The sequence below is a fragment of the Micromonospora sp. NPDC005237 genome (assembly GCF_040607775.1).
In the GTDB taxonomy this organism is placed as follows: domain Bacteria; phylum Actinomycetota; class Actinomycetes; order Mycobacteriales; family Micromonosporaceae; genus Micromonospora.
On sequence record NZ_JBEXHJ010000017.1, the window covers coordinates 1 to 54729 of the forward strand.

Annotated in this window: 51 protein-coding genes, 32 tRNA genes and 4 pseudogenes (1 of these 87 only partly in view); 17 read left to right on the top strand and 70 right to left on the bottom strand. The window is 70.9% G+C overall.

The window, feature by feature from the left end; all coding sequences use genetic code 11:
• The 3 genes and pseudogenes from ABZT87_RS30175 to ABZT87_RS30185 form a co-directional block, all read left to right on the top strand.
• Positions 1-86, top strand: a pseudogene (locus ABZT87_RS30175) (IS5/IS1182 family transposase); the annotation flags it as partial.
• Positions 83-922, top strand: coding sequence for a hypothetical protein (locus tag ABZT87_RS30180; protein ID WP_355139796.1), 840 nt, complete (start codon positions 83-85; stop codon positions 920-922). The pseudogene ABZT87_RS30175 and the gene ABZT87_RS30180, both read left to right, overlap by 4 nt.
• A gap of 151 nt (positions 923-1073) precedes the next feature.
• Positions 1074-1280, top strand: a pseudogene (locus ABZT87_RS30185) (transcriptional regulator); the annotation flags it as partial.
• A gap of 126 nt (positions 1281-1406) precedes the next feature.
• Here ABZT87_RS30185 and ABZT87_RS30190 read toward each other — a convergent pair.
• The 4 genes from ABZT87_RS30190 to ABZT87_RS30205 all read right to left on the bottom strand — a co-directional run bounded on the left by ABZT87_RS30190 (position 1407) and on the right by ABZT87_RS30205 (position 4932).
• A complete protein-coding gene (locus ABZT87_RS30190) occupies positions 1407-2018 on the bottom strand; it encodes a YdeI/OmpD-associated family protein (protein ID WP_355139798.1) in 612 nt (203 codons plus the stop codon).
• A 162-nt stretch (positions 2019-2180) separates the two neighbouring features.
• Positions 2181-3455, bottom strand: coding sequence for a cellulose-binding domain-containing protein (locus tag ABZT87_RS30195; protein ID WP_355139800.1), 1275 nt, complete (start codon positions 3453-3455; stop codon positions 2181-2183).
• Between the two features lie 386 nt (positions 3456-3841).
• Positions 3842-4432, bottom strand: coding sequence for a hypothetical protein (locus tag ABZT87_RS30200; protein WP_355139802.1), 591 nt, complete (start codon positions 4430-4432; stop codon positions 3842-3844).
• Positions 4433-4440: 8 nt separating this feature from the next.
• On the bottom strand, positions 4441-4932 hold the full coding sequence (locus tag ABZT87_RS30205; protein ID WP_355139804.1) for a YcxB family protein: 492 nt from the start codon (positions 4930-4932) through the stop codon (positions 4441-4443).
• A 90-nt stretch (positions 4933-5022) separates the two neighbouring features.
• Between ABZT87_RS30205 and ABZT87_RS30210 the strand changes: the two genes are divergently transcribed.
• The 3 genes from ABZT87_RS30210 to ABZT87_RS30220 all read left to right on the top strand — a co-directional run bounded on the left by ABZT87_RS30210 (position 5023) and on the right by ABZT87_RS30220 (position 7263).
• The gene (locus ABZT87_RS30210) at positions 5023-5547 is read left to right on the top strand and encodes a hypothetical protein (protein ID WP_355139806.1); all 525 of its coding nucleotides are present in this window, start codon (positions 5023-5025) and stop codon (positions 5545-5547) included.
• A 17-nt stretch (positions 5548-5564) separates the two neighbouring features.
• Entirely contained in the window at positions 5565-6770 is a 1206-nt protein-coding gene (locus ABZT87_RS30215) for an MFS transporter (RefSeq protein ID WP_355139808.1), read from the top strand.
• 64 nt (positions 6771-6834) lie between these two features.
• Positions 6835-7263, top strand: coding sequence for a hypothetical protein (locus ABZT87_RS30220; protein ID WP_355139810.1), 429 nt, complete (start codon positions 6835-6837; stop codon positions 7261-7263).
• Positions 7264-7341: 78 nt separating this feature from the next.
• Here ABZT87_RS30220 and ABZT87_RS30225 read toward each other — a convergent pair whose 3' ends face one another.
• Positions 7342-7812 (bottom strand): VTT domain-containing protein, encoded by a 471-nt coding sequence (locus ABZT87_RS30225; RefSeq protein ID WP_355139812.1) that lies wholly within the window; start codon positions 7810-7812, stop codon positions 7342-7344.
• Positions 7809-8402, bottom strand: coding sequence for a CDP-alcohol phosphatidyltransferase family protein (locus ABZT87_RS30230; RefSeq protein WP_355139814.1), 594 nt, complete (start codon positions 8400-8402; stop codon positions 7809-7811). The genes ABZT87_RS30225 and ABZT87_RS30230 overlap by 4 nt, the downstream gene beginning before the upstream one ends.
• Positions 8403-8543: 141 nt before the next feature.
• On the opposite strand from ABZT87_RS30230, the gene ABZT87_RS30235 reads away from it, so the two are divergent.
• The 3 genes from ABZT87_RS30235 (at position 8544) to ABZT87_RS30245 (ending at position 11290) form a co-directional block, all read left to right on the top strand.
• A complete protein-coding gene (locus ABZT87_RS30235) occupies positions 8544-9647 on the top strand; it encodes a sensor histidine kinase (RefSeq protein ID WP_355139816.1) in 1104 nt (367 codons plus the stop codon).
• Entirely contained in the window at positions 9644-10291 is a 648-nt protein-coding gene (locus ABZT87_RS30240; protein WP_355068519.1) for a response regulator transcription factor, read from the top strand. The genes ABZT87_RS30235 and ABZT87_RS30240 overlap by 4 nt, the downstream gene beginning before the upstream one ends.
• Before the next feature lie 117 nt (positions 10292-10408).
• Positions 10409-11290, top strand: a complete 882-nt coding sequence (locus tag ABZT87_RS30245) for a fructosamine kinase family protein (protein ID WP_355139818.1) — start codon at positions 10409-10411, stop codon at positions 11288-11290.
• A gap of 27 nt (positions 11291-11317) precedes the next feature.
• Here the strand turns inward: ABZT87_RS30245 and ABZT87_RS30250 are convergent, their stop codons facing one another.
• The 3 genes from ABZT87_RS30250 to ABZT87_RS30260 all read right to left on the bottom strand — a co-directional run bounded on the left by ABZT87_RS30250 (position 11318) and on the right by ABZT87_RS30260 (position 13948).
• Positions 11318-12445 carry a glycosyl hydrolase 53 family protein gene (locus ABZT87_RS30250; protein ID WP_355139820.1) on the bottom strand — a complete coding sequence of 376 codons (1128 nt, stop codon included), beginning with the start codon at positions 12443-12445 and terminating at the stop codon, positions 11318-11320.
• Between the two features lie 24 nt (positions 12446-12469).
• A complete protein-coding gene (locus tag ABZT87_RS30255; protein ID WP_355139822.1) occupies positions 12470-13630 on the bottom strand; it encodes a cellulose binding domain-containing protein in 1161 nt (386 codons plus the stop codon).
• A 147-nt stretch (positions 13631-13777) separates the two neighbouring features.
• Complete coding sequence (locus tag ABZT87_RS30260; RefSeq protein WP_355139824.1) at positions 13778-13948, bottom strand: hypothetical protein; 171 nt, start codon at positions 13946-13948, stop codon at positions 13778-13780.
• A gap of 217 nt (positions 13949-14165) precedes the next feature.
• Here ABZT87_RS30260 and ABZT87_RS30265 point away from each other — a divergent pair, with 217 nt between their 5' ends.
• Positions 14166-15506, top strand: coding sequence for a glycosyl hydrolase family 18 protein (locus tag ABZT87_RS30265; protein ID WP_355068512.1), 1341 nt, complete (start codon positions 14166-14168; stop codon positions 15504-15506).
• 70 nt (positions 15507-15576) lie between these two features.
• Here ABZT87_RS30265 and ABZT87_RS30270 read toward each other — a convergent pair whose 3' ends face one another.
• On the bottom strand, positions 15577-16677 hold the full coding sequence (locus ABZT87_RS30270) for an NADAR family protein (RefSeq protein ID WP_355068510.1): 1101 nt from the start codon (positions 16675-16677) through the stop codon (positions 15577-15579).
• Positions 16678-16916: 239 nt separating this feature from the next.
• Here ABZT87_RS30270 and ABZT87_RS30275 point away from each other — a divergent pair, with 239 nt between their 5' ends.
• The gene (locus tag ABZT87_RS30275) at positions 16917-17744 is read left to right on the top strand and encodes an SAM-dependent methyltransferase (RefSeq protein WP_354861117.1); all 828 of its coding nucleotides are present in this window, start codon (positions 16917-16919) and stop codon (positions 17742-17744) included.
• Positions 17745-17922: 178 nt separating this feature from the next.
• Here ABZT87_RS30275 and ABZT87_RS30280 read toward each other — a convergent pair whose 3' ends face one another.
• Positions 17923-18177, bottom strand: a complete 255-nt coding sequence (locus ABZT87_RS30280) for a hypothetical protein (RefSeq protein ID WP_355068508.1) — start codon at positions 18175-18177, stop codon at positions 17923-17925.
• Positions 18178-18413: 236 nt separating this feature from the next.
• Here ABZT87_RS30280 and ABZT87_RS30285 point away from each other — a divergent pair, with 236 nt between their 5' ends.
• Positions 18414-19319 (top strand): methyltransferase domain-containing protein, encoded by a 906-nt coding sequence (locus ABZT87_RS30285; RefSeq protein WP_355139826.1) that lies wholly within the window; start codon positions 18414-18416, stop codon positions 19317-19319.
• A 136-nt stretch (positions 19320-19455) separates the two neighbouring features.
• Here ABZT87_RS30285 and ABZT87_RS30290 read toward each other — a convergent pair whose 3' ends face one another.
• The gene (locus tag ABZT87_RS30290; protein ID WP_355139875.1) at positions 19456-20247 is read right to left on the bottom strand and encodes a hypothetical protein; all 792 of its coding nucleotides are present in this window, start codon (positions 20245-20247) and stop codon (positions 19456-19458) included.
• Positions 20248-20513: 266 nt separating this feature from the next.
• The gene (locus ABZT87_RS30295) at positions 20514-21050 is read right to left on the bottom strand and encodes a GNAT family N-acetyltransferase (RefSeq protein WP_354863287.1); all 537 of its coding nucleotides are present in this window, start codon (positions 21048-21050) and stop codon (positions 20514-20516) included.
• A gap of 153 nt (positions 21051-21203) precedes the next feature.
• Here ABZT87_RS30295 and ABZT87_RS30300 point away from each other — a divergent pair, with 153 nt between their 5' ends.
• Both ABZT87_RS30300 and ABZT87_RS30305 read left to right on the top strand, forming a co-directional pair.
• Positions 21204-21413 (top strand): hypothetical protein, encoded by a 210-nt coding sequence (locus ABZT87_RS30300; protein ID WP_354863284.1) that lies wholly within the window; start codon positions 21204-21206, stop codon positions 21411-21413.
• Between the two features lie 167 nt (positions 21414-21580).
• Entirely contained in the window at positions 21581-21832 is a 252-nt protein-coding gene (locus ABZT87_RS30305) for a potassium transporter TrkA (protein ID WP_354863283.1), read from the top strand.
• Between the two features lie 48 nt (positions 21833-21880).
• Here the strand turns inward: ABZT87_RS30305 and ABZT87_RS30310 are convergent, their stop codons facing one another.
• The 6 genes and pseudogenes from ABZT87_RS30310 to ABZT87_RS30335 all read right to left on the bottom strand — a co-directional run bounded on the left by ABZT87_RS30310 (position 21881) and on the right by ABZT87_RS30335 (position 26052).
• Positions 21881-22210 (bottom strand): TraR/DksA C4-type zinc finger protein, encoded by a 330-nt coding sequence (locus tag ABZT87_RS30310; protein ID WP_355139828.1) that lies wholly within the window; start codon positions 22208-22210, stop codon positions 21881-21883.
• 396 nt (positions 22211-22606) lie between these two features.
• Entirely contained in the window at positions 22607-22834 is a 228-nt protein-coding gene (locus ABZT87_RS30315; protein WP_354862258.1) for a ferredoxin, read from the bottom strand.
• Complete coding sequence (locus ABZT87_RS30320) at positions 22831-24060, bottom strand: cytochrome P450 (RefSeq protein WP_354862257.1); 1230 nt, start codon at positions 24058-24060, stop codon at positions 22831-22833. The genes ABZT87_RS30315 and ABZT87_RS30320 overlap by 4 nt, the downstream gene beginning before the upstream one ends.
• Before the next feature lie 327 nt (positions 24061-24387).
• A complete protein-coding gene (locus ABZT87_RS30325) occupies positions 24388-24573 on the bottom strand; it encodes a hypothetical protein (RefSeq protein ID WP_355139877.1) in 186 nt (61 codons plus the stop codon).
• A 140-nt stretch (positions 24574-24713) separates the two neighbouring features.
• Positions 24714-25130 (bottom strand): annotated as a pseudogene (locus tag ABZT87_RS30330) (hypothetical protein); the annotation flags it as partial.
• Positions 25131-25236: 106 nt separating this feature from the next.
• Complete coding sequence (locus ABZT87_RS30335; protein ID WP_355139830.1) at positions 25237-26052, bottom strand: NAD(P)H-binding protein; 816 nt, start codon at positions 26050-26052, stop codon at positions 25237-25239.
• Positions 26053-26241: 189 nt separating this feature from the next.
• On the opposite strand from ABZT87_RS30335, the gene ABZT87_RS30340 reads away from it, so the two are divergent.
• A complete protein-coding gene (locus tag ABZT87_RS30340) occupies positions 26242-26562 on the top strand; it encodes a helix-turn-helix domain-containing protein (protein WP_355068497.1) in 321 nt (106 codons plus the stop codon).
• Between the two features lie 76 nt (positions 26563-26638).
• Here ABZT87_RS30340 and ABZT87_RS30345 read toward each other — a convergent pair.
• From ABZT87_RS30345 to ABZT87_RS30575, 47 genes and pseudogenes are all read right to left on the bottom strand, one after another.
• Positions 26639-26709, bottom strand: a tRNA-Cys gene (locus ABZT87_RS30345).
• Between the two features lie 10 nt (positions 26710-26719).
• Positions 26720-26792 (bottom strand) — tRNA-Arg (locus ABZT87_RS30350).
• A 5-nt stretch (positions 26793-26797) separates the two neighbouring features.
• A tRNA-Tyr gene (locus ABZT87_RS30355) sits at positions 26798-26880 on the bottom strand.
• A 2-nt stretch (positions 26881-26882) separates the two neighbouring features.
• Positions 26883-26958, bottom strand: a tRNA-His gene (locus ABZT87_RS30360).
• Positions 26959-26978: 20 nt separating this feature from the next.
• A tRNA-Val gene (locus tag ABZT87_RS30365) sits at positions 26979-27050 on the bottom strand.
• 1 nt (position 27051) lies between these two features.
• A tRNA-Asn gene (locus ABZT87_RS30370) sits at positions 27052-27125 on the bottom strand.
• Between the two features lies 1 nt (position 27126).
• A tRNA-Glu gene (locus ABZT87_RS30375) sits at positions 27127-27200 on the bottom strand.
• 5 nt (positions 27201-27205) lie between these two features.
• Positions 27206-27277: transfer RNA gene (locus tag ABZT87_RS30380), tRNA-Val, on the bottom strand.
• 86 nt (positions 27278-27363) lie between these two features.
• A tRNA-Met gene (locus tag ABZT87_RS30385) sits at positions 27364-27441 on the bottom strand.
• A gap of 2 nt (positions 27442-27443) precedes the next feature.
• Positions 27444-27515: transfer RNA gene (locus ABZT87_RS30390), tRNA-Lys, on the bottom strand.
• 6 nt (positions 27516-27521) lie between these two features.
• A tRNA-Arg gene (locus tag ABZT87_RS30395) sits at positions 27522-27594 on the bottom strand.
• Positions 27595-27601: 7 nt separating this feature from the next.
• Positions 27602-27673: transfer RNA gene (locus tag ABZT87_RS30400), tRNA-Lys, on the bottom strand.
• A gap of 1 nt (position 27674) precedes the next feature.
• Positions 27675-27761 (bottom strand) — tRNA-OTHER (locus ABZT87_RS30405).
• A gap of 5 nt (positions 27762-27766) precedes the next feature.
• Positions 27767-27840 (bottom strand) — tRNA-Pro (locus tag ABZT87_RS30410).
• 5 nt (positions 27841-27845) lie between these two features.
• Positions 27846-27919: transfer RNA gene (locus ABZT87_RS30415), tRNA-Pro, on the bottom strand.
• Positions 27920-27923: 4 nt separating this feature from the next.
• A tRNA-Arg gene (locus ABZT87_RS30420) sits at positions 27924-27996 on the bottom strand.
• Between the two features lie 196 nt (positions 27997-28192).
• Positions 28193-28265, bottom strand: a tRNA-Ile gene (locus ABZT87_RS30425).
• A 472-nt stretch (positions 28266-28737) separates the two neighbouring features.
• Positions 28738-28819: transfer RNA gene (locus ABZT87_RS30430), tRNA-Ser, on the bottom strand.
• Between the two features lie 5 nt (positions 28820-28824).
• Positions 28825-28896, bottom strand: a tRNA-Asp gene (locus ABZT87_RS30435).
• A 26-nt stretch (positions 28897-28922) separates the two neighbouring features.
• Positions 28923-28995 (bottom strand) — tRNA-Ala (locus ABZT87_RS30440).
• Between the two features lie 174 nt (positions 28996-29169).
• Positions 29170-29252 (bottom strand) — tRNA-Leu (locus tag ABZT87_RS30445).
• A gap of 12 nt (positions 29253-29264) precedes the next feature.
• Positions 29265-29336, bottom strand: a tRNA-Met gene (locus ABZT87_RS30450).
• Between the two features lie 5 nt (positions 29337-29341).
• A tRNA-Thr gene (locus ABZT87_RS30455) sits at positions 29342-29415 on the bottom strand.
• A gap of 119 nt (positions 29416-29534) precedes the next feature.
• Positions 29535-29610, bottom strand: a tRNA-Thr gene (locus ABZT87_RS30460).
• Between the two features lies 1 nt (position 29611).
• Positions 29612-29688 (bottom strand) — tRNA-Leu (locus ABZT87_RS30465).
• 6 nt (positions 29689-29694) lie between these two features.
• A tRNA-Gln gene (locus tag ABZT87_RS30470) sits at positions 29695-29766 on the bottom strand.
• 34 nt (positions 29767-29800) lie between these two features.
• A pseudogene (locus ABZT87_RS30475) lies at positions 29801-30242 on the bottom strand (HNH endonuclease).
• Positions 30243-30380: 138 nt separating this feature from the next.
• Positions 30381-30453 (bottom strand) — tRNA-Gly (locus tag ABZT87_RS30480).
• Between the two features lie 97 nt (positions 30454-30550).
• Positions 30551-30627: transfer RNA gene (locus ABZT87_RS30485), tRNA-Gln, on the bottom strand.
• A 7-nt stretch (positions 30628-30634) separates the two neighbouring features.
• Positions 30635-30707, bottom strand: a tRNA-Gly gene (locus ABZT87_RS30490).
• 17 nt (positions 30708-30724) lie between these two features.
• Positions 30725-30798: transfer RNA gene (locus tag ABZT87_RS30495), tRNA-Glu, on the bottom strand.
• 8 nt (positions 30799-30806) lie between these two features.
• Positions 30807-30879 (bottom strand) — tRNA-Ala (locus ABZT87_RS30500).
• 186 nt (positions 30880-31065) lie between these two features.
• A tRNA-Trp gene (locus ABZT87_RS30505) sits at positions 31066-31138 on the bottom strand.
• A gap of 445 nt (positions 31139-31583) precedes the next feature.
• Positions 31584-33335, bottom strand: a complete 1752-nt coding sequence (locus ABZT87_RS30510) for a DUF6461 domain-containing protein (RefSeq protein ID WP_355139832.1) — start codon at positions 33333-33335, stop codon at positions 31584-31586.
• A gap of 314 nt (positions 33336-33649) precedes the next feature.
• Entirely contained in the window at positions 33650-34309 is a 660-nt protein-coding gene (locus ABZT87_RS30515; protein ID WP_355139834.1) for a class I SAM-dependent methyltransferase, read from the bottom strand.
• A gap of 653 nt (positions 34310-34962) precedes the next feature.
• Positions 34963-35445 (bottom strand): hypothetical protein, encoded by a 483-nt coding sequence (locus ABZT87_RS30520; RefSeq protein WP_355139836.1) that lies wholly within the window; start codon positions 35443-35445, stop codon positions 34963-34965.
• 757 nt (positions 35446-36202) lie between these two features.
• Entirely contained in the window at positions 36203-36610 is a 408-nt protein-coding gene (locus tag ABZT87_RS30525) for a nitroreductase family deazaflavin-dependent oxidoreductase (RefSeq protein WP_355139837.1), read from the bottom strand.
• A gap of 204 nt (positions 36611-36814) precedes the next feature.
• On the bottom strand, positions 36815-37195 hold the full coding sequence (locus tag ABZT87_RS30530; RefSeq protein WP_354855682.1) for a DUF4913 domain-containing protein: 381 nt from the start codon (positions 37193-37195) through the stop codon (positions 36815-36817).
• Positions 37189-38622, bottom strand: coding sequence for a glycoside hydrolase family 19 protein (locus tag ABZT87_RS30535; RefSeq protein ID WP_355139839.1), 1434 nt, complete (start codon positions 38620-38622; stop codon positions 37189-37191). The genes ABZT87_RS30530 and ABZT87_RS30535 overlap by 7 nt, the downstream gene beginning before the upstream one ends.
• A 4-nt stretch (positions 38623-38626) precedes the next feature.
• Positions 38627-40375 carry a TraM recognition domain-containing protein gene (locus ABZT87_RS30540; protein ID WP_355139841.1) on the bottom strand — a complete coding sequence of 583 codons (1749 nt, stop codon included), beginning with the start codon at positions 40373-40375 and terminating at the stop codon, positions 38627-38629.
• Positions 40372-42126, bottom strand: a complete 1755-nt coding sequence (locus tag ABZT87_RS30545) for an ATP/GTP-binding protein (protein ID WP_355139843.1) — start codon at positions 42124-42126, stop codon at positions 40372-40374. The genes ABZT87_RS30540 and ABZT87_RS30545 overlap by 4 nt, the downstream gene beginning before the upstream one ends.
• Complete coding sequence (locus tag ABZT87_RS30550; RefSeq protein WP_354855686.1) at positions 42123-43622, bottom strand: SCO6880 family protein; 1500 nt, start codon at positions 43620-43622, stop codon at positions 42123-42125. Before ABZT87_RS30550 ends, ABZT87_RS30545 begins: the two co-directional genes overlap by 4 nt.
• A gap of 20 nt (positions 43623-43642) precedes the next feature.
• Positions 43643-45166 carry a hypothetical protein gene (locus ABZT87_RS30555; RefSeq protein ID WP_355139845.1) on the bottom strand — a complete coding sequence of 508 codons (1524 nt, stop codon included), beginning with the start codon at positions 45164-45166 and terminating at the stop codon, positions 43643-43645.
• Between the two features lies 1 nt (position 45167).
• Positions 45168-45905 (bottom strand): hypothetical protein, encoded by a 738-nt coding sequence (locus ABZT87_RS30560; protein WP_355139847.1) that lies wholly within the window; start codon positions 45903-45905, stop codon positions 45168-45170.
• 3 nt (positions 45906-45908) lie between these two features.
• A complete protein-coding gene (locus tag ABZT87_RS30565) occupies positions 45909-46277 on the bottom strand; it encodes a hypothetical protein (RefSeq protein ID WP_354863163.1) in 369 nt (122 codons plus the stop codon).
• A gap of 67 nt (positions 46278-46344) precedes the next feature.
• Positions 46345-47031: a hypothetical protein gene (locus tag ABZT87_RS30570; RefSeq protein WP_355139849.1), complete on the bottom strand. Its 687-nt coding sequence runs from the start codon at positions 47029-47031 to the stop codon at positions 46345-46347.
• Positions 47028-47531, bottom strand: a complete 504-nt coding sequence (locus ABZT87_RS30575; protein ID WP_355139851.1) for a hypothetical protein — start codon at positions 47529-47531, stop codon at positions 47028-47030. Before ABZT87_RS30575 ends, ABZT87_RS30570 begins: the two co-directional genes overlap by 4 nt.
• A 299-nt stretch (positions 47532-47830) precedes the next feature.
• Here ABZT87_RS30575 and ABZT87_RS30580 point away from each other — a divergent pair, with 299 nt between their 5' ends.
• Positions 47831-48784: a hypothetical protein gene (locus ABZT87_RS30580; RefSeq protein WP_355139853.1), complete on the top strand. Its 954-nt coding sequence runs from the start codon at positions 47831-47833 to the stop codon at positions 48782-48784.
• 64 nt (positions 48785-48848) lie between these two features.
• Here ABZT87_RS30580 and ABZT87_RS30585 read toward each other — a convergent pair whose 3' ends face one another.
• The 3 genes from ABZT87_RS30585 to ABZT87_RS30595 form a co-directional block, all read right to left on the bottom strand.
• Complete coding sequence (locus tag ABZT87_RS30585) at positions 48849-50090, bottom strand: ricin-type beta-trefoil lectin domain protein (RefSeq protein WP_355139855.1); 1242 nt, start codon at positions 50088-50090, stop codon at positions 48849-48851.
• A gap of 125 nt (positions 50091-50215) precedes the next feature.
• Positions 50216-51184, bottom strand: a complete 969-nt coding sequence (locus ABZT87_RS30590; RefSeq protein WP_355139857.1) for a zf-HC2 domain-containing protein — start codon at positions 51182-51184, stop codon at positions 50216-50218.
• 99 nt (positions 51185-51283) lie between these two features.
• Positions 51284-51850: a sigma-70 family RNA polymerase sigma factor gene (locus ABZT87_RS30595; protein ID WP_354974593.1), complete on the bottom strand. Its 567-nt coding sequence runs from the start codon at positions 51848-51850 to the stop codon at positions 51284-51286.
• Between the two features lie 419 nt (positions 51851-52269).
• Here ABZT87_RS30595 and ABZT87_RS30600 point away from each other — a divergent pair, with 419 nt between their 5' ends.
• Positions 52270-53859, top strand: a complete 1590-nt coding sequence (locus ABZT87_RS30600) for a ricin-type beta-trefoil lectin domain protein (RefSeq protein ID WP_355139859.1) — start codon at positions 52270-52272, stop codon at positions 53857-53859.
• A 56-nt stretch (positions 53860-53915) separates the two neighbouring features.
• Here ABZT87_RS30600 and ABZT87_RS30605 read toward each other — a convergent pair whose 3' ends face one another.
• Positions 53916-54729 carry the 3' portion of a S8 family serine peptidase gene (locus ABZT87_RS30605; protein ID WP_355139861.1) on the bottom strand. Its footprint extends 677 nt past the window's final position, so only the last 814 of its 1491 coding nucleotides appear in the window; its start codon lies beyond the right edge, outside the window — the gene reads right to left on this strand; its stop codon occupies positions 53916-53918.

Consider the following 54729-nt stretch of genomic DNA (forward strand, 5'->3'; position numbering starts at 1 on the left):
TGCGCTGCTGCCCACGCCGAGCGACCACGATCGTGCAGGCCATCCTCGTTCTCCACCGCGTCGAAGCCAACCGCTACGCAGGATGAAAAGGGCTCAGTGTTGGCGCGACTCACCGGACGGTGTGCAGTTCGTCGACAGCAGGCTCCCCGACCTGCCGGTCGCCACCTGCGAGCTCCAGGGCTACACCTACGACGCCAAGCTCCGCGCCGCGGAACTCGCCGACGGACCGTGGGCCGACCCTCCGTTGGCGCGACGCCTGCGTGGCGAGGCCGCCGATCTGCGCGAGCGGTTCAACCGCGACTACTGGCTGCCGACGCGCGGCGGCTACTACGCGATCGGCCTCGACGCCGACAAGCGGCCCATCGATTCGATGACCTCGAACATGGGCCACCTGTTGTGGAGCGGAATCGTCCCGCCCGATCGTGCCGCCGCGGTGACTCGGCAGTTGATGTCCGACGCGATGTTCTCCGGGTGGGGTGTCCGGACCCTGTCCACCGAGGACGTGGGGTACAACCCCATCGGCTACCACCTCGGCACCGTGTGGCCGCACGACAATTCGATCATCGCCGCCGGGCTCGCCCGGTACGGCCACCGGGATGCGGCCAACCGCATCGCGATGGCGATGCTCGATGCGGCGGCCCACTTCGACTACCGCCTGCCCGAGGCGTTCTCCGGGTACGACCGATCGTTCGGACGACGGCCCGTGCCCTACCCCACCGCTTGCAATCCCCAGGCCTGGGCCAGCGGCGCCCCTCTGCTGCTTCTGCGGTCGATGCTCGGGCTCGACGTCAGCAACGGCCATCTCGCCACCGATCCGCGCATCCCCGAGGCGTTGGGAAGCATCCGGCTGACCGGCGTCACCGTGCACTGCACGCGGCAGACCGTCGACGCCTCGGGTTCGCGCCTGCGCTCCTCCGCCTGAGCTGCGGGGCGCCGCCAGCGGGTCACGGTTTCGAGCTGCTTGACCGCAGGGTGGACAGCGTCGACCTCCGGCTCGGTCGTCTCCCGCCCGACTGCGACCTCCCGCAGCGACGTGACGGCCAGGCCACGCGCCACCGCCCGAGTTCGCGTTCGTCCGCGACGCCGTGGAGCTCAGCGACTCCGCCCTGTCGAAGCGGATCTCGACGTTGAGCGACGGCGGGTACGTCGAGGTCCGCAAGGGCTACGTGGGCAAGCGCCCGCGGACCTGGATCAACCTCTCCATGGCCGGTCGGGCGGCTCTGAGCGCCCACATCGCCGCCCTGCGCGACATCGCCGCCCGCGTGGACGGCGCCGACTGAAGGCCCTTTCGCCGCCCCCGGGGCCGTGGACAGCCAGTTGACCGTTCCGGTAGCCGTCGGGCCCGGTCCCGAGGACGACCGGTGGCAGGTACGACGCGCCGGGTCAGGGCCTGCGGAGCGCCGTGATCACGAGGTTGGCGCGCTCGGCGGCCTGGCCTTCTGCGGAGAGATGGTCTCGTGGCGGGCCAGCATGGCGACGAACTCGCCGATCTTGCGCTCGCGGGTCTCCGCCCGTTTGACGGCGTTGAGGCGGTAGATGAGCGCGAACCGGTTGGTCTTGGTGAGCACGTCGAACATGGCCTGGGCGGCGGGTTCGGCGGCGATGGCGGCGAGCAGGTCGGGCGGAACCTCGGCTTCCGACGCCGGGGCGTACGCGGCAGCCCACCGCCCGTCGGCCTTCGCGGCCTCCACCGCGGCGCGGCCGGTGGGCAGCATCCGTCCCTGCGCCTCCAGCCGGGCGACGTGTTCGACGTTGCGTTGGGACCAGACACTACGGGGTCGGCGAGGGGTGAACCGGATCCAGGAGGTCTGCTCGTCCCGTTTGCGGGCCTGCCCGTCGATCCAGCCGAAACACAGCGCCTCGTCGACCGCGTGCTGCCAGGTCAGCGTAGTGACCGTGCCGCCCTTCCTGGTCAGGGCGAGCCAGACGCCGGGCGACGTGGCGTGGTTCTCCGACAACCATGCGCGCAGCGCGTCGGCGTCCGCGACGATCAACTCTTCCAGTTCGGCGCTCGCCATGGCAGCAGGCTATCGGTGCGCTGTGACAGCGCCCTCGGCCGGTGGGACGGCCCGATCCGCCGGGCGGCCGGGACCAGCACCGGCGCAGCAGTCGGAGCTGGCCAAGGGTATGACACGTCGAGCGGGCCACACCCTTGACCAGAGCTACCGGACCTCGCAGGGTCAGCAGCCGATCCGGCTGGACCCGACCGCGACGTCGTCGTACCAGAGGGTGTCGGCTCCGTTGCCGTAGCTCTCCCAGCCAAGCTTCAGGTCGGTGAGCTGCGGACGCCAGGTGCGGTTGTACCACTGACCGTCGATGTCGTGCGTCGGTACTCCGTCCGCGGTCAGCCCCGCGATGGCCGTGCCGTCCAGCCAGGTACGCAGCTGACCGGCCGAGCCGTCCACCATGAACTCCAGGCAGGCCCACCGGTTGGTGGGAAGCGGGACGCTCTGCGCCACCCCGGCCGGGCTCTGCTCGGGCAGCGTCGCGTCGTCGGATGCGCGGTTCCACTGCAGGGCGCCGTTCTGGCCGCCCATCCGCAGGTCCCGGTTGCCGTCGGCGGCGTCGGCCATCGCCATCATCGTGGTGTGGTCGGTGGGCTGGGCGGTGGTGTGCCGTACCCAGATCCGGCCGTACCGCACACTGCCCACGCTGCTGAGGTTCTTGGTGGACCTGATGAAGACGTGGTTGCAGTACCCGGCTGCGCCGTTGATCCGGACCGCCCGGCTGCCGCTGTGCGTGGTGGCCGTGTCGATGGTGGCCGTGCCGGCGCCCGAACAGTCCGGGTTCACCACGGTCCAGTCGCCCGACGGCGTCGCGCCGGTCTGGTTCTCGAAGCCGTCGCAGAGCACCGCACCGGCGCACCCGGCCGGCGGCGGGGTGGTGGGCGGAGGCGTCGTGGGCGGAGGCGTCGTGGGGGGCGGGGTGGTCGGCGGAGGCGTCGTCGGCGGCGGGGTCGTCGGCGGCGGGGTGGTCGGCGGGGGCGTCGTCGGCGGGGGCGTGGTGGGCACGCCGGTCGTCGGGGTCGGGCCGGCGCCGTTGCACGGCACGCCGTTCAGGCTGAACCCGGTCGGCGTGCCGCCACTGGTGCCGTACGTGCCCTGCACGCCGAACTCGGTGGAGCCGCCGGCCGGGATGCTGCCGTTGTACGACATGTTGCGCGCGGTCACCGTCGATCCGGACTGGCTGACCGTGGCGTTCCAGCCGTTCGTGACGCGCTCGTCCCCGGCGTACCTCCAGGTGACGGTCCAACTGGAGACGGCGCTGTCGCCGGGGGTGACCTTGATGTTGGCGGTGAATCCGCCGGGCCACTGGTTGGGCGTGTAGTCGACCCGGCAACCCTGGGCGGCCGCGGCGGGGACGACGAGCAGGGCCGTTCCGGTCGCGGTCACGGCGGCGGCCAGCGCGGCGACGACCGCCAGGGTCGGGGCGGGGCGGGCGCGGAGAATCGTCATGAAAAGTCCTTCTGCCATCGAGCTGGGGAAATCGGCGCGGCAGCGCGCGTCCGGAGCGGACGCGGCGCGACAACGCGCCGGGTGCGGCGCGGCGATGCGCCACAGCGACTGGTCGATGCGTACGACCGACGTGCCCGGCTCGGGGTGGACCTGTCAGTCGCCGACGGCCCGGTTGCCCGGACCTCGGCGGCGCCCGCCCTCAATCTATTGACAGATTCCTATCGAATCAAGCGTCACGCTTCCGAGTGGGATCACGCCGCCCGCGCGTTATTCGGTGGCCGGGCCGACATCGCTGCCGGCTGGCGCATCAGCGGGTTGCTGCCGGGCGCCCCGACAGGGTTGACACCACGTGGAAAGCGATTCCCACGCTTCTCCGCTCGATCAGGTCAGCCCAGGTCGACGATGTCCACCGCGGGTGCGAAGTGGCGGACCGCCACCTCGAGACTGGGGCGGTGCAGCCGCCAGAAGGTCGCCGGCCGACTGTCGGCCAGAACGGCCGGCGGCACGTACGGGACCGCTGTCTGAACCAACCACCGCAGGCCGCGCGAGCGAGCCGAGCCGGGCAGCGGCGGCAGACCACGACGCCTCCGTAGGCCGACGTACGGAGTCGTGACCACACCGGTCTGCTGCGTCCACAGCACCACGGACTCGATGTCGGACCACGGCACCACAGCGGTGTGCGACGACGGCCAGGGCGGCACCTGGCCGAGGGTGACCCCGGCCGCGTCGACGCGAAGCGCGACACGGCGGCCCAGCACGGCGATGAGCCGCAGCAGCAGGTACGCGCCGCCGAGCATCGCGGCGAGGATGCCGGCGAACGGCTCGTCGCGGAACATCAGGACGCCCACGGCGACGAGGACCACGCTGACGGGCGCCAACAAGAGGTCACGGCGGGTCAGGCCGAACCACACCTCGTACACCTCACCCGGACCGACCGTGCTGATCGGGGCGGTCTCGCCGCTCGAGAAGGGTGCCACATTCACCCTTACCGGAGCAGCCCACGGTCGGCCATGAAGGCTCGCAACGTCTCGGCGTCCTCGGCGGACATCAACCACCGTGGGATCACGGTCGCCGGCATCCGGCCGACGTACACGATCCAGAAATCCGGGGTGTCCTGCACCTGGGCGACGCCGTCCCACGCGATACCACCGGACTCCGAGCCGCTGCGCATCATGATGTTGTCATCGGTGATGTCGTAGCCGCCCTCGACCGCGTAGCGACCCGAGCGCCGACGCGCGCGCCACCGCACCCACGGCAGGTACAGCATCGACAGCACGCCGCCCACGAGCATCGCCATCCACAGCGGCGCCGTCCGCTCGCCGGACGCGAACCCCCGCGAGACGACCAGACCGATCGCCCCCACCGCCGCCAGCACCGCGCCGACGTAGCTGTACCTGCGCAGCCGGACGCCGCCGAGCGTGGCCGCCACGCGACCCGGGTAGTCGGGATCAGCGGGGACGTCGAAACGGATGTGCACCCCAGAACGATAGTTCCCCAACCGCCCCGGGCACCGCCGGGCCGGCCGCCGGAGTTTCGCCGGCGGTCGCTTGCGGGTAGCGGATGGCGCATGAACCGCGATCTCGTCAGGGCTCTCCAGGTCGCATGGGAGCTGCCGGAGTTCCGCAGCGGGGTGCGGCACCTCATCGATCTCGACGAGGTGTCCGTGCTGCTGGCCACGCTGTCCGTCCCGGATCACGACGGCGAGGTCGAGCGCAGCCTGCTGGGCCTGCTGCGCTCCGGCCTGGAGACGGTCGAGATCCGGGAGGCCGTGCTGCTGCTGTTGGAGCAGGACGAGGTGCGCCGGCCGCTCGTCGCCGCGGCGGTGGAGCCGCTTGCGGCCCGACCGGGCCTGGCCGCCGCCATCACCTCGGCGACCGAGGACCCTGCGGTACGTCGTGAGGTACGGGCGGCCCTGGGCAGCGCCAAGGTGCGCGAGCTGATCTGGCAGGCGATGGAGAACCAGGTCAGCGACAACCGGTTCGGCCTGATCCGTCGGGCGGCAGTGCTGTTCGTGTGGCACCCGAGCGTCCGGCGCCTCGCGTGGGCCGTGCGCCGTCACGGCGTGCTGCGCGAACTCCGCCGCAAGCCGTAATCCACTAGCGTGGCGGGGTGGCAGCGTCCGGCACGGCACCGCCGCCCGAGATGAGTCGCCGGCTGACGTTCCTGCTCGCGTTGGCAGCGGGAGCGGCGATCGCCAACCTGTACTGGGCGCAGCCGCTGCTCAGCTTCATCGCCGGCGACCTCCGCGCCGCCACCGCGACGGCCGGCTGGCTCGTCACCGCGACGCAGACCGGGTACGCCGTCGGCGTACTGCTGCTCGTGCCGCTCGGCGACGTCCTGGACCGCCGCCGGTTCGTCCCGGTGCTGCTGGTGGCCTCGGCCGCCGCGTTGCTGCTGTGCGCGCTGGCACCGTCGTTCGGTGTGCTCCTGCTCGCACTGACCGTCCTCGGCGTCACGACGATTTCCGGGCAGGTCCTCACGCCGCTGGCCGGGGACCTGGCCGGCGACGCCCACCGCGGTCGGATCGTCGGTGTCGTCGGATCCGGGACCCTCAGCGGCATCCTCGCCTCCCGTACGATCAGCGGGTTCGTCGCCGGTGCCGCCGGCTGGCGTACGACCTTCGCCCTCGCCGCCGTCGTCTCCGTTCTGCTCGCGGTCCTGCTGTACCGCGCGATTCCACCGCTGGCGCCGCGCACCCGCCTGCCATACCCGCAGCTCATCGCCTCGGTCGGCGCGGTGGTCCTGCGCGAGCGAGCGGCCCGCTGGACGCTGGTCCTGGCCGCCACCGGGTTCGCCGCGTTCTCGCTGTTCTGGACGGCGCTGACGTTCCTGCTCAGCGGCCCACCGTTCCGATACCCGGTAGCGGTGATCGGGATGTTCGGACTGGCCGGCCTCGCCGGTGTCCTCTCCGGCCTGCGCGGCGGTCGTCTGCACGACCGTGGTTGGTCGCTTCCGGCCACCGGGGTGGCGTGGACACTGGCCCTCGGCGCCTTCGTCGTCGCGGCGTTCGCCGGCCGGTCCGTCGCGCTGCTCATCATCGCGATCATCATGATCGATGTCGCTCTCCAGACGCAGGCCCTCCTCAACCGGGCGCGACTGTTCGCCCTCTCCCACGAGGCCCGCAGCCGGCTCAACACGGCACTGGCGACCGGCAACTTCGTCGGCGCCGCCATCGGCTCCGCCGCCGCGACCACGCTCTGGGCCGCGGGCGGCTGGACAGCGGTCACCATCACGGGAATGGGACTCTGCTGCTTCGCACTCATTGTGTGGGCACTGGGACGGCGTGGCCCACTGGCGATCCGCCTCGCCGAGTGACTCGCGGCGGACGACGTTGGGCGGGGTGAGCGGAGGCCGCGGGTCACCCACTAGCGTGCGCGTGGTGGAGGCAGCAGGAGCCTTTCGCCGGACGGCGATCGAGCGATCAGACCAGCGCGTCGCGTGGGAACGGACCGACCAGGCCTTCTTCGCCGCCGGGGCCTGCCACATCCTCGCCTGGGTCTGTCGAGACACCTACCCGGACCGGTCGATCGAGGTGGCGGCGGTGCGCCTGGCGGGCGAGTTGCCGGTCTTCCACACGTACGCGGTCTGGGGCGGCTGGGCGTTCGACCATTCGGGCTGGAACCCGGAGCAGCAGGTCCTGGCGGTCAACGCGGCCTTCGAGGGCCACCCGCTCGAACGCGTCCCGATCAGCACCGATCTCGCCGAATTCTGCGCCGAGCACCACCACCGCATGCCCGACGGGTACTGGCGTGACCCGATCCCGCGGGCCCGTGCATATGTGGGCCGACATCTCCCGCCCTGGGAATGAGCGACCGGCAGTGTCGCGAGCGTGTCGGCGGGCACGGGTGAGCCGTCGTGTTCGTCGCCGCTCCCCCGGCGGCGGGGGTCAGGCCAGCGTCGCCGGCAGGACGAGGAGGGCGAATCGGATCACGCGCCCGAGAAGGCAGGCGACGGCGAACTCCCAGTGGCGCAGGCCCGCGGTGCCGGCGGCGAAGCTGACCACGGCCAGCGGTGGGACCCCGACCGCCGCGGAGACCAGCACGGTCGGAAGGGCGGTGCGGCGGCGCGAGAGCCAACGCCGGATCGGCCCGGTCCACCGGGCCGCTCGGGCCGCCGTACGACCTGACCCGCGTTGTCTCCTGAGCCGGCGGGCCAGCCGCCCCGTTCCGCGATCCGCGGATTCGAACAGGAGCAGCTTGCCGGCGGTCTGCCCGAGCGCCAGGGCGAGCACGGCGACGACAACGTGGCCGCCACGGTGCCCGGCGACCACCGCGTACGCCTCGGCGTTGACGACCGGAACGAGGGCCGAAGCGAGACCGTAACCGAGCCCCGCGACCGCCTCGGCGAGGCTGCTCACGCGTGGCCGTCCCGGTCGAGCAGCCGGGCCACCGCGGCGACCGACCACAGCTTGACCACGACGACGGCGACGGCGACGGCCAGCGCGAGCCGGTACTGCCCGAACGCGATGGCCCCGACGACCCCGGCGGTGTTGGCGGCCTTGGCCACCGGAGACCAGTTCCACGCCCACACCCGGCGGTCGACCAGGTGGAAGTAGTTGGGGCTGAGCACCGGCCAGCACAGGAACGCCAGCGACAGCATGGTGTCCAGCACCAGGAACGACAGCAGGAACACCAGGGCCACGACCGCGACGTCGGGCACGAGGGAGACCAGGCCCACGCAGAGTACGGCGGTGCACGCGCGATCGCTGACGATGTCGAGGACGGCCCCCGCCCGGGTCTCCTGTCCGAGCCGCCGGGCAGCCCAGCCGTCGAGCATGTCCCCGATCCAGTAGATGCCATACGCTACCGCCATAAATGCCACCGATCCCGCGACGAGCGCGGCGATCCCGACGGTGACCGCGGCGACCGTGCGGACGGCGGTGATGTAGTTGGGAACCGTGCGGAGAGGGCCGACACTGCTGGCGGCGCGGGAGTCGACGAGAGTCACCCCAGAAGCGTCATGCGGTGCGCCTCTCGGCGGAACGTGCCGTGGTGCCGATCCGCTCGCCGGGGCAGCACCGGGGTGCCGCCCGATCTGGTACCGAGGTACTGGTCAGTCTCCGAGCTGGTCGCGGAGACTGTTGAGGTGATGACCGACATCCGGGAATGGTTGCGTGACCCCGAGCGGGTGCGCGGGCTGGCGTACGCCTTGGCGGGGTTGATCATCGCTCTCGTGATCACGACCGCCGAGGGGGGCCTGTCCGTGCCGGCGGGCTGGGCGTGGCTGGTGGTGCCGGTCGGCCTCGGCGCCACGGCGCTGCGGCCCCGCTACCGCGCCCTGGTCTTCGCGGCCTGTGCCGGGTTCGTGGCGATCGTGAGCACCGGGGAGTCGGTGCAGTTGGGCCTCGCGGCCGCCTGCCTCGTGTTCCTCTCCAGCTGCGAAGACCCAGCCCGGCGTCCGTGGCTGGGGTGGCTGGCTGGCCTGCTCGGCGCGGCCGGCGCCCTCACCACCGCGCTGCTCACCGGGCGAGGAATGTACGAGCAGCCGTTCGTCTTCGTGACGGCCGGCTATGTCCTGGCGATCCTGTTGCGGTCGTGGTCCCGCGGCCGCGCGCTCACCCGGGAGGCGGACGACCTGCGCGGCCAGGCGGCCTGGCTCGAGCAGCGCACCAACCTGGCCCGCGAGCTGCATGACGTGGTCGGCCACCACGTCACCGCGATGGTGGTCCAGGCCGAGGCGGGCCAGCTCAGCGCCGACCCGGGGGCGGCGCTGCGGGCGATCGCGGGCAGCGGCCGCACCGCGCTGAGCGAACTGGACACGCTCGTCGTGCACCTGCGCGATCCGCACGCGGCGATCGCGGTGAGCGCGCCGCCCCGCCTGTCCGACATCGACGAGCTGCTCGCGCAGCCGCTGCGCCAGCAGGGCGTGGCGGTACGGGTACGTGTGGACCCGGAGCCGGGTCTGGACGAGATCGGCGTGTTGACCGCCTACCGCATCGCCCAGGAGGCCCTCACCAATATCGCCCGCCACGCGAAGGCCACAGCGGCCTGGATCGAACTGGTCCGCGTCGGCGACCACGCCCGTCTACGGGTCAGCGACGACGGCGTCGGGCCGCCCCAGACCCCCAGGCGCGGTTCGGGCCTGCTGGGCATCGAGGAGCGCGTGCGGGCGCGCGGTGGAAGCTGGGAGCTGACGCGGCGACCCGGCGGCGGCACCCTGGTGCAGGTCACCCTGCCGGTGGCGAACCCGTGATCCGGGTAGCGATCGTCGACGACCAGCAGCTGGTCCGCGACGGCTTCGGCCTGATCCTGCGGTCCCAACCCGACATCCATGTCGCCGCCGAGGCGGCCGACGGCCGGCAGTTCCTCGACGCCGTGCGTCGCGACCCCCGCATCGACGTCGCCCTCGTGGACATCCGCATGCCGGTGCTCGACGGTCTGCAGGCCACCCGCGAGCTGGCCGCGATCCCGCACGCCCCGGCCGTGATCGTCGTGACCACCTTCGACGACGACGCCTACGTCCTGGACGCCATCGCCTCCGGCGCGCGCGGGTTCCTCCTCAAGCGGTGCAGCGCAGCCGACCTGATCGCCGCGGTACGCACCGTCGCCGCCGGCGAGGCGATCCTCTCCGCCGAGGTCACCGGCGCCGTTCTCGACCGGGTACGCGCGACCGGGCCGGCCACCCGCGTGGACCTGGCGGTCTACCAGCTGACCCCGCGGGAGGCCGACGTGCTCGCCCTGATCGGTGCCGGGCTCAACAACAACGAGATCGCCGAGCGCCTCTTCCTCTCGATGAGCACCGTCAAGACCCACGTCACCAATGTGCTGGCCAAGACCGGCAGCCGCGACCGTGTGGGCGCCGCAATCCTGGCGATCCAGGCCGGCCTGACACCCTGACCCGTCGGCGGAAGCGGGCCGGAAGACGATCGTCGATCGTCGATCGTTCGGGAGGCCGGCATCCGCCACCTAGGATTGCGCGCGACGTGAACCGCCGCACCCGAGGAGTCGGACCTGATGCGCTCGACGACGGGTCTGCTGGAGCGCCTGCTCCGGCCCAGGATGCGCGACGTCGTCGCGGTGGAACCGGTGACGGGCGGGATCGCGGCGCTCGCGGGCATCGCCACCCGCCGGGACGCGCCGCCGGTGTTCGTCAAGGCCTTCGCCGACGCTCCGGCCGACGACGTCTTCGTCGCGGAGGCCGAAGGGCTGGCCGCCCTCCGCGATCTCGGGGGTGTGGCGACACCCGAGGTGATCCTGGCGGACCAGGAACTGCTCGTGTTGTCGATGCTGGGGCCGAGGCCGCGCAGCGAGGTCTTCTGGGAGCAGTTCGCGCACGTCCTCGCGCGCATGCACATGAGCACGACCCATCCTCGCTTCGGCTGGCACCACGACAACTGGCTGGGCCGTCGCCGCCAGATCAATACCTGGAATGACGACGGCTACGCCTTCTTCGCACAGCACCGGCTGCTTCGGTGGCTCGGGCAGCCGCGCGTCGAGGCGGCACTGGACGCGGGCGACCGGACGGCGCTGGAGCGGTTGTGTCACCGGCTGCCCGACCTGCTGCCGGACCGGCCGGCCTGCCTGACGCACGGCGACCTGTGGGTACAGAACATCCTGGCCACTCCGGACGGGCAGCCTGCGCTGATCGATCCAGCCGTGTCGTACGTGTGGGCCGAGGTCGACCTCGCCCACGTGTGGTCCACCTCGCCTCCGCCCGAGGCGCGACGGATGTTCGAGGTCTACGCGGAACTGACCTCGCTCGACAGCGGCTGGCAGGCCCGCATGCCGATCATCCAGCTGCGGCAACACCTCGCCGTGCTGGCCCAGTTCGACGACGACTGGGGCGCGGCCGACCAGATCCGCGCCGTCCTCGCCCCATTCCGCAAGCGATCCTGACCGCGGTCGCGCGCGTCGGGCGACGGGTCAGGGCGTCCAGCGCACGCCCGGGTTCACCCGCCCGGACCAGTCGAAGACGGCCATGTTGTCCCACTGGTTTCCGGTGCCGTTGATGTTGGCCGGATCCCAGCCGTTGCCCTTGACGGCGTACCAGGTCGGCTCCCAGTAGAAGACGCCGACGGCTCCCGCGTTGCGGGCCGTGTTCTGGACCCAGTCGAACTCCCGGGCCTGCCCGGACCAGGTCGCGCTGATGCCGTCACAGGTCGCGTCGCCGATGGCGTTCGGCTCGCTGTCCGCGTTGTTCCGGGTGAAGGGGTACGCGGTCTCCACGATCACCACCGGCTTCCCGTAGCGGCCGCGCAGGTCGACGATGTTGTTGTAGAGGTTCGCCAGGGTCCCGTGCCACATGCAGTAGTACGACAGGGCCGTGATGTCCCACTGCACACCCTGGGCGCGGATGCCGTCGTAGAACCATCGCGCGTTGGCGTTGCTGTCGGCGTCGGCGGTGTGGATCATCACCGGGATGCCGCTGCCGCACGCCTTGGTCGCGTTGTAGCCCTGCTTGAGCAAGCCGGCCAGCGGGGCGAAGTCGTTGTTGACGACCTTGCCCTCGTCCCACAGCATCCCGACGTTGATCTCGTTGCCGATCTGCACACTGTCCGGTGGGGTGCCCTGCCCTCGGAGGCTGGAGCAGACGTCGTAGGTGAAGGTGTAGACGTCGGTGCGCAGTTGACTCAGGCTGTGGCCGACCCAGGCGGCCGGCTTGTACTGCTTGCCGGGGTCGGCCCAGGTGTCGGAGTAGTGGAAGTCGATGAGCACTTTGAGGCCCTTCGCCCTGGCCGCCCTCGCCTGGGCCAAGACCTTGCTCTTGTTGTTGTAGCCGCTGATCGGGTTGTTCCAGACGCGCAGTCGGACGTAGTTGACGCCGACGGACTTCAGGATGTCCAGTGGGTCGCGGGCGACACCGCCGGCGTCGTAGTACCTGGCGCCCAGATCCAGGCTGCGCTGCAACGAGGAGACGTCGGCGCCCCGCATGCTGAGCGTGTTCGCGGCGGAGGCCGGCGCTGTCGTACCGCCGAATGTGGTCGAGGCGGCGAGGATGCCGGCCGTGACAGCCCCGGGCAGTGCTCTGCGGCGGCGGTGGGGTGTGCTCACGAGAATCCTCCAATGGGGACGCGCTCAGCCCACCGCGCAGGGAGCGCCGTTCAACGAGAAGCTGGTCGGCGGCGCGTCGCTGGTGCTCCACCGCCCCTGGACGCCGAAGCTCGCCGAGCCGTTCGGCGCGAGGACGCGATTCCAGTCGACGTTACGGGCGGTCACGGTGGCGCCGGTCTGGCCGACCGTGGCGTTCCACCCCGAGGTGACCTGCTGGTCTCCCGGGAAGCTGAAGGTGACGATCCAGCCGTCGACCGGTGCCGCCCCGGCGTTCTGGACCGTCACCGTGGCCACGAAGCCGCCGTGCCACTCGGACTGGTTCCGGTAGGTGACCCGGCAGGTCGAGGGCGGTGGGGGCGGCGGAGTGGACGTCGTGGGCAGGGCGACCGTGTTGGACGCGATCGACACGTTGCCCACCGCGTCCCGGGCCCGTACGTAGAACAGGTTGCGAAGCGGCGTCGACGGGGGTAGCGACGCCGTGTACGTCGTTCCCGGCACGGTGGCGATCAGCGTCGAGGTGAACCAGCCGTCGAACTGGTAGACGTTGTACCCGAGCACGCCGACGTTGTCCGTCGACGGCGACCAGGACAGCGTGGCGGTCGAGGCGGTCACCTCGCCGACGGCCAGGTTCTGCGGGGCGCTCGGCGGGGTGGTGTCCGGGCCGGTGTCCGTCACCGGGGTGACCACGGTCAGCGCGTCTGTCGAGGCCGAGCGGTGTCCCAGGCTGTCCCGGGCGGCCACCCGGAACGAGTACTGCTTGCCCGGCCGGAGGTAGTTGCTGATCGTGGTGGTGGTGACGGCCCCGACGCTGGCGCTGTAGATGACGTCGTCGAACGCCTGGTAGTACGTGATGTCGTAGCCGGTGACGGCGCAACAGCCCGGCCTGGCGGCCGTCCAGGTGAGGGTGACCGACCCGGTCCGGACCTCGCTGGCGGTCAGGTTCGTGGGCGCGCTCGGCGGGAAGGGCGAGGTGCTCGGCGTACTGGGCGCCGTGGTTGGCGTCGGCGCCGCGGGCCCGCCGGGGGCCGGGACGATTCCGGGGTACGCGGCCGGCGGCGCGGCCCCGGCGTCGGCTGCCGGAGCGGCGCTGATCGCGGTGGTGAGCACCGCCGTCGACACCACGACGGCGGCCAGCAGACCCGGCAGTAGGCGGCGGATCAGCGAGGACGGGAACACGCCTGTCATACGTCGACGATCCCGCCACGTATCGATGATCGCCAACGTATCTCACGCCTCGGTCGGCGACCATGCGCGGGGTCCCGCAACGCCGAGATCACCTGGGTCTACACGCTGACCCCCGCCTAGGGGTCGGACAGCGCTGCCGGACGACTGTCACGCCGGCTCGGGTACGCCTCCGGGCTCGCCGTCGTCGGGCATCGGTTCAGTCGGCGCGGCCGGCAGTTCGTTCGACGTACCGGGAAGCAGCTCTTCGGCGGTCTCCGGAACGGGCTCGCGAGGATCGAGGGGTGGATAGACGTCCGGATCGAGGTCAGGATTGGCCATCGGGGAAGTATCCAGCACGACAGTCGCCACCGCCTGTCGAGGCGGTCGCCGCGGCACCCGGGCACCGGTCCCCTCGGCGGCCCCGGACACGGCTGGGCGCCCCGGAGCCGCCGGCGTCGGCGACGACCCGCCCGCTATCTGTAAACAACCCTTGCTATTAAGCCGCACGAACGTCAATATGTGGAGGTCACGGGTCGCCGAAGCCGGAGAGTGAGCCATGAGAAGCCGTCGGATTTTCGCAGTGGTGGCCGGGGCGGCGATGACCGTCACGGCCGCCGTCGCCTTCGTCCCCAGCAGCATGGCGGCCGTGCCCTCGGCCAACGCCGTCGCGCTGGTCGCCTGCACCGCGCCGGCCTGGGCCGAGGGCACCACCTACCAGGCAGGCACCCAGGTCACCTACGGTGGCCGGCTCTACCAGGCTCTGGTCACCCACACCGCGTACCCCGGCGCCGGCTGGAACCCCGCCGCGACCCCGTCGCTGTGGCGTGACCTGGGCGCGTGCTCGGGAAGCACTCCGCCGCCCACCACGCCACCACCGACGACCGCGCCGCCCACCACGCCGCCTCCGACCACACCTCCCCCCACCACGCCGCCGCCAACCGGCGGGACCTGCGCGGTGAAGTCGCGGCCCACCGGCAAGGTGTTGCAGGGCTACTGGGAGAACTGGGACGGCGCCTCGAACGGTGTCCACCCCGGACTCGGCTGGATCCCGATCACCGACAGCCGGCTCAACCAGCACGGCTACAACGTGATCAACGCGGCATTCCCGGTGATCCGCTCAGACGGCACGGTCCTCTGGGAGAACGGCATGGACGCCGGCGTGAAGGTGGCCACCCCGGCCGAGATGTGCCAGGCCAAAGCCGCCGGCGCCACGATCCTGATGTCGATCGGCGGGGCCGCCGCGGGCATCGACCTGAGCTCCACCGCGGTCGCCGACCGGTTCATCGCGACGATCGTGCCGATCCTGACGGCCTACCACTTCGACGGCATCGACATCGACATCGAGACCGGCCTGACCGGTAGCGGCAACATCAACACCCTGTCGACGTCGCAGGCCAATCTGATCCGGATCATCGACGGGGTGCTGGCCCGGATGCCCTCGAACTTCGGCCTGACCATGGCACCGGAGACGGCCTACGTCACCGGCGGCAGTGTGGTCTACGGCTCGATCTGGGGCTCGTACCTGCCGATCATCAAGAAGTACGTGGACAACGGCCGGCTCTGGTGGCTGAACATGCAGTACTACAACGGCAGCATGTACGGCTGCGCCGGCGACTCGTACCCCGCCGGCACCGTGCAGGGCTTCACGGTGCAGACGCAGTGCCTGAACAACGGCCTCACCATCCAGGGCACCACCATCCGCGTGCCGTACGACAAGCAGGTTCCGGGCCTGCCCGCGCAGTCCGGTGCCGGTGGCGGCTACATGTCGACGTCGCTGGTCACCCAGGCGTACAACAGTGTCCCCGGCATCAAGGGCCTGATGACCTGGTCGGCGAACTGGGACGGGTCGAAGGGCTGGACCTTCGGCGACAACGTGAAGCGCCTGCAGGGCCGCTGACCCGCAACACTGTCTCCTGATCACCGGCCCGGACCGTTCACGGGCCGGTGATCCCTTTCGGCGGGACCGGTTATCGGTGAGTCAGTTCCGACCGGACGAGTTCCAGCAGCCGTCCAATCCAGTTGGTGCCGCTCGAACTCCAATATTTCGAAGCCCAGTCGTTGTAGAGCAGCCGGGCGTCACCCGTGCCCAGCAGCGTTTCCGCCATCGCCGGATGGCGCTCGAACTTGTCCCGCAGCAGCGAGGCCATCACGCTCAGCCGCGCCGCCGGCCAGCCTGCCCGCCGGGGTGCCTCCTCGCCGACAGCCCGGGCGTCGAGGCCACGGACGGCCGTGGCGATCCGATCGCGCCATTCGGCGTCATCAGTGGACAGCGCCCAGTAGGCGTGCATGACGCTCGCGTACTCCCGGCCGCCGTGTATCACCGCCGCCGGATAGTCGATCTGCAGGACCTCGAGGCCCGCAGGGTCCGGCCAGCCATGCGGATAGACGTGCCCGCCGATGGTCAGCGGGACGGTTGTCTCCGGTCCGTCCGCCACCTGCTGTGTCCGGGCTTTGGCGATACCAGCCTCGCTCCTGCGGAAATAGTCGAGCGCCTGCTTCCGGGCCTCGGGGGTCACCGTGAGCATGTGGCCTGAGCGCCTGGCCTGGATCGTCTCACCCACTTCAGCGAGCAGGATCCGGACCGGGACGTCGTTCTGGTCCATGTCACCGAGCATGTAGATCCGGCGGTGTTCGGGCACCGCGTGATACAGCGCGCGAACGATTTCCAGGTTTGCCCCGGTCGGCTCCGCGGCGTACACCAGCAGTGCGTTCCAGCAGCGCCGGGAGGAATCCGGCCGGTTGTTGAGAAGGTCCACCTCGTCGGCGAGTTCGCCGATCACCAGCTCCGGAGTCAGCCACGACTCCAGTGCCGGCACGGATCCTCTCGCCGTGCCGCTGATGATCAGCGAAGAGCCCTCGGGTGGCGTCAGGGTCAGCGTTCCATCGTCGAACACAGCGCGAAGGCCGTCGAGATCAGTTGAACCGTATCGCCAGAGGACGACGCCGTCCGCGAAAACGCCGAGCGTGCTGAGTGCGTAGTGATCACCTTTGTTGACGAAGATGAGGCGTTGCCGCCCTTCGATGACATCGCCGCCGACTACGCGCGACGTCGAAGTGCTGTACGGCATGTCGGCGAGCCTAACGGGACGCGGCGCCGGGTCCCGGCCGACCGCCAGCAACATGACCGTGATGGCGCCGGGCCTACCGCCAGCCGGCGTCGCTGAACGAGTGTGCTGGTCACGGGACGGTTCGCTGGGAGCGATACCAGTCGGGGTAAAATTCAACCCTTCCGATCGCTAGACTCGCCGCAATCCGGCACCGCCCGCAGACCTCAGACTGCGCCCGTCCCGATCGAATGGAGACGCCTGTGACCCGCGACAAGGCGGCACCCCCCGGCATCGACCCCAGCATTCCCAGCGTGGCCCGGGTCTATGACTTCTTCCTCGGCGGCAAGGACAACTTCGAGGTCGACCGACAGGTCGCCGAGCACGCCCTGCGGATCACACCGGATGGGCCGGCAGCCGGTCAGGCGAACCGGGCCTTTCTGCGTCGCGTGATTCGTTTCCTGGTCACCGAGGCGGGCATCGACCAGTTCCTCGACATCGGATCGGGGCTGCCCACCCAGGGCAACGTGCACGAGGTCGCCACCGAGCAGAACCCGAAGGCTCAGGTGGTGTATGTGGACAATGATCCGATCGTCCTGACACACGGACGGGCCCTGCTCGCCGCGGAGGGCACCGCGACGGTGATCCAGGCGGACGTCCGGGCACCACAGGAAATCCTCAACCATCCGGACGTACGTCGGTTCCTCGATTTTGACCGACCGATCGGGTTGTTGCTCTTCGCGATCCTGCACCACCTCGGTGACGACGAGGATCCGCGAGCGGTGGCGGCGGCGTTGATCGACGCGCTGCCCTCCGGCAGCTATGTGGCGATCTCGCACTTCCGCGACCCGGGTGAGCGGGACCCCGAAGGCTCCCGCAAGGCCCGCGAGGTCGAGCGGGTCTTCAACGAGTCGTTGGGCACCGGCCGCTGGCGTACGGACGAGGAGATCCTCTCGTTCGCCGATGGGCTGACGCTGCTGGAGCCGGGGCTGGTGCCGCTGGCCGAGTGGCGCCCAGAGCCGGGTACGCCCGCGCCGATGCAGACCGACACCTATCACACCTTCGTCGGGCTCCTCGCCCGCAAACCGTAGGCGTCGTTTCCGGTGCGGTCCGTCGGCGCGAACGCGTCCCGCCGACGGACCGCACCGCGTTGGTTCTTGACCCGGGCGAGTTGATGCCCCGCCAGTCTCCCGGACTCGGTGCTGCCCGCCACCTCCACGGTTTCCCGCGCACCACCAACGACGGTCTCGCGCCCAGCGCGGGAGCGGGTCATCCCTCGGCAGCGGGTTGGCTGTGCACCACCAGCTCGTCGATCTCCAACCGGCCGACGCGCAGCTCCCGCACGACCGCCCGGCGAATGGCTAGCCGCCCGATGACCAGCACCCCGACAGCCACGGCCCCGGCGGCCAGCGCCCCTACGGCGAGGGCACCGAACGACGCCACCCCCGCAGCTCGCGCGCCGGTAGCCACCGCGCCCGTCGCCAGCGCACCGTCGGCGCGCGTCCCGCTCAAACGCACGCTCACCCACCTCGGCACCACGCACCACGCCGCGGGCGACCTGCTCGCGGCGGTGGACGCGTGGCGCCGAGCACTGCAGCGATTCGGTCCGGAGAACCGCTCCGAGGTTGCCCACCTACGTGATCTCCTTCGGCTCGCCGACTCGTGAGCCCCCTGCGACTGGGCCGGTCGAGGCGTTGCTGTGTCTGGTTTCAGCCCGTGTCGCGCTGACGCCGTACACGATCGGGCGTGAGGATGTGGGCATGAGTTCATCGCAGCCCGTCGTCGATCCCGGGCCCGAGCCGTACACGACGGGCGGGCCGGTGAATACTGCGGGCGCGCAGGCCACGACCCCGTCGCCACACTCCCCGGAGCCTGCCCCGGATCACCGCTACCTGCTCGACAATGCCCGGCGCGAGGCGGGCGAGCGGTTCAGCTGGCTGGCCGAGCTGTTCGACGGTGTCACGCGTGGGCACCTCGACCGGCTCGGAGTGCGGGCGGGCTGGCGCTGCTGGGAAGTTGGTGCCGGAGGTCCCAGCATTCCCGAGGCCCTGGCCACGGCCGTCGGACCAACCGGTTACGTGCTGGCCACGGACATCAATCCGGCCTGGTTGGACCCGCAGGGCGGGTACGAGGTTCTTCGGCACGACGTCGTCGGGGACCCGCCGCCGCAGTCCGGCACGTTTGACCTGGTACACGCGCGGCTCGTGCTCGTTCACGTGCCCGACCGGGCCCGGGCGTTGGCGACGATGGTGGCGGCGCTGCGGCCCGGCGGCTGGTTGTTGGTCGAGGATGCCGACACCGAGTTGCAGCCGTTGGCCTGTCTCGATGAGGTCGGTCCGGCGCAGCGGCGTGCCAACCGGCTGCGGCGTGCCGTCCGGGAGTTGATGACGCGCCGCGGCGCCGACCTGCGCTACGGCCGTACGCTGCCGCAGGCGTTGCGCGCGGCGGGCCTGGTCGATGTGGCAGCGGCCGGCTGCTTCCCAGTCGGTGGGGTGGCCTGCGACCGGCTGGAGATCGCGACGGTACGCATGGTCCGCGCCGAGTTGCTCGCCGCCGGGCTGGCCGACGACGCCGAGATCGACGCGCACCTGGCCGCCGTCGATGCCGGCGAGCTCGACCTCACCCTCGCGCCGCTGATCTCGGCATGGGGACGCCGTCCAGGCTAAGCGGTCTGCCTGGACTGGTCGTACAAGGCGCTGAAAGTCGCGGCCGCGTTCGACTCGTCTGGGCGCTCGCCTTGCCAAACCGCGAGGTCGTACGTCATGAACAGCGAGTATGCCCGGCCGGCAAACGGCAATCGAGTCACCCGTCGCCGAGCTGTCTCGTCCGGCTGCAGCAGAGGATCGTCGCGTCGTCAGGGGCGACGTCGCCGCGAACCTCAGCCTCCCTGACCCAGCGGATGACCTCGCCGGGTCCGACCGTCCCCGCCAGGTGCAGCAGTCCCGCCCAACTGGTCAGTCTGAGGGTGTCCACCAGCCGGCTCACGCCGTTGCTCAGCAGCGCAGCAACGGTCATCTCGTCCGTTGGGCAGCTGCCGGTGATCGCCTCGTCCACCACCCGCGGGTCGTCCTTGGCCACCCAAAAACCGCCCGGGCTGTTCCGTTGTGCACGCAACTCCAGCATGAGTCGCCGGTACTCGTAAGTGCCCTCCGGCACGCCCTTCAGCCGGGCCTCCACGGAGCGGGCGATCATCACCTCGCGCGGATCGTGGGCGACGAAGGGATCGGCCCCGGTCCGGCCGATGACCGCCACGGCGTCTCCGAGGACCAGGTGCTCAACGAGACCATCCGAGAATCGGAGCATCGCCACGGCCGCGTAAGGGCTGATGGAATTCGTGACATCGCAGGTGTCGCGATGCTCGTCGGTGATCCGCTCAATGCTCTCGGCCAGCACCTCACGTAGGGTCCGGTCGTGGGACAGCGCGCCCAGGAGAGCACCGCCGAGACGGGTGGCGTACCAGGTAACGCCGTGATGGCAGACCTTCTCGGCGCCGGCGATGCCACCCGCGCCGTCAACCAGAACCATGCCGGACGGCACGGCACCGGCGAAGTCCTCATTCTTCCGCCCCGGGTGCCCCGCATCGGTGGCCATCATCACCCGCACCACCCGATCATCACACAGTCAATACACCGCGTCGGTCGACACCGACGGGCAAGAAAGCCTTTCACCGACGCACTGTCGTCGCCATCACCAGCATCCGCGCCTCTCGGCTCGATTCAGCTAGCACCGGTGGGATCCACTTGTGCGAGCCGTCGCCGTAGGGGAAAGCACCGTTCGAGCCCGGGCCAGGTTCCGGGGAGCCGGCTCATCGTGAGCGGGCTCCCCGAAACGGCTGTCGGGACGGCCGCTGGGTGGACCGCTTACAGATCCATCGCATAGACCCGGACCTGGCGGCCGGTGTCCGGCTGCACGGTCTCGCGGTCCAGCGCCATGCCCAGCTTGACCATCACTCGCGCCGACGCCTCGTTGCCGACAACGTGGATGCTGACCAGCCGCCGCAGTCCGAGCTCGGCACGAGCGTGGGCGACCACGGCCTGGGCCGCCTCGGTGGCGAAGCCCCGGCCCCAGTACGCGCGGCCGAGCCGCCAGCCGATTTCCACGGCCGGCATGATCTCGGGCAGGAAGGTTGGCACCGCCAGCCCGGTGAAACCGGCCAGCTCGCCGGTTTCCTTGATCTCCACCGCGTACAGGCCGAAGCCGTGCTCCTCCCAGTGCCGCTGATAGTTGGCCAGGCGCTCCGCGGTCGCGGCCCGGTCCAGGGTGCGGCCGTCATGGATGTAGCGCATGACCTCGGGCTGTGCGTTCACCGCGGCGAAGCCGTCCAGATCGTTGCTTTGCCAGCGGCGCAACAGCAGCCGCGGAGTCTCCAGGGACGTGGCATCAAGGGAACTGGTCATGTCAGGCACGTCCCTTCGTAGCATTCCGGCGCTCACGAAGCGATGGACTATCCAGCCCGGCGCGCGGGGTCGTCGCCGGCGTTGCTGGCGGGGCATGGGCGGTCACCCGATGCGGATGTGGTCTCCACTCTGGGCGACGGCTATGGTTCGGGCATGCACGATCGACGCAGCCTTCGGCGCGTCGGCGGGCGAGCGCCGCTGCCGACGATGCTGCTGCTTGCCGTGCTCGTACTGGTGCTCTCCGCCACCCGGTCGATCGGGCTGTGCATCGTGTTCCGTTCCGCACGGCGGGCGATCCCCGGTTGTGTGCCCGCTTGGTCGGCGGATCGTGCTCCCCCGCGCCATGCGCGGGGCCTTGCCTGATCCACTCGCCCCGCCCGCGCCAGTCCCATGGCGCCGCCCGGCTGGCCGCCATGGCAGGTCGGCCGCGCTGTCACCGCGCCCCGCCGCACTTCGCCTGGCCACACTCGCCGGCCTGCGCCGCTGCCGAGCCGCCGCGCACATTCGCCGCCCTGCCCGCTGGAGTCCCCATGATTGTCGAACTGACCCCGCTGCCCGGTATCGGGGTACGCCGCATGTTCACCACCGCCGACGGCCGCCGCGTGGGCGTGGTCACGCACCATTCGGGCGGCCGGCGAGATCTCGTCTACGAGTCCCCCGACGACCCCGACGCCACCTACTCGCTGACCCTGACCCGCTCCGAGGCCGTGACCCTCGCCGGGCTACTGGGAATCCTTGACGTCCTGGACGTCGTCACGGTGGCGGAGTCATCTCCTGCGTGACGGCCTGTGGCTGCCGTGCCCACCGAGGCACGGCAGCCACACCGGGAATCAGCCGTTGTGCTTCGCCTGGCAGGACACGCAGAACTGCGCGTGCGGAAGGATTTCGAGCCGCTCGGCCGGGATGTTCTGGTGACACTTCGTGCAGGCACCGTAGGTGCCGTCGCTGATGCGGCTCAGCGCACCGGTGATCTGCTCGATGTTGCGGCGGGTGGCCACCAGCAGTGCGGCCCGGTTGTGGGCCTCGCTCGGGTCGCCGGTGTCCGCGTTGAGCTCGGTCAATTCCCGTAGCCGAGCCGTCTGCGTGGCGAAGTCTTCCGCCAGGGACGCTCGCAGATCAGCCAGCCAACCCTGGTCGACGGTTCGATGATCGACGCTCATGGTCTACCTCTGCCTTTCGAAAGGAAAAAGAAAAGGGCCGAAGCTTGATAGCTTCGCCCTGGCGGTCGTTCCGTGATGCAACGATTCCGCGGGGGGCCTCGGCCGGTTCGCGCCGGGCTCGACAGCCGGGAGGTGGGCGCGATGTGCAGCACGCGGACAACCGGCACCCGCATCCCGACCATCCGGCACGCCGCCGTCGCCACGTAGGCAGCCCCGATTGCCGCCACACCGGTGACGGCACGAGAGCGGAACGTCACCGGGGACATGTCTCCACCATAGGCGGCGACCGCAGCAATGCCAACGCGTGCGCCGAGGCCTCACTCCTACCATCATCCGCCGCCCGCGCCGGTCTTCGCGCCCAGCGCGGCGGCACGACCGTCGCGACCCTCGGTCGGGTCACTCCTCCGGCGCGATCAGCCGGTCGTCGGTGGCATCGCGGACCGTGATCGCTTCCACCGGGCACGAGTCGGCGGCGTCGAGGACGACGTCGGCCGGGGCGACGACGTCGGCCAGCGGCTCGGACAGGCCGCCCACCAGGCGGAAGTGCTCAGGCGCGGTACCGGCACAGATGCTCGTGCCGATGCAGCGGCCCGAGTCCACCCCGATCCGCCACGCGGTACTCACCAGGCCACCGGCATGCCGAGCAGGCCCCGCACCAACATGCCCCGCTTCCACTCCAGCTCGGCTTCCGGAACGGCAAGCCGCAATCCGGGCAGGCGCGTCACGAGGGTGGCGACGGCGACCTGCAACTCCATGCGGGCCAGTTGCGCGCCGACGCAGTGGTGTACGCCGTGCCCGAAGCCCAGGTGCGGGTTCTGCTCGCGGTCGAAGTTCAGCCGGTCCGGGTCGGCGAAGACGGTACCGTCCCGATTCGCCGACGACAGCGAGCCGAGAACCGGCTCACCGGCCCGGACCAGCACCCCGCCGACCTCGACGTCCTCCTTGGCGTACCTGGCGAAGGAGGAGCCGACGCCGAGCGGCACGTACCGCAACAGTTCCTCGACCGCGGCCGGCACCAGCGACGGATCGGCCCGCAGCCGAGCGAGCTGGTCCGGATTGTGCAGCAGGACGTAGACGAAGTTGGGGATCTGGGTCACCGTGGTCTCGTGGCCGGCTGCGAGCAGCCCTCCGGCCAGCTCCACCAGCTCGGTCTCGCTGAGCCGATCCTCATTCTCGTCGCGGGCCCGCACCAACGCGCCGAGCAGGTCGTCGATCCCCGGGTCGCGGCGCCGCTCGGCGACCAGACCACCGATGTACCCCCAGAGATTGTTCAGGTACTCCTGGATCGTTTCCAGGGGCAGCGAGGTGGTCGAGACGATCGCCTCGGACCAGACGTGGAAGCGGTCGCGGTCGGCGTACGGGACCCCGAGCAGCTCGCAGATCACCTGGATCGGCAGCGGCGTGGCGACGTGCTCCACCAGGTCGGCCGGAGGACCGAGCCGGACCATGTCGTCGACCAGCGCGTCGGCGATCTCCTGGGTTCGGGGTCGCAGCGCCTCCACCCGACGTGCCGTGAACGCCTTCGCCACCAACCGGCGCAGCCGAGTGTGATCGGGCGGGTCCATGGTCAGCATGCCGCTGTACTGCTGGCGCGGGGTGAGCCTGGGCTCGTCGCGCTGGACGGACAGGGCGCGGCCGAACCGCACGTCGCCGAGGACCGTACGGACGTCCTCGTACCGGGTGGCGAGCCACGCCTCCTCGCCGTAGGGGAGCTTTACCCGGGTCATCGGCTCGTTCTCGCGCAGCTCGCCATAGGTCGGATCGACGACGAGGCGGTCGGGCACACTGAACGGGTACGGCCGCGCGGGCGGAACGGTGCGACTCTCGGTGGTCTGCGCGCTCTCCGTCATCCGGATTCCCTTCGTCGAGGCGGCGTGATCCTCAGGCCGGCACCACGTCCGTAGCGGCGCCGGATTGCCAGCGTCCAGGGCTTGCGACCACCACCGCATTGACGCTCAGTTATCTATCGATATCGGATCGTAGCGGGATGGGTCGATGATCGCCATGGAGGCCGGTCCGCGTCCGGCGACGGTTGTGGTGCCGCTGCGAAGGAACCGCAGCGGCTCCTCGCCCGCGATCCACAGTGCTGGACGGCCTCGCTCTGGTGTGGTGCCCGGCCCAGTCCGGCGCGTACCCGCACTGACGCCCGGCATGCCGATCGCTGTTGGCGGCGGCTATCAGGGGAAGAGCTTCCAGTGCCCCTCGGAGACAACCTCGACGACGCCGTCGACCACCTTGATGGCGGTGTCATCGTCGATGGCGTAGGTCGGGACCGGGATTCCGGACGCCCACTTCTGAATGGTGGACAGCTCGGTGCCCTCCATGTCCGGGTGATTGAGGTGTGGGTACAGCGTGAAATCCACCAGCCCCAGCGCCCGGTCAGCGCCCCCGCCATGTCGCTGCCGTCGGGGACGAATTCGAGGTCGAACTCGGCATCGCAGTTGTACGGGGTGACCGCGATACTCCCGGCACTCACCCCCACGTAAACCGTATCGCTCAGCGACGGTAGGAGGTCGGCCAGACCCGACTGGCGCAGCCAGTAGGTCAGGTAGAGCACATCGCCGCCCCAGACGAGGAGGGCGTCGGCCTGCCGGACGGCCGGGACCCAGTTCTCTTCTCGAATGGTCGGCAGTGCGGTGAGCTCCAATATCCCCAGGGATTTCCAACCGAGCTGGGTCAGCGGGATGGTGGCCTGGCCGTGAATCGCCTTCCACGCCTTCTCAGCTCCGCCGGGGAAGGGGTAGATACCGGTCGGAATGAACAGGGCCGTGGACTCGGCGATCGGCTTGCCCAGCAGGTCGACCAGCGCATTGCGAATGCTCGGGTTCTGGACGCCCCCGGACGTCAGAAGAAGCCTCACCCGTGCCTCCTGTACGTAGCGGTCATGACGCTCTCCTCGAGAGTCGGAGGTCGGGTGCATGGGACGACAGAATGGACACCATAGCGAAACTCATCGCCGTCGCGACCCCTCAAGCCCTCGCACGCGCATCGGCATGAGCGGAGGGCATTCTTGTGAAGCATCTGTGTCAGTGCGTGCCAGGGCGCGTGGCGGCCGTGGCATCCGCAGCGACGGTGAGTGGATCCGTGAGCGGTCGATCAAGCAGGCGCACGAGGTCGGGGCTGGTGTTGTCGAGGAACCCGTGGCGGACACTGGTAGCGATTGAGGCCAGCATCGGCGGCTGGAATGGCAGCAGGTTGGGGTCGCCGAGAAGCCGGGTGCGGTACTCACCCAGGCCGATTGTGTGGTGCGCGACGCCGAGACGGTCGGCGATGCCGCCAGCGGTAATCGGGTCCCCGACCAGGTCGTACACCTTGCCGACGTGCGCGGTGGGCTCGCTTGCGACGACGGCTGCGGCAGCTGCCAGGTCGGCCCGCGCTACCGCGGAGAGTGCACCGGTCCCGAATGCTGACTCCAGCCCGTCAGGAGTCCACGCGAGCAAGGCACCGAACAGTTCGGCGTACAGCCCGTTTCGCAGGATGGTCCACGCGAGCCCGCCGCTTTTGATCATTCGCTCGGTGGCCCTGTGGGCGAGCGCGAACCCGAGGTGGTCCCCGGCGCTGGTCAGGCTGGTGTAAACCACGTGGGCCACGCCGTCGCGGCCTGCAGCGTCGAGAAGAGTCCGGTGACGCGCGATGACCTGGTCGTCCTCGGCATACCCGGCCGAGACGAGGACCAGGGTCGAAACGCCTGTGAGATCGAGGGTTGCGGGGTCGTCGAAGTCAAGGTGGCGCTGTGCGCTGGTGGGAGTGCGACTTCCTGCCAGGGCGGGTACGTCTCGCTCGCCGAGCTCTGCGAGTGTGAGCGAAGCGAGCTGTCCGTTGGCGCCGGTCACCATGATCATTGCGATTCGGTCCCCTACCGTGGTTCTCTTCAGTAACTACAGTGAGAGCCTGGACCCGCGCCCGGTGGCTCACAAGGAGGCAGTCTCGTGTCACTAGCGCACACCGAAGTAACCGCGGGAGCCGCCGAGCTCGAACCATGCGGACAGCCGGATCACGCAGACTGCGGCATCCGAGACGTTCTTGACCGGGTGGGCGACAAGTGGTCGGTTCTCGTGATCGTCGAACTCGCCAACGGGCCGCGACGCTTCCGCCAACTCCAGCGCGCCATCGACGGGATCTCCCAGCGCATGCTGACCCTCACGGTGCGCCGCCTGGAACGAGACGGCCTCGTCCTTCGGACCGTGTACGCGACCGTGCCCGCCCAGGTCGACTACCGCCTCACCGAAACCGGCACAAGCCTCACTCACCTCGTCAAAGCACTCGCCGACTGGTCACTGGCACACCGCGCAGCCATCTCTGAAGCCCGTCAGGCGTACGACAGCGACCACCCCGACAACGAGATCCGGTGACGCGCAGCGCGTCCTGAGCCGCGACAGTTGGTCGACCGGAGCATCTCGCTCGTTATCCGACAGTGGATGGCAGTTGAGGCCGTGACCGGGATCGAACCGGCGTACGCGGTTTTGCAGACCGCTCCCTCACCACTCGGGCACACGACCAGGCAGCAAGCGCCCGCGGAGGGGATCGAACCCCCGACACCCAGCTCCGGAAGCTGGTGCTCTGTCCCCTGAGCTACGCAGGCATGCGTGGGAGTGGAGAGATTCGAACTCCCTGAGCGCGAACGCACCGGGGTTACAGCCCGGCCCACCTCACCATCGGTGGCGCACTCCGTTGGGGTGACTGGCGGGTACTGACCCCCGCGACCTCCCGGGCCACAACCGGGCGCTCTACCACTGAGCTACAGCCACAACTGCGGCCCGAAGGCCAGTGCCCGTACCTGGACTCGAACCAGGGCGACCCGCTGTGTGGGAGCGGTGCTCTGCCGCTGAGCTACACGGGCTTGGCTCCCCTGCCTGGACTCGAACCAAGATCAGCCGGTTAACAGCCGGCCGCTCTACCTTTGAGCTACAGGGGAATGGTCGCGCGTGCGGGACTCGAACCCGCTTCATGGGCTTGAAAAACCCAGGGCCCACCCATAACCGAACGCGCGTTGCGTGCCCCGAGCTGGTGTCGAACCAGCGACCCCCGGTCTGTCGAACCGGTGCTCTCCCGCTGAGCTATCAGGGCGCGATGAGGGGGCGGCCGCGGAGTGTACTGCCGCGCATGCGCCTGGCACTCCCTGCGCCAGGGCCGACCCGAATGGACAGGACCGTTGGGAGCGGGAGCCGGATTCGAACCGGCGGCCTCTGGGTTATGAGCCCAGCGCGCTTCCATGACTGCGCCATCCCGCAAGTAAGCCGCCAGAGGATCGAACTCTGGACACTCCGATCAAAAGTCGGCAGCTCTACCACTGAGCTAGCGGCCCGTGCCGTGCCCCGCGCTGGAATCGAACCAGCGACACGCAGTTTAGGAAACTGCTGCTCTATCCCCTGAGCTAGCGGGGCGAAATTGTGCCTTCGGGGAATTTCGAAATCCCGGCCCTCCGATTAAGAGTCGGATGCTCTGCCTCTGAGCTACGAAGGCTTGGCGGAAGGTTGACGAGTCGAACGCCAGGGCTTGCACCCCCCTCCGGTTTTCAAGACCGGCTGGCCCCCACGGGCCGGAACCCTCCACGAGTCGGGTAGACAGGAATTGAACCTGCGGCCTCTCGCTCCCGAAGCGAGCGCGCTACCAAGCTGCGCCACTACCCGTTGAGTCGGGACGGCCGGATTCGAACCGACGGCCCTCCGGCCCCCAGCCGGATGCGCTACCAAACTGCGCCACGTCCCGAAAGAGCCCCCGACTGGAATCGAACCAGCGACACCGAGATCCGTAATCTCGTGCTCTATCCACTGAGCTACGGGGGCATTGTTGTTGCAGGCGAGGGAAGCCGGCCGGTACGCCGGGTTCTGTCCCACCCCCGGCGGCCCGGTGTTCTCTGCGGCACTGTCCCGCGGCTTTCGCCGGGGTTCCCGTTAGGAACCACCCTGCCCTGCGGAGCCCGGACGTTCCTCGACGGAGCAGGTGGTCCGGCGCGGTCGCCTGGCTGGCATTCGCGCTGCGTGCCGACGGGAGGAATCGAACCTCCGGCCCCCGAGTTATCAGCTCGGTGCTCTAACCGCTGAGCTACGACGGCTTGGCGGAAGGTATGCTGTACGTACGCCTTCCAATGTAAAGCTTGCCGGGACCGCCAGCCTTCTCGACGGCGACGGCACGATCACTCTGAACGTTTACGGTGGATCTCAATATTCGGTGTTTCGGAAGCCGATGGTCTGTGTCGACAACACCGACCGGGACATTCTGGAGGAGCTTCAACGGCTCTACGGTGGGAAGTTGATCGCCAAGAAGAAGACTCAGGAACACCACCGCCAAGCTTGGTCCTGGCGAGTCTTCGGTGCCGCCAGCATCATCGCGATGCTCCGCCAGGTCCACCCCTACATGCGCAGTCGTGTGAAGGCGGAGCGAACCCGAATGCTGATCGAGGAGTACAAGCAAGTGACTTCGCGGAACGGGCACTACACCCCCGGGACGCGGGCGGCGAAGGGTCGACTTCGAGGAGCGCTTCCTGTCTGTGGGAGCAGGCAGGGGCGGTCGCTGTCGACCCATTGCGGAAGGTGCGGGAGTCGAACCCACAACGGCCGAGGCCGCAACGGATTAGCAGTCCGTCTGCCCTACCTATGGCAACCCTCCTTGCGCGCTGACGACGGGACTCGAACCCGCGGCCTTCCGGCTGACAACCGGATGCTCTGCCGCTGAGCTACGTCAGCATGGTCCCGGCCGGCGGCCGGGGGAGTGGAGTCGGACGGAATCGAACCGACGACGTCCTGCTTGCAAGGCAGGTGCTCTACCAACTGAGCTACGACCCCAAGACCCGGGCGGACTTGAACCGGATCTCCCCGTTGTCGCGGGGCGGTGGCGCCCATCCACCTTCCGGGCGTTCCCGTTGACCGCGCCGCGTCCGCGCGGTGTTGCCGGGTTCCGCGTTCGCCCTCGACACCGCCCGCCGGGCCGTGCTTGGCTGGGCCGCGGCGGGCCTGTCGTGCGCTCGGGGAGAGTCGAACTCCCACGCCTTTCGGCACCGGCTTCTGAGGCCGGCGTGTCTACCAGGTTCCACCACGAGCGCGTGGTTGGTGCGTGCCGACGCCCGGTGTCGATCCGGGTGCCCCTCCGTTATGAGCGGAGCGCTCTACCGTTGAGCTACGTCGGCAAGAGAGCCAGCGACGGGAGTCGAACCCGCATCCTCGCCCTTACGAGGGGCGCGCTCTGCCATGGGGAGCTTCGCTGGCGTGGTCCCGTTGGGTCACTCGCGTGCCGGGGCGGCGCCGCCGTTTAACCGACGGATCACCGTCAGGGGCGCTATCCCTGCCTTGTCGCGTCCCGGCCCGCGAGACACCCACCGGGTGTGTGGAGCCGGCGACCGGGATCGAACCGGCCCACTCGCGCTTACAAGGCGCGTGCTCTGCCAACTGAGCTACGCCGGCCTGGTGCCCTCGGCGCGATTCGAACGCGCACTGTCCAGGCCCTCGACCTGGTGCCTCCTGCCGTTGGGCTACGAGGGCATCGAGCTGGGAGCAGAGGATTCGAACCTCTACGCACTGGGTCAGAGCCAGCGATGCTGCCGGTTACATCAGCTCCCATCGCGGCCGGCGGGGTGATGGCCCGCCAGCCGAGTCAGCGCTGCGCCAGCGACCCCCACGCCGGCACGACCGGGCTGATGCGAAGCACCATGCCGGCCTCGGCCGGGGTCCGGTCGCCCTTGCGCTGGTTGCAGGGCGCGCACGCGCTGACGGTGTTCCGCCAGGTGTTCTGCCCACCCCGGGCGGGGCAGGATGTGGTCGACCGTCACGGACGGACCCTCGGAGTAGCCGCACCGCCGTTCGTCGCGGGCCAGGACGCCGCCCTTGGACCAGGCGGGGCCCTTCGTGTACCGCCACCGGGTGCCGACGTACCGGACGAGCCGGACCACCTTCGGCATGGGGAACACGCCGATGAGTTGGTCGGGTTCGGCTTCGTGGATCTCGGCGACCCGCCGGCAGAGCATCCGGATCGCATGGGCGACCGTGACCCGGTGGAGCGGGCCGAGGTCGGCGTTGATGACGAGAACGGCGTCCACCAGGTCCCTCCTTCCGTGATCTTGCAACGAAACCGGTGGTCGTGTTGGCAGGACGAGGTGTCTTGCCAACGGAACTTGGCACTTCACCGATAGGTGTTAACTCGGCGATGTCGCATTGTCTCTATGTAAGAGACATCGAGCGGCTACCGGGACTTGAACCCGGGACCTCGACGTTGGCAACGTCGCGCTCTACCAGCTGAGCTACAACCGCGTGGAGCCGTCGGCCGGAGTCGAACCATCCACCAAGAGGCAGTCGAGTTCCGGATTCGCAGATCCCGAGACGACTCTCTCCGCTGGTCGAGTGCGAGCTCCGGGAGCAGGAATCGAACCTGCGTTCGTACCGGGATCCAAAGTCCCGTCGCCCTTGCCAGCAGAGCATCCCGGAACGGTTGAGCGGTCGGCGGGCACCGACCCCGCTTCTTCGGTTTGGAAGACCGACGTGTCCGCCAAGTTCACCACGACCGCATGGCATCCTGCGTGCGTAGGCCGTACGGGGCTCGAACCCGTAACCTCCTGGCTGAGAACCAGGTGAGCTGCCAGCTTGCTCCAACGGCCCATGAAGCGTGGAGAAGAAGGGATTCGAACCCTCGACCTCCGGTCTGCCGAACCGGCGCTCTCCCAACTGAGCTACAACCCCATCGTCCGGGACCGGGGTGTCGAACCCCGTGTCTCTCGCTCCCAAAGCGAGCGGGTCAGCCGTCTCCCTCGTCCCGGAGGTAGTGCCCCCGGCCGGCCCATACGGGCGCCGGCCGGGGCCTTACCAATGCCATCCACTGTGGAGTTGAGAACCTACAACGCCGCCGGCCGAAGCCGGGACGAAAAGCAGGGGCGGCAGGACTCGAACCTGCATCCGTCGGTTTTGGAGACCGGTGCTCCACCAGTTGAGCTACGCCCCTATGAAGTTGTTCCAGTAACGAGAAAGCCGCCCTATCCCTGTCAGGGTGGGCGGCTTCGCAGCTTGCGCTGGCGCTATTCGCGCCGCCACCCCGGCTTCCAGTTCCGCTCACTCGCGCACAGATCGTGGGCTCGTCCAATCGAGGGCAGCACGACACCGCCGCGCGGCATGAGCCGCGTGGTTTCGGTGTAGGCGTACTGCAACACGGGGAACTCCTCAGGTTGGTCGGGACGACCTTGCTCATTCAAGGTAGGCGCTGCGCTGATCGGATGGCAATGGATATTCCGAGCCACGTCCACGTAGCTCGCGGCCAGCTGTAGCGGGTGACTGGAGGTGGACAGCCGCTAGAGCACCTCGGCGGTAGGCGTCGGGCTGGAACAGGATCATCGTCCGCTGTGATGGATGTGGCTGAGGTCCTCGTCTCGGACCGCGGTGCGGCTGTGTGCCTATCCTGTGATGCGGTAACCGATACCGTCCGCGCGGATCCGGTGAAGGTCGGCAGCGGTGATGCCCCGGCCGGTGAACCGTGCGACCGCGACCAGTCCCTTCTCATTGCGATCGCCGCGCTCGGCGAAGTCGATCCCGGCGAGAGCTGCGGCAACCTCCGGCGGGTACTCGTCGCGCCCCCATGGCTCGAAGGCAGCGAGCAGTTGACCTGCCTCGGCGAAGGAGAGCCGGGTGACGGCGTTGACGTTCCAGAACATGCTGGCGGCCCGGCCACCGGCCGACGCGTTACGCAGCACTGCGGCGTCCGTGCCGCGGAAGCCGTTGTCCTCCACGACCAGGACCGCGTCACCGCCGTCCAGCACGGTGATCCAGGGGTCGATGGCACGACGCAGTGACAGGTCGCGCTGAATGTCATCGACCGATTCCGGCTGGTCCGGGTCGGCTCCGAACGCACGTAACGCCTGCTCGACCGTAGCGCCAGTGACGACGGTGACAGTCGCCGCCTGGGAGAGCGGGCTACGGCGAATCCATCGGTACGCGTGCTCGGGGGGCCGGGCCGGCTCGGGCACGCCGCGCAGCCGGTGCCCAAGTTGGTCGGTGAGCTTGTAGGCGATTTCCGGTGCGGCGGGTGCGCCCCAGACGACGAGCTTGTAGCTCTCGAGATCGGCGTCGAGGTCGTCGCGCCCGCGGGCGTGTACCCGGGTCCGGTATTCGCCGGGCCACGGCGGGGTCTGCCGGCGTAGGCTGCGGCCGCCCGTGCCGTCCGGCGCCATCACTGATGCGCGCCCCTCGGCGGCACGCCAGCTCATTTCGACGATCTCCTCCCAGCCGGACTCCAGCTCGTCCGGGGCTTCCGCGAGCACGGCCAATTCAACGCGGACCGTGCCCACTGCGACACCGGTGCGCACGACGATGCCGCCGTCGGCCACGGCGACCATCCCGTTGCCTGCGAAGTCGGCCTGCTCGGGCAACTCGTGCTCGGCAAGCCCGAACCGGTGCTCGGCCACGGTCACCGTGCCGGACATATGGCGCGGCAGCAGGTACTCCGCGCGGATCCTGGCGAGCATCGCCGCCGCATATGCCGGAGGCATGAGTGCGTCCCGCAGCAGTAGCGCCGCGGCGCCGACTCCCAGGCCGACGGTGGCGGCGGCACGCTCCACGATCACTGGTGGCGCCGCCTGGTGGACCACGGCACCAGCAACCGCCACCGCCAAGCCGAGATGAGCTGCACCGTGCTCGGCCGCGATCGATGGCTCATCCGTCGCCGCCGGCGTGACCGCCAGCAGCGGCGCGATCACAGGGTGCGCCGCAAGCTCTCGCACCAACGCAACCGTACGGTCGGCCAGTCCGGGACGCAGTCGGTGCAGCAAAGCCGTCGCGGACGTCGCCTCGCTATCGTGACTACCTGCGGCCATCCACACATACTGGGCATCCGGAGGCCGGAGCAGACCCGCCACGAGGTCCGGCGCACAACTCCAGTCATGGCGGCCGACAACCAACTCGAGCGCGCCGAGCAGGCGCTCCACCGGCAGCGGCCCCAGCGCTCGCAACGCCGTCACGCACTCGGGCTCACCACCGGCCGAGTGGTCGAACCGGTGAGCACCCACCGAATGCGAATCCGCCTCCTCTGGCACGGCCAGGCGACCCAGCAGACGCGCGGGCATCGCAGGGATCCGTTCAATGAACGCCGGCATCGTCGCCGCGGCGAAGGCCGCCAGCCCCTCGCTTGCCTGCGCCGATACGTCAGTCATCGTCCGCTCCCCGTCAGCGCGATCACCTGGGCCGCGAGGATACCGGACGACGGTCAGGCGTCTCGCAACAGCGAAACAGGATCAGACCGCCCTGGCCTAACGGGTCGCCATGTCCGCGCATGACCCTGAGACGCGGCCGCAGCGAACCCCGGACCGAGCGTCGCTCCTGCGCACCACCCGCCATGCAAGGAAGTCACGGATGGGATCGGGGTCTCATTTGACGGGACCTGCTACCGGTCCGGCGCGGCGGATCTGTGCGACCGACGTCGATGTGAGCAGACTTGTCAATGCGACAGTCGACGACCCGTGATCCCCTACCCAATTCCGGAGTCGGTCTTGCGGACCAGCATGTACCCGTATGAGGGCTCCGGCTCTTCGGGTGGCGTGCTGCCCTGAAAGATCAGTGCGAACCCGGCGGCGGTGAAGCGTTCCTCCATTTCTCGGGCAGAGAGCCAGTACCGGTCGAAGTCGATGCCGAAGCTCCCGACGCGGCTGCCGGGAGGGTTACGGTGCCCGGTACCATCGCCGTGCTTGAATGCGGTCACCAGGTATCCGCCCGGCTTAACTACCCGGGCGAGTTCGGCGAAGGCCGGAACCCTGGCTTCTGGTGCCAGGTAGATCAGCGAGAACCAGCAGACCACCCCGGCCAGCGAGGCGTCCTCGAACGGCAGGCCGCGTAGGTCGGCAACCTCGTATGTGAAGCCGGGGTTCTCCCGTCGAGCCACCTCGACCATCCCGGGCGAGAGATCCACGCCGCGAGGCGACAGGCCTCGGCTCGCAAGGTAGGGAAGAAGCCGTCCGGTGCCGCAGCCCACGTCCGCGATCTCCACGCCCACCGCCAGGGTCATCTCGGCGAACAGGTCGAGCATCGCCCGCTCGACCGGCATGCTCTCGAGCACTCCGGTTAGGTTCTTGGCGTACCACTCCGAGAGCACGTCATGGGCGTCTCGGAGTTCTTCGGTCCTGGCGTCCATCCCCGTTGGCCTTCCCGTCGAGACCCGTTGTGGCGGCGAATCTACCCCGGCTGGGCGAGGCGCCTCCTATGGGGACGGCTTCAGCGTTCGCGTGCGCGGGCAGAGCGACCAGATGGCCCGTCTGCCACTGCCGTAGGTGGTCTACTCGTGTTGCCAACCGAGGAGAACTACGCCGGGGAGGGCCGTCAGCTCGGCGAAGCATCCGTCTCCGCGCTTGCTGGTACGCCGCCGTCCAGCACGGTTGCTGTCAGCGTTGCTGTCGAGGCAGCAGTGCCGCCGCAATCGCGGAAATAGGCTGTCGATCATGCATGGGTTCACCGACGTCGACCGCCAGTCAGACCCGGACTCGTGGGTCGACGTACTGGACCGCCTCACCGAGGAACCCTTCTACCAGGCATACCAGCAGCGGGTCCGTCAGCTGCTCCATCCGGCGCCTGGCCGTCGCTACGCTGATGTTGGCGCTGGCACAGGGGCACGACGCATCGCAAGAGCCGCCGACTCCTTGACCCCCAGGCAACCAACACGGGGGTTGGCCCGCCGTTTCGCGGGCGTTGAACTGCTGGGAACGTCCATCAGTATTCCTGCTCGTCCGCTGGCGTCCGACCCGATCGTCACCAGTTAGTCACCCCCAGGCGAGTTGCAAGATCCTTGCCTCAATCGTCCTCGGTGACTGTGAAGGGCGCGTAGCCCTCCCTCACCTCCGTCACGTCAAGGTCGCTGAAGATGAGAGTGATGGCGTGAGCGTTCATCTTGAAGCGGACCTCGTGAAAGGGAATGCCGACCTTGTCAGCCCACGACCGGGCACGCTCGGAGTCTGCCACCACCTCCGCACCTGGGTAGAGCGGCTGCCAGCGCACCGCCCACACAAAGCCGTCCAGGTCCGGACCGATCTCCCGGTCGGTCAGTCGCTCGTCGAGCGAGCAACGCCAGGTCTCGGGACTCACCGCCGTCTGCACCTCGGCTGCGACGCAGTACTTGAAGAGGTAGCGGAGGTGGACGGGTGGGATGCCGGTACGCGGGTCTGCGGTGACGTAGACGATGACTTCGTAGTCGCGGACGTAGTCGGTGTACCCGTGATGCACGATCGCGCCGTCGAAGATGTCATCCAACGCCTGGCTGAGCTGCGCGATCTCCATGCCCCGTTCTACCACCCGCCGGAACACTGCCCTGGCGGGGACGGTCGAGCTGAGAGAGCGCGGGAGGCTGCGCCTGGCTAGCTGCGTGGCTGATGCAGCCGCCGTTCGCCGCAGCGGCATCTACAGAGGAACCTGCGGCACCCACGGTGCTCAAAGCGACCCCGCAGGTGGTCCCCAGCCGGACCACCGACCGGCCCAGCCAGCCCGAAGAGGGCCAGGTGCCAGAGGGCACACCCGCGATCATCGCGGCGGTCGCCGCTCAACCACGCGACACACCGCTGCTTTCAATCTGCTCCCAATGTAAGCGGCACATACGGCGAAGCCCGTTACCGGCTACTCCGATAACGGGCTTCTGACCGTACAAACTGAGAGTGGGCGATGCTGGTATCGAACCAGCGACCTCTTCGGTGTGAAACAGGACGCTGCACCCTCTCCGACCTGCGTGAACGTAGAGCCGCAGGTAGGGGTGGGTGCTGTTGAGGGCCGTTCGACGCCGTTGGCCGCAGTTCAAGGCCGTTTAGAGCACCCTGTTGCTCCCAATCTGCTCCCCGGATCCGTGGTTCGCACCGACCGCCGACCTCGCGGAGTGAGCTGCCAGCCTTGGGCTTTGGCTGGTGCCAACGCCGGTTCTCATCTGGATCGATCGGTTGGAGAGCATCCCCCACGAACACCGCGCCTGGTCAGCGGCGTGAGCGGATACGTGCCAGATCAGCGGCGTGGCCCGCACCGGCGGGCGATGGAGTTGGGCCGTCTCTGCCTACGGCGCAGGTTCCAGTACCACCACTGGGATCTGGCGGGTGGTCTTCTGCTCGTAGTCGGCGAAGCCTGGATACGCGGCCTTCTGCGCGTTCCAGATCCGCTCCCGCTCGTCCCCAGTGGCAACTCTGGCGACCAACTCGACCTTGTCCGTACCGATCTCCGCGCGGACCTGCGGCTGAGCCAGCAGGTTGTGGTACCAGTCGGGATTGGTGGGCGCACCGCCCTTGGACGCGAACACGGCGTAGCCGCCGTCCACCTTCTGGTACGTCATCGGGTTCACGCGCGGCTGGCCGCTCTTGGCGCCGATCGTGTGCAGCAGCAGCAGCGGCGCGCCAGCGAACTGACCGCCGACCTGCCCACCGTTGGCGCGAAACTCGACGATGATCTTGTCGTTCCAGTCGCTCATGCCTTCTCCTCGCCTTCGCGCACCGGCTCCTTAAGCACTATTCTGACAGTCCCACCGGGGCGTGACACTGCGAGCACGCACCAACGACCTTCACCGGGGGCATTCAACCAACGCTCGCCGCCACCGCTACCTCGCCGGCATCGGCCGAAGGACGGCCGGCCGCCCCGGCTGCCGCCCTTTCGGACGGTTCCCCCGGCGGGCCGCTCAGTCGTCGCGCTCGACGTAGGGCCGGTCCTTGGGCCGGTGTCCCCCGGGCTTGCAGCCGGCGAACGGTCCGTTGGGGTTGCGCAGCGCGTCCATGGTCGGCCAGAGGTGGTTCTGGTGCCAGAGGGCCGGGTCGGTCGGCGCCGCCCGGGGGCCGGTGCGTTCCTGCCAGGCGAGCCAGAGCCCGTGCAGGTAGGCGATCGCCTCCGGGTGTTCCCGCCAGCGGGGGCACCAGGGCGCGCCGGAGGTGACCTCGCCGCCGTAGACCGGGAGCAGCAGGCCCTCCACCCAGGAGGTGAGCCGGCGCAGCTCCTCGGCGTACTCGGGTCCGTCCAGGTAGAGGATGAAGAACGGCCTCGGCGGCGGCTCGTCGGTCAGCACGTCAGCGTCCCCTCGTCACCGGGGTCGACGCCGAGCGCGGCGGTGAACCGCCGGTACGCGTCGACCCGCGCCCGCACCTGCGCGGCGTTGCCACCGCTGCACTCCAACGCCCCGTTGATGCTGCGGATCGTCTCGCCGAACCCCCCGCCGCCGGTGATCGCGGCGTGCGGGGTGGTCGTGCCCGCGCCGCTCTGGGTCATCCAAAACCAGAGCGCGGTACGCCATGCCACCGCCGGGTCGGTGGCCACCAGGTCCGGGTTGCCGAGCAGGTCCAGCCCGAGCGCGTCGCCGGCCGCCTTGTAGTTGGTGTTCCAACTGAGTTGGATCGGCCCCCGCCCGTGGTAGGCGCTACGGCCGGCCGGGCAGCCGTAGGGCTGGCCGCCGTCGCAGTAGGTGCCCCACGCGGCCCGGTCGATCTCCTCGACGTGGACCAGGCCGCCGGACTCGTGGTCCACGTTGGCCAGGAACGCCGCCAGTTCCCGCTTGCGGGTCGCCTCGTCGCCGGTGCCGGCGAAGTCGGGGAACGTGGCCATCGCGTCGGTGAGCCCGGCGTACGTGTAGAAAGTGTTGCGGTCGGGGAACATGGTGTCGAACGTCGACCCGGTCAGCAGCGTGCCCTCGTCCCCCGTCACCACGCGCTTCTTCGCCCCGGCCCCCGGCGACGCCGTCGGTGTCGGCAAGGCGGTGGACGTGTCCGTCCCGCCGATGGTGTAGCGGGCGAACAGCCCGCGCACCCGCAACGGGTAGCTGTCCAGCACGATGACCGGCATGCCGCCCAGCGCCTTCACCGCCTCCGTGCCCTGGTCCCAGGCCATCAACGTCAGCGTGAGATGGTCGCCGACGACCGTCTTCTCGTCCAGCATCCGCTGGGTCTCCTCGGCCAGTTGACAGAACCACCGGGCGTGGGCGTAGATCGAGTCCTCCGGGTCCAGCGCCGAGGCCTCGCCGCTGTCGTCGTCGTCCTTGCCGTAGCGCTCGAACACGTCGGGGGTGAGCTGGGACAGCCCCTTGCGGCCGTCCTGACCCTCCTTGTCCGCGTCGAAGTCCGACGCGTACTCGATCTGGGCCGCGAGGATCACGGGGGTGAGCAGGTCGCACTCACGGGCTGCCGCCCGGATCGGCGCGACCAGGTCCGCGTCGGGCACGCCCGACTCCTTGAACCCGCCGCGGCCGTCGCCGCCGGCGAGTTCGGTGAGGACGCTGCCGCCGGCGCCCGGGCCGAGCGTGCTGTCCGGGTCCGGTGAGTACGAGGTCATCTGCGAACCGCTGAGCAGGATGATGACCACCAGGACGATCAGGGCCAGCGCCGCCATCGCGGCCAGCGGGAGCATCCCGACCATCGAGATGATCAGCCAGGTGATCTGGGTGGCGCCGAACCGGTTCGTCGCCGTCTGGTGCGCGGCCCGCGCGGCCGCCAGCTTCGACACGCCGTCACCCGGCCCGCTGGCGCCCGGCCGCCGCCCGCGCCCGCGCGGTGACCGCCTCCGCCTCGACGCGGGCCGCAGCCGCGATCGGCCCGGCGTCCGGCTCCTTGTACCAGGGACGCAACCGGATCACCGCCGGCCGCACGCCGGTTGCCAGCAGCAGCGCGGTGCCCTTCGGCAGCGCCCGGATCCGGTCCGCCGGCAGCACCTGCTCCTGCCGGTACGACACCGACCGGGACGAGCCGTCGCGGGACCGGGAGTAGGTTGGCGTACGGACGTCGTGCTGGCCGATCAGACGGGCCACCTTGTCCACGAAATCGGCGTCGTCCAGCCCGGCGCCCAGCAGCTTGACCGTGGCGGCGCCCCACAACGCGTCCATCCCCGCCTCGCCCCAGACCCGTACCCCCTGCCGGTAGCTCTGCAGCAGCGTCACCACGCTGATGCCACGCGAGCCGAGGTGGCTGTAGAGGTCGGGCAGGTCGGCGATGCGGCACACGTTCGCCGCCTCGTCCAGCACGGCGGTCATCGGCGGGTCCAGCCGGCCGCCCATCCGCTCGGCGGCCACCACGCCGGCCCGGACCACGGCGTCCGCCAGGCCGGCGATCACTCCGGCGGCCGAGCCGCCGCCGTCCTTGGACAGCAGGTAGAGCGTGTCCCGGCTGAGCACGTGCTCCTCCGGGACGAACTCGGGGCGGTCCGGGTCCGGACTGACCCAGGCCAGGATCTCCGGGTCGAGCAGGCAGGCGACGCACTGCCGGGACGTCTCGTAGATGCCGTCGCGGGTCTCGACCGCGCCGCGTACAGTGCCCTGGAGCTGATCGGCCATCGCGTCCAGGCCGGCGTCGCGGAGCAGGTCGACCGGGGTACGGTCGCCCGGGTCGGCGAGCCAGGCCAGCATCTCCCCGACCGTCGCGCCGCCGTGCGAGGCGGCGAGGAAGAGCGCGGTCAGCGTGTTCTGCGCGGCGGCGATCCAGAAGTCCCGCTTCGACGCGTCGTCGTTGACCGAGCTGACGAAGTGGCCGGCGAGCCGCCGCGCGCCCTCCAGGGTGCGGCAGCCGCCGAGCAGGTCCCACCACATGTCGCGCTCGGTGTACGCGACGCCCTGCGGGTCGAACGTCCACACCTGACCCACCCGGGCCCGCTCCTGCCGGGTGACCAGGTAGACGTCCGACTTGTTCGAGGTGAGCAGCACCGCGCCGGGCGCCCGCAGCACCCGGGGGATGGCGATCCCGGTGGATTTGCCGGCCCGCGGGGCCATCAGGTCCAGTTCCACGTCCTCGTACGACGAGCGCAGCTCCGGCCCGGACGGCAGGAGATCGCCGAGCAGGTTGCCGGTGTCGTCGGGGCGCAGGCGGGCGGCGTCGCGCAGGGACGGGCGCAGCTCACGGGCCCGGGCCTCGGCCGCCTTACCGGTCATGGCGCGCAGGTCGGCTGCGCGGGCCAGGTTCGACGACTGGCCGAGGCGACGGGCGACGGCGCGGGCCGCCGCGACCACCGGTGCCGCGACGGCCGGGACGAGCACGACCGCGCCGCCGTACACCAGGGCCGGCGGCACGCCCGGCCAGACCGTCCCGACACCGCCGCCGAGCAGGCTCAGGTAGACGTCGAGGCGGAACGGAGGCGGATGCCAGCCGTACCCGCCGACGGCGGTGGCCAGCGTGCCACCGAGCCACAGCAGGACGAAGGCGGTGAGGTTGATCAGCGCGAGCGTCGGGATCAGCCAGGCCAGCAGGTCTCCGCCGGTGCCGCGCTTCACCGGGCACCCGCCCCGGGAAGGTCGCCGGCCGTCACGGCGCGCACTACCGCGGCGCGTTCGGCCAGCATCCGCTCCGCGTCGCCGTTGGCGATCCACCGCGTGTTCGTGTCGTGCAGGTGCCGCTCGGCGTCCGTGATCGCTACCCGGATCGGGATGCCGGGCCGCCCACCGACCTTGATCAGAAACCGGCCTCGGCCGGGCGGCTCCTCGTTGGCGCCGTCCTGCGCCCAGCCGGCCGGCGAGGACCAGGACGAGACCAGGTCGATCTCGCGCCGGGAAAGCCCCACCACGCGGCCCAGGTCCTCCATCTCTGCCTTCGGCAGCCCGGCGCAGGCGACCATGCCGGCGCGCTCCACGAAACCCCGGGCCTTCGCCTTGTCCGCCTCGCTGCCCAGGGCCTCGGCGTCCTTCAAGGTGTGGGTGATCTTCGCGTCGGCGAGCCCGAGCGAACGGTTCAACCGGGTGAGCGCGTCGATCCGGTCGACGATGCCGGAAGCCGCCCGCAGCGGGCGCCACAGCTCGTCCAGCACGGTGAAGAACCAGCGCCGGGGCGCCAGGCCCGAGTCCGCCAAGGCGTGCGACGCGGACACCGTACCCAGGCCGTCCGACCAGGCCGCGAGCATCGCGGCGGCGGTCAACTGCCCGTCCGCCTCACCGATGCGGGAGATGTCGATGCAGACGGCGGTGGCGTCCGGGTCGATCCGGGTGGCGGTCTCGGAGGCGAAGGTGTCGCCGAGCGGGCCGTCGAGGATGCCGAGCAGCGACCGGTGCAGCGGGTCGACGGCGTCACGGTAACGCGACTCCTGACCCCGGTCGAGCGTGACCTGCCGGACCCGCGGCGGCCCCGCCTCCAGCACCGCGAGCAGGTCCGGCAGCCGGTACGTCCGGCCCGGCGGCGTGGCTTCGCGCAGGTGCCGCAGGCAGGCCGAGAGCACCGACTGCTCGTGGTCGCTGATCGGCACGCCCCGCACGATGGTGAGCAGCGCCGCGACCATGTTCAACACCCGGCCGTGGGTTTCGGCGGCCAGCGCCTGCCCGGCCTGCCCGCCGATCCGCGCGGCGGCGGCGCCCATCGCGCCGGGGTCCAGCACGTTGAGCCCGCCGACGCCCCGGGCGATGGAGATGACCTGCCCGCCGAGCGCGCGGACGGTGTCCGCGTAGTCGGGCTTCAGGTCGCCCAGCACCAGAGGGACGACGCCCTGCGCGGCCAGGCCGATCAGCATCCGATTGATCAGCGTGGACTTGCCGAGACCCGGCATGCCGAGCATGAACAGCGACGGGTTGGAGATGTAGCGCGCCCGGGTGAACCAGTTGAGCGGATCCCCGCACACCGTGGCCCCGGTGCTGATGTGCTGGCCGAGCGGGACCCCGGTCATCGGGGCGCCGGAGCCGGACGCGAACGGCCAGAGCCCGCACGCCTGCACGGTGGTGGCCCGCCACATGGTCGGCGGGTCCAGCGTGGCCACCCGTCCGCCGCCCACGACGGGCGACCCCCGGTGCGGCACCTGATCGGCGCGGTCAGCCCGGGCCAGCCGCTGCCGGTACCGCTGCTCGGCGGCCTCCTCCGCAGCCCGCCGCCGACGCGCCCGGCGCAGCGCCCGCGGGGTCTGCTCGCCCGTCTCGTCGGGCTCCCGGTCCTGCGCGTCCACGTCCGGCACCACCAGACCGGACATCGCGGTGACCGGTCCGGACGTCATCCGGGGCCAGCCCGCCCCGAGATCCAGCAGCCGCACGCCGTCGCCGCCCGTCACATCGCCTCCTGCAGGTCGTGCGGAACGAACGCCTGCTCCCAGGGCAGGATGCCGACGGGCAGGGCGCAGGTGAACGCCGCGGCCTGCATCCGGTCCGCCGGGCGCATCGCGATCCGGGTGGCGCCGAGCAGGTTCCGCATTGTCACGTTGGCGTCGCGCACCTCGGCGGCCGAGTCGACGGTCAACGTCACCAGCATCGAGAACTCGACCAGACCGGCGCCGGAGGCCTCCTCCGCCGCCGTCTGCTCGGCCGCCTGGATCTCCGCGACCGCGCGGGCCCGGACCAGGCCCTTCGTCGAGTTCGCCATGAACTGGGCGGACCGGCGGTCCGACTCGACGATCCGGGCGGAGGTCGCCGGATCGATCGGACGGTAGATCAGGGCCACCCGCTTGCGGCGGATGCCGGCGGCCGGATCGAGCAGGCTGCGCAGGATCCCGGAGCGCACCACGCCGCGCGGCGCCATGGTCAGCAGCCAGCTCCGGGACACGCCGGAGTCGTGCTGGTAGGCGGTCACCGACTCGATCGCGGCGGCCGGCCCGGCGTCGTCCCACTCCAGCCCGGTGCCGCCGTGCTGAGCGCGTACGTCGAGCACCTCGGCCGAGACGGCCGGGTCGTAGGCGACCCGGACGACCTCGGCGATCCGCTCCGCGGACAGCGGCTCCGCCGACCCGCCGCCGGCCGCCACCAGCCCGTTGAGCACGCCGTGAAGCCGCAGCCCCAGGTCGGCGAGCATGGTGTCGTCGTCGCGCCGGGCGCCGCCGGGCGCCGAGTAGGTCAGCGTCAGGTAGGTGTTCATCTCCGAGGACGCGTCCGGGTAGTTGCGCACCACCTCCTCCATCACCGCGCGGGCGGCGGGCGGCGCGTCCGGGGAGATCCGGCCCAGCACCTCGGTGGCGAGCCGGGTGCCGGGGTCCGGCGCGGTCTCCACCACCACCGAGGCGCCGCGCAGTCCCGGCTCGTGCGCCAGCCGGGACAGCCAGTCGCCCCACAGCGCCACCCACGTGTCGACCTGGTCCGGGTCGACCAGCGACCCGCCGTCCGGCTCGCAGCTGAGCACGATCGTGTACTGGTGACGGTTGGGGTGGTGCAGCACGCCGAACGGGCGGTCGTACGGGTCGCGCCCCTCCAGCATGACCGCCCGGCTCAGCAGGCCGGGCGGGCGGAACCGTCCGCCGGGGCGTGTCGACAGCGGCCCGGAGACGTAGAGGTGCTGCCGCTTGGACTTGCGGCGCAACCAGCCCACCCGGACGCCGACCATCTGGAAGACGTTGCGGCCGTCCGGAGTGCGGATCGCCAGCGGCGCCAGCGTCAACGCGAGCGGCAGCCCCACCACCAGGGCCGCGTCCAGCGAGATCATGGACGCGAGCAGCACCAGCACGAGACCGCCGAAGAGGCCGACGGTCCCGATCAGGCCCAGCGAGCCCAGGCCGGCCTTGCGGGGGCGGCGCCAGTTGCCGTACGTGAGTGTCTTGATCTGTTCGGTTGCCGTGGTCATGGTCGTCCTCCTGGGCCGGCCTAGTCTCGATCGGGGTCCGGCAGCGCGCCGCGGGCGATGCCGGCGGCGTGCCGGTGGGTGCCGGCGACGACGCCGGCGCTCTTCTGCACGGTCCAGGCGGCGGCGCCGACCGCGCCGCCGACGACCCGGCCGGCCGTCGACGCGACGCTGCGCCCGCCGCCACCTGCCGACCCGCCACCGCCTGCCGCATCGCTGCCGGACGGCGGGCTACTCGCGGGCGCCGGGGTGCTGCTCGCGGGGGTGCTGCCGGATGCCGATTCGCTCTCGGGCGCCGGTCTGCTGCCCGACGCCGGCTCGCTACCGGACACCGGCTCGCTACCGGACGCCGGTTCCCCGCCGGACGCCGGTTCCCCGCCGGACGCCGGCTTACTCCCGGACGCCTGCTGTCCTGCGGACGTCGACCCGCCACCGCCGGCCGTGCCCTCGGCTGTGGACGCCCCGTCGGGCGTGGAGGCGCCCTCGGCCGTGGACGCCCCGTCGGACGTCGACGCCCCGTCGGCCTTGGACGCGCCGTCGGACTTCGACGCACCATCAGCCTTGGACGCGCCGCCCCCCTTGGACGCCGCGCCGGTGGGCGCGCCGCCGCTCGGCGCCCTGGCCGCGCCGCCGCCGCTCGAACCGCCGCCACCGGCGATCCGCTTGGCCCCGCTCGCCACCGCGCCCGCGCCGGCGGCGCCGGCGGCGACACCCGCGCCCACGCCGTCGGACGAACCGAGCGCCGCCATGGCCGGCACGATCAGTCGCATCAACGCCGGCAGCGCGACCGCGGCCATCAGCAGGATGGCCGCGCCGGCCAGCTTGTAGTGCTTGGCGTCGCCGTCGACCGAGCCGATCATCGCCGCCCCGGAATACATGATCAGCCCGACCACCGGTTTGAACGCCAGCCAGGCCACCATCCAGGCGATGTGCTTACGCCACCACCCGCCGCCCGACTCGGTCATCGACGCCGCGGCGGCCAGCGGCAACGTGCCGGTGAGCAGCACCATCGCGCCGAGCCGCAGGTACATCAGGATCACGTGGATGCAGCCGGCGACCAGCAGCAGCAACCCGATGATGATCAGCAGGAACGCGGTGAGCCCGTCGGTGCCACAGTTGGCGATCAGTTTGAGCTGCGCCTTGATGCCCTGGTCGTACAGGTGGTCGCTGTAGTGGTCGGCCTCGGTGGCGAGCAGGTTGAGCACGGTCCACGCGGCGCCCACGGTCAGGATCATGCGGACCAGGCCCGACAGCGCCGTCCACAACGCCTGTCCCCGCCGTAGCAGTGCCATCCGGAACGCCGCAGCCAGCAACGACGCCACCGCTATGGTCACCACGAGCCAGTCGGTCTGCAGGTGGATCTGATCGTTGATCTTCTCGTCGCCGAGCGTCGGCACGTCGCCGAGGTTGGCGAACAACTCCACCGCCGCGCCCATGATGGCGCCCGCGATGTCGCTGAGGATGCCGTCGATGCCCCGCTCGAAGAAGCCGACGACCTGCCCGATCTCCCCGATGTAGACGGCGTCGCCGGTCGCGCACTCGGCCATCTCAGCTCTCCTTCCACAGCACGAAGCCGGCCAGCGAGATCACCGGGGTGACCGGGCCGTAGAGACCGCCGGAGCTCAGCGGCCGCAGCCGCCAGTCCACCCCGCTCCAGTCCGCCGTGTAGTCGACTGAGAAGTAGCGCGCCGTCGCCTGCCGGACCAGCACCCGGACCACGGCCGTCCGGGGCGTGTAGCGCACCACCAGGAACCCGGCGAGCCGGTTGGAGGTCTGCGGCGGGCCGCCCTCCTCCAGCGACTCACGCATCGCGTCGAAGTAGTCCCGCCCGAGCCCGGGCACGAGCTGCTGCCGGCTGACCGTACGCCAGTCCGGGCCGCTCATCTGCCGGGAGATGGTGTGCACCGCCAGCACCGCGCCCATCGGGGTGTGCGCGAAGCACCAGCGCAGCGGCCCGGTGGCCTTCAGCGGCCCGGCGGAGGCGGAGAACGGGGTCTGCGCGCCGTTGAGCGGATGCCACGTGACGTCGGTCGGCGCCGCGTCCGGGATTCGCTGCGCGGCGTCCACCGTGCGGCAGCCCTGCGGTCGCGACCCGTCCGGCGCGAGGCCGCCGATCACCGGCCCGGACGCGGGCGCGGCCCGGGAACCGGTGTCCCCGCCCCCGTAGAACGCCGCGCCGACGCCGGTGCAGAGCGCCAGCACCACGAAGGCCGCCGACACCTGCCACCGACGGTGCCGCCAGAACGGCCCCTCCTCCGCCGGCCCGGATGCGTGTCGCGCGCGCATGCGTCAGTTCCCGTCCGCCTGGCCGCCGGTGCCGAAGACCCAGGTCACGATCGGGCCCGCGGTGGCGACCAGGATGCAGCCGCCCAGCACCATGCCCAGCCGGCTCATGTGCTCCGAGCTCTCACCCCGCTTGTGTGAGATCGCCATCACCGCGCCGGTGATCAGCACACCGAGGACGCCGGCCGCCGTACCCGCCCAGGCGACCAGGCCGAGCGCCTGCTCGACCTTCGTGGCGAGCTCACTGGGCACCGAGTTTTCGCCGGTCGCCGGCTGCGGCACCCCGCCAACGAAATCGCCGCCCAGCTCGGGCGCGGGACGGATCCCGAACGGGATCCGAACCAGACCGCTGTAGTAGATGTCGGAGAGGGCCATTGGGTGCTCCTTCAGTGCTGGGAAAAGGGGTTGGTCAGTCGGCCGGGGCCGGGGCTCGTCGAGGTGGTCACTGGCTGAACCCGAGCGCCTCGACGAGCGGCCCGGCGGTGGTCGCGAGCAGGCACGCCGCCATCACGAACGCGATCTGCTTGGTGTACTCGGTCCGCTCCTCCAGCGCGCCGCGCCGCAACTGCGAGGCCAACGTCATGCCGGTCAGCAGCAGGCCGAGCACCGCGGCGGCGCTCACGCACCAGGCCATCAGCGTCAGAAGCTGCACCACCGGGGCGTTCGGGTCGTCGACGGCCACCTGGTACGGCTCGATCGACGGCGCCTCGAAGCTCTTCTTGTTGATCGCGTTCTCGCACTTGAACTTTCCCGCGTACAGGGCGCCCTTGAGCGTGCACGAGTGCGACCCGGTGATGTCCACGTTGTCCTTGGTCCGCGAGTGGCCGCTCAGGTCCACCAGCATCTCGACGTCCATCCAGACCGTGTCGCCGTCGGTGAACTCGGCGGTCAGGTCGAACGACCCGTCGGTCGAGCCCTTCTTGCCGGAGCAGACCCGGTCGCCGCCACCGGCCGGGTAGGTGTTCACCGTGGTGGTGGTCTTCAGGCAGATCTTGTAAAGGAACGCCGCGTCACCGCCGTCCACCGTCACCGTGTAGGTGCCCGCCGCCGCCCACGCGGCCGGCGCCGGCCCGAGCAGCGCCAGGACCAGGGCGGCGACGACCCAGCCCGCCCGGCGGGTCCGGCTCACCGCGACCCCCGCCCCGGCCGGGCCTCCACCAGGGCGGCCAGCCGGGCCAGCTGGCGCGGCGGACGCTTCGGTTCCGCACCCACCCGGTACGACGGGACCCACGGCACCCGGTGCACCGGGGCGATCGCGCGCAGCAGCCGGATCCGGCCGAGAAGCGGCGCCGGCAACCGGCCCGGGGCGTCGGCGATCAGCACCACGCCCACCAGCCGCATCCCGGCCGGGTGCCGGCCCTCCCGCATCGCGTTTAACGCGCGGGAGACCGCCCGCAGGCCGTCGAGGCTGGTCCGCCCGACCACCGCGACCCGGGCCGGATCGCCGATCGCCGCATCCGGCCACCGGCATCCGATGTCGGTGCCGCCGAGCAGGCGGGTGAGGGTGGAGGCGCCGGCGCCGCCGTGCGCGCCGATCCAGCCGATGCCCTCGTCCGAGAGGACATCGCGGTGTCGGATCGGACGCTCGTCGCGCTCCCGTGGTCGCCGCAGCATCACCGGCTGGCTCATCGTCCGTCTCGCCTCCCTGTCTGCTCGCCGTCGTCGGTCGCCGGCCGCGCCTGCGGCGCCTCGGCGGCGCGGGCGGAGCGGTCGACGGCCGCTCTACGACGCGACAGCCCACTCGGTTCAGCGCGGGTTCGAGGTTTTTTCCAGCCGCCGCCCGGCGGAGAAATCCGGGGGCACGGCTGAACCGGGGCCGGGGCCGCCGCGTAGACGGTGCACCGCGATCCGTGGGAGGGAGGCGGCACACCGAGCCGGCGGCGAACCGCCGGTTGGCCCATCACGAACCAGCGCTCGAAGGAGTGACCATGTCCGACCCCAGGTACGGCTACGAGCCGGATCCGCTGCAACGCGCCCAGACGTTCGCCGGTGCGGAGAACGACTACGAGATGGAGGCTGCGGACCGGCACTACAGCCTGCCGGTCAACCCGTACAGCCAGGCGGCGTACGCGTCCACGTCCGCGTCCACGGCGCCCCCGCAGTTCACCGACTCGTTCAACGGAGGGCGGCGGGTGTCGCCGCCCGCCGCCCCGGCCCGTTCGGAGCGGAACTCCGCCGCGCGTGGCTCCGGCGCGAGCCGGAACTCCGCCGCCGCCGACCAGCAGGTGGGGCGGCTCCGCCGCCGGTCCACCTACGTCGCCACCGACCCGGACGCGCTCGTGCGGACGGCCATGCAGGTGGGCGCCGTCACCACGCCGGCGCCGGTGGAGCCGCGACGCGGCAGCCAGGTGCGGCCGGCCAACCCGGACCGTCCGACCGAGAGCGAGGCGCGGCAGGGCGCCAAGAACGCCGGCTTCACCGGCCTCACCCAGTTCAAGGAGTACATGAACACGTACCTGCCGCCGGGTGCGGAGTTCACCGCCGGCTCGTTGAGCGCCATCTCCGGCGTCCTGGAGGGCTGGGCGGCGCGCGGCACGCAGATCAGCGCGTCCGCCGTGACCGCCTTGAAGTCCGGTGTGGAGTTCATCGACGCCGCGCAGAGGGGTGACTGGACGAAGGCCGCGGTGCACGCCGGGAACCTCAGCGGCCTGGGCATGAGCATCGCCGGCACCGCCGCCAATGCCACCCAGCTCACCGCGGCCGGCGGGTTCGTCACCGCCGGCGCCGCGCTGACCAACGCGGCGGTCGACCAGCGGCGCTCGGCGATCCAGCAGCAGTCGCAGAACGTCGACCTGGAACGCGGGCGGACCAGCCCGGGATCGAGCACGGCCCCGGCGGCGAGCGCGGCACAGGGTCAGGCGCCGGCACGCGGCCGGAGGTGACCGCTCGACACGACCGGTGGGCCCGGGTGAACGATCACCCGGGCCCACGTCGTGTCCCGCCGGGTCAGCGTCCGGTCTCGCGCCAGTTCTGGTTGCTCTGGCCGGCGGCGCACTCCCAGATCTGCAACGGCGCGCCGTCGTCGGAGTTCCAGTCGCGCACGTCGAGGCACTTGCCGGAGTTGGGGTTGCGCAGCAGGCCGCCCTCGGCGACCCAGACCTGCGCCGGCCCGCCGTTGCACCAGGCGAGCTGCACCTTGGCCGCGTTGTCCCGCGACGCCCACGCCACGTCCATGCACTTGTCCAGCACCTTCAGCGTGTGGTCGGACCCGCGCGTGAACCGCTGGGCCGGGGTGCCGTTGCACCGCCAGAGCTGCAACCGCACGCCGTCGGCCGACTCGCCGCCCGGCACGTCCACGCACTTGTCCGCGTACCCGCGCAGCGCGAAGCCGGAGCCGGAGCCGGAGCCGGATCCGGAACGGTCGGCGGGACGCTTCGCGGGCGGGGCCGACGGGGCGCCGCCGTTGCGGAACGTCACCACCACCTCGGCGCAGCCCGGGCAGTTGTAGACCGTCTCGTTGCCGGCGACCCGGTCGTGGGTGGACCAGAGGTAGGCGCGCGGACCGAACGGGAGCAGCGCGGAGGTGTACCCGCTCTCCGCGTCCCGGTTCGGGTTGACGCAGTTCACCCGGTCGCCCCGGACCGGGTCACGCACGGCGTGCGCCTCCGGGCAGGCGGCGAGCATCTGCCCGGCCGAACAGTCCCACCGCGCGCAGCTGCCCGCCTTCTCCGGCCGGGGTGCGCCGGGCGCGTCGATCGTGATCGTCGTCGACAACGCGTCGACGTAGCTGACGTTGTACCAGGGCGCGCCCGCGTTGTTCCGGTCAAAGTTGAATTCGGCCAGGCTCACCGGCTCCGCGCCCCGCTCGCACCGGTCGGCGAAGGCGCCGCAGTCACCAACCAGGCAGCGGAACGAGCCGTTCGGGTCGCCGCCGCAGCGCTGGCGGGCGAAGAACCGGCCGCGCCAGTGGCCGGGCTCGCCGGCATCCGGGATGACGATCGTGCTCGACTCGCCGGGGCCCAGCGTGGGCAGGCCGGTGATCGGCCGCGAGCCGTCCCCGCTCTCGCCCGCGCCGATCCACAACGTCTCCGCGGTGCCGTTGACGAACGTCACCCGCTCCCCGGTGGCGGCGGTCGCCGGGCCGCCCGGCACTCCCACGGTCAGCCCGAGCGCGAGCAGCACCACGGCGAGGAGCGCGGCCCTTCTGCTCGTCCTGTGGGTCGGCGATGATTCGGTGGTCACACCCATGTAGCCCTCCTTGGCCTGGCGAGGACGCACAACGTCCCCCGACGAGCGCGGCATGCGCACGGCCACACGACGGCGCGGGAGGGCTTCCGGTTCAACCGGAGTCGGCGCGGATCGGAGGCTCTCGGTCAGCGTGAGATCGGCGCGGTGACCACCGAGGTGCCGTCGGTCAGGCCGACGCCGACGAAGGAGAGGTCGTCGACCGGCGGCGACAGCTCACCGGTCACCTCCTGCGGCCCGGCCGAGGCGGTCCAGTCCCGGACCGGGTGGGTGACCCCGTCGCGGGTCACCGCGAAGAGCCGGTAACGCAGCCCCGGCCGCAGCCCGGTCGCGGTGATCCTGATCGTGGAGCCCTGACCCTCGTGGGTGGTGATCGACACGGAGAGGCTGACGCCCTGGCCCGGCGCCTCACCGGTCGCGGTCAGCACCAGGTCGTCGCGGCCCCCGCCACCGACCGCAGCCACGATCCCGCCGGTCAGCACCGCGAGCGCCAGCACGACCGCCCCGCCCCAGAGCAGCAGCCGCCGGCGGGCGGACAGCGCCCGGGAGCGGCGGCCGGTCGCCCTACCCGGCCCGCTCGCGCCGGTCGGGCCGGCGCCGCCGGGCGCGCGCCCCGGGCGGACGCCCCGCGGCCCCGCCGGCCCGCGACCGGCGACGGTGCTCGGGCCCGTCGTGCCCAGGGCGTCGGTTCGGGGTACGCCGGTCGGGTCCGACGCCGGCGCGACGTCCCGCACGTCACTCGGTCCGGGTGTCGACCCCGGCGTCGGCGCGGTGGTTGACGTGCCGGTGGCCGGGGATGGAGGTGCCGGACTGCGGCCCGGCGCGAGCGCGTCCTCCGGTCCCGGCGCGGAAGGCGGCAGGACGGACGCGGGTGGCAGGACGGACGCGGGCGGGAGGGCGAACTCGTCCCAGTCCGCCGCGCTGAGTCCGCCGAGCCCGCTGGTCACCCCGCCCAGGTCGCCTGCGGCGGAGAGGCACTCCCAGCAGCCGGCCAGGTGCGCTTCGAAGGCAACGCGGTCGGTCTCGTCGAGCGCGCCGAGCAGATAGAGCGCCAGGGCCTCGTGCTCGGACGTCGGGTTCTCACCGCCGGTGCGCATCACGCCCCCTTCCCGACCCGACAGAGGGTGCGCCGGAGCGATGATCCGGGACACCGCGCCGGTGCCGCGAATCGGACGAGTAGTCGCCGGGACGTGACATCAGGCCGACTCGATCGGGCCGATCGCCGCGTGCAGCGCCCGCACCGCGTAGTACGTCCGCGACTTTACCGTACCCTCGGGTATGCCGAGTCGCTGCGCCGCCTCCGCGACCGAGGCTCCCTTGTAGTACATCTCGATCAGGACGTCGCGGTGCTCCGGCTTGATCTGCCGCAGCGCCAGGCGGACGGTGTGGGCGCTGACCACCCGGTCCATCTCGTCCTCGGCCGTGGTGAGCCGGTTGAGGTCGGGCACGGCGACCTCCGGCGGCCGGGCCTGCCGGGCCCGGCCGGCGTCGACGGCCACGTGCCGGGCGACGGTGTAGAGCCAGGGCGCGATCCGGCGCGGCTCCTCAGCCAGCGTCCCCAGGTTCCGCCAGGCCCGCAGGAACGTCTCCTGGACCAGGTCCTCGGCCAGCTCCTGGCGGCCGAGGACGAGCCGGGTGATGAAGCGCAGCAGCGGTTCACGGTACTGCTCGTGGATCCAGCGCATGAGGCTCTCCGGCGAGCCCTGCCCGACGGCCTCGCCCGGCACTCCGGGCTCCACCGCCTCGTTGGGCACCGCCGACACAGAACGCCTCCCCCTGACGTGTGGGGCGTGCCCGCACGGCCGGCCCGGCACGACGGCGCCGAGCCCCTCTGAGGGAGAAGAATAGCCGTACTGATCGGACGGTGCCGTGGGCCGGCGGACGGCGACCAGCGTGCCGGCGCTCATCGGACGCGGCCCGACCGGCGGCCCGAGGTCACCGTGCCCACGACGGCGCTGGTCGGGCCCGCGCCGGGCGGGTGGTGGCGAGTCGACATCGAACACTCCGATCGGCGATCCGGCAGCCGCGGATCGGTGCGTCCGGCGGCGGTCACGTTGACGGCTCGGTGTGCCGGTCGGTTCAATGGCGGCCGGACTGGAATCGGATTCGATTCCGGTCGGGTGAACCGAGGACGTCGCGCATCCGTCACGCCTGGCGACGTCATCACCGGAAGGGAAGTCCCGTGACACCCGATCTTCCTGGCCTCCGATCCCGGCTCGCTCGGATCCCGCGTCGTGTCGCCGCCGCCATCGCGGCCGGCCTCGCGGTGCTGTGCATGGTGGTCGCCTCCGTGAGCTGGGGCATCGCCACCGCCCGCGACGACAAGCTGACCGGTCGTACCGTCTCCGCCGAGCACTTGACCGCCATCCGGGCCGCGGCCCGCTCCTGCCCCACGCTGACCCCGGCCCGCCTGGCCGGGCAGCTGATGACCGAGTCCGGTCTGGACGGACGCGTGACGAAGGCCACCTCGGGCGGTCGCGGCTTCGCCGGGCTGAACGACGACCGGTGGAAGTCGTGGGCGCCGTGGCCGGGAGCGGACCGCACCGACACCGCCGCGAACATCCTCGCGCTGGCCCACCAGATGTGCGACCTCAGCGGGCAACTGCGGCTGGCCGGGATCCCCGGTGACCCGTGGCGGCTGTCCTTGGCCGCGTTCCACACCGGACTCGACCAGGTACGCGAGGCCAACGGCGTGCCGTCGGCCGCGGTCGCGTACGTCGACGACGTCAGCCGCTACGCGGCGTACTACGGCGAGCTGACCGCGTTCGGCGGCGCCGGCACCGCCCGCCCGGACCCGGAGCGCCAGCAGCCCCGGGCGGTGCCGTCGAGCTACGTACGCCTGGTGGTGCGCGCCGGCTCGGTGTGCCCGGAGGTGCCGCCCGCGGCGGTGGCGGCGCAGCTCATGGCGATGTCCGGCTTCGACCCGAACCTGCTCGGCGACGACGGCCGGCGGGGAATCGCCCAGTTCCTGCCCGAGGTGTGGCGGGCGCACGGGCCGGCGGGCGCCTCGCCGTGGGACCCGCAGGTGGCCGTGCCGGCGGTCGGCGCCGCGGTCTGCGCGTTGCGGCGTGACCTCGCCGGCCTCGACGGCGACCCGGGCCTGCTGGCGCTGGCCGCCTACCGGAACGGACCTACCGCGGTCCGGCAGACCGGCGGCGAGCTGGACGACGCGACGCAGGCGTTCCTGCGGCAGGTGCGGGAGTTCACCGACTTCTACGCCCTCGACGGCCGGCTCCGGGTTCCCTCGGCCAGCCCGAGCCCGTCGCCCAAGCCCTCGTCGCCGTCGCCGACGCCGACGCCGACGGCCGCGTCCCCCGCGCCCCGGCCCAGCGCGACGCCGTCGGCCCGCCCGTCCGCCGTGCCGGAGAAGCCGGCCCCGCCGAAGCGCCCGAGCGGCGCGAAGCAGCTCGTCGGCAAGGAGACCGGTCTCTGTGCCACCGGCGGCACCGGCGATGGCGTACCCGTGGTCCTGCGGCCGTGCAAGGAGGACCGGCTGCAGTGGTGGACGTTCGGGTCCGACAAGACCGTCCGGGTCAACGGCCTCTGCCTCGATGTGGCCTGGGGCGAGAAGCGCGACGGCGCGCCGGTGCAGACCGCCAACTGCAGCGGCAACCCGGCCCAGAAGTGGGAGTGGATCGAGTATCAGGGCATCCGGTCGCTGTTCAACCGGGAGACCGACCGCTGCCTGGACGTGGACGGGCACGGCGACGGCGCTCCGCTGAACGCGTGGACCTGCGTGTTCAATCCGAAGCAGACCTGGTCGCTGCGGTAGCCGCCCGCCCCCGGTCACCCGCTCGGGATGACCGGGGGCGCCGGCCGTCGTGCGGGTCAGCCGGCGTACCGGCGGCGGCGCATCCGGAACACCAGGAAGCCGCCCGCGCCGAACGCCAGGGCGAGACCCAGGAGTACGGCGAACAGCGTGCCCCCGCCACCGCGGTTCGCCTGGGCGGCGGCCGGGTCCCGACCGCCCACGGAGGGCGCCACCGAGGCAGCGGGGTTGATCATGCCGGAGCCGTACCGGGAATCACCCTCGGCCACCTGCCCGCCGACCGGGTCGGCGGTGCCGCGGACGCGCTCCTTCACCTGCGCGGCGGTGAGATCGGGCTGGGCGGCCCGGATCAGCGCGGCCTCGCCGGCCACGAACGCCACCGCGAACTCGGTGCCGGTGTTGCCGACGACCTTGCCGCCGCCCACGCCGAGCGTCGCCACCTCGATGCCGGGGGCGACCACCTCGACCGAGCCGTCGAGATACTTCTCGGCGAGCTGGCCGCCCGCGCCGACGCCGCCGGTGAGCACCAACGCCCCGCCGCCGGATCCGCCGCGCGGCGACGGAAGCGTGGTGGGTTTGACCGGCGCACCCGCCACCACCACTACGTCGTGCTCCAGCGCGGTGGCCAGCGACGCCGCGACCGCCGAGTCGGCCAGGTCGACCCGGGAGCCGAGCGCGACCACCGAGGCACCCGTGCTGACCGCCACCTCGATGGCCGTCGCCGCGTCGGCCGGCCGGGCGTCGCCCGAGGAGCGGACCATCCGCACCGGCACGATGGTCGCGTCCGGCGCGAGCCCCACCGGGCTGCCCTCGACGCTGTCGTCGGCGGCGATGATGCCGGCCATCGCCGTACCGGAACCCAGGCAGTCCTCG

What these genes read in the sequence shown, in the direction of transcription:
- ABZT87_RS30180 (WP_355139796.1), top strand. Translation starts at nt 83, where the DNA reads ATGAAAAGGGCTCAGTGTTGGCGCGACTCACCGGACGGTGTGCAGTTC.
- ABZT87_RS30190 (WP_355139798.1), bottom strand. Translation starts at nt 2,018, where the DNA reads ATGGCGAGCGCCGAACTGGAAGAGTTGATCGTCGCGGACGCCGACGCG.
- ABZT87_RS30195 (WP_355139800.1), bottom strand. Translation starts at nt 3,455, where the DNA reads ATGACGATTCTCCGCGCCCGCCCCGCCCCGACCCTGGCGGTCGTCGCC.
- ABZT87_RS30210 (WP_355139806.1), top strand. Translation starts at nt 5,023, where the DNA reads ATGAACCGCGATCTCGTCAGGGCTCTCCAGGTCGCATGGGAGCTGCCG.
- ABZT87_RS30235 (WP_355139816.1), top strand. Translation starts at nt 8,544, where the DNA reads ATGACCGACATCCGGGAATGGTTGCGTGACCCCGAGCGGGTGCGCGGG.
- ABZT87_RS30245 (WP_355139818.1), top strand. Translation starts at nt 10,409, where the DNA reads ATGCGCTCGACGACGGGTCTGCTGGAGCGCCTGCTCCGGCCCAGGATG.
- ABZT87_RS30255 (WP_355139822.1), bottom strand. Translation starts at nt 13,630, where the DNA reads ATGACAGGCGTGTTCCCGTCCTCGCTGATCCGCCGCCTACTGCCGGGT.
- ABZT87_RS30260 (WP_355139824.1), bottom strand. Translation starts at nt 13,948, where the DNA reads ATGGCCAATCCTGACCTCGATCCGGACGTCTATCCACCCCTCGATCCT.
- ABZT87_RS30265 (WP_355068512.1), top strand. Translation starts at nt 14,166, where the DNA reads ATGAGAAGCCGTCGGATTTTCGCAGTGGTGGCCGGGGCGGCGATGACC.
- ABZT87_RS30270 (WP_355068510.1), bottom strand. Translation starts at nt 16,677, where the DNA reads ATGCCGTACAGCACTTCGACGTCGCGCGTAGTCGGCGGCGATGTCATC.
- ABZT87_RS30285 (WP_355139826.1), top strand. Translation starts at nt 18,414, where the DNA reads ATGAGTTCATCGCAGCCCGTCGTCGATCCCGGGCCCGAGCCGTACACG.
- ABZT87_RS30290 (WP_355139875.1), bottom strand. Translation starts at nt 20,247, where the DNA reads ATGATGGCCACCGATGCGGGGCACCCGGGGCGGAAGAATGAGGACTTC.
- ABZT87_RS30295 (WP_354863287.1), bottom strand. Translation starts at nt 21,050, where the DNA reads ATGACCAGTTCCCTTGATGCCACGTCCCTGGAGACTCCGCGGCTGCTG.
- ABZT87_RS30300 (WP_354863284.1), top strand. Translation starts at nt 21,204, where the DNA reads ATGCACGATCGACGCAGCCTTCGGCGCGTCGGCGGGCGAGCGCCGCTG.
- ABZT87_RS30305 (WP_354863283.1), top strand. Translation starts at nt 21,581, where the DNA reads ATGATTGTCGAACTGACCCCGCTGCCCGGTATCGGGGTACGCCGCATG.
- ABZT87_RS30310 (WP_355139828.1), bottom strand. Translation starts at nt 22,210, where the DNA reads ATGAGCGTCGATCATCGAACCGTCGACCAGGGTTGGCTGGCTGATCTG.
- ABZT87_RS30320 (WP_354862257.1), bottom strand. Translation starts at nt 24,060, where the DNA reads ATGACGGAGAGCGCGCAGACCACCGAGAGTCGCACCGTTCCGCCCGCG.
- ABZT87_RS30335 (WP_355139830.1), bottom strand. Translation starts at nt 26,052, where the DNA reads ATGATCATGGTGACCGGCGCCAACGGACAGCTCGCTTCGCTCACACTC.
- ABZT87_RS30510 (WP_355139832.1), bottom strand. Translation starts at nt 33,335, where the DNA reads ATGACTGACGTATCGGCGCAGGCAAGCGAGGGGCTGGCGGCCTTCGCC.
- ABZT87_RS30515 (WP_355139834.1), bottom strand. Translation starts at nt 34,309, where the DNA reads ATGGACGCCAGGACCGAAGAACTCCGAGACGCCCATGACGTGCTCTCG.
- ABZT87_RS30520 (WP_355139836.1), bottom strand. Translation starts at nt 35,445, where the DNA reads ATGGAGATCGCGCAGCTCAGCCAGGCGTTGGATGACATCTTCGACGGC.
- ABZT87_RS30525 (WP_355139837.1), bottom strand. Translation starts at nt 36,610, where the DNA reads ATGAGCGACTGGAACGACAAGATCATCGTCGAGTTTCGCGCCAACGGT.
- ABZT87_RS30550 (WP_354855686.1), bottom strand. Translation starts at nt 43,622, where the DNA reads ATGACCACGGCAACCGAACAGATCAAGACACTCACGTACGGCAACTGG.
- ABZT87_RS30555 (WP_355139845.1), bottom strand. Translation starts at nt 45,166, where the DNA reads ATGGCCGAGTGCGCGACCGGCGACGCCGTCTACATCGGGGAGATCGGG.
- ABZT87_RS30560 (WP_355139847.1), bottom strand. Translation starts at nt 45,905, where the DNA reads ATGCGCGCGCGACACGCATCCGGGCCGGCGGAGGAGGGGCCGTTCTGG.
- ABZT87_RS30565 (WP_354863163.1), bottom strand. Translation starts at nt 46,277, where the DNA reads ATGGCCCTCTCCGACATCTACTACAGCGGTCTGGTTCGGATCCCGTTC.
- ABZT87_RS30575 (WP_355139851.1), bottom strand. Translation starts at nt 47,531, where the DNA reads ATGAGCCAGCCGGTGATGCTGCGGCGACCACGGGAGCGCGACGAGCGT.
- ABZT87_RS30580 (WP_355139853.1), top strand. Translation starts at nt 47,831, where the DNA reads ATGTCCGACCCCAGGTACGGCTACGAGCCGGATCCGCTGCAACGCGCC.
- ABZT87_RS30585 (WP_355139855.1), bottom strand. Translation starts at nt 50,090, where the DNA reads ATGGGTGTGACCACCGAATCATCGCCGACCCACAGGACGAGCAGAAGG.
- ABZT87_RS30590 (WP_355139857.1), bottom strand. Translation starts at nt 51,184, where the DNA reads ATGCGCACCGGCGGTGAGAACCCGACGTCCGAGCACGAGGCCCTGGCG.